Source organism: Breoghania sp. (assembly GCF_963674635.1).
GTDB lineage: Bacteria > Pseudomonadota > Alphaproteobacteria > Rhizobiales > Stappiaceae > Breoghania.
The window spans coordinates 400,326-456,573 of sequence record NZ_OY771475.1 but is presented as its reverse complement, the minus strand read 5'-3'; the positions used below and the strand labels follow the sequence as shown (position 1 = coordinate 456,573).

The 56,248-nt window shown below is 61.7% G+C and carries 55 protein-coding genes and 1 tRNA gene (1 of these 56 running past the window's edge); 22 read left to right on the top strand and 34 right to left on the bottom strand.

The window, feature by feature from the left end; genetic code table 11:
• On the bottom strand, positions 1–132 hold the 5' portion of the coding sequence (locus ABGM93_RS02120; RefSeq protein ID WP_321503052.1) for a VWA domain-containing protein. The gene continues 633 nt to the left of window position 1, outside the view; the window shows 132 of its 765 coding nt (coding positions 1–132); the start codon lies at positions 130–132; its stop codon lies beyond the left edge, outside the window.
• A 214-nt stretch (positions 133–346) separates the two neighbouring features.
• Between ABGM93_RS02120 and panC the strand changes: the two genes are divergently transcribed.
• Positions 347–1,219 (top strand): pantoate--beta-alanine ligase, encoded by an 873-nt coding sequence (panC, locus tag ABGM93_RS02115; RefSeq protein WP_321503050.1) that lies wholly within the window; start codon positions 347–349, stop codon positions 1,217–1,219.
• Positions 1,220–1,234: 15 nt separating this feature from the next.
• Here the strand turns inward: panC and ABGM93_RS02110 are convergent, their stop codons facing one another.
• The 3 genes from ABGM93_RS02110 to ABGM93_RS02100 form a co-directional block, all read right to left on the bottom strand.
• Complete coding sequence (locus ABGM93_RS02110; RefSeq protein WP_319773227.1) at positions 1,235–1,669, bottom strand: DUF1489 family protein; 435 nt, start codon at positions 1,667–1,669, stop codon at positions 1,235–1,237.
• A gap of 123 nt (positions 1,670–1,792) precedes the next feature.
• Positions 1,793–3,727 carry an acetyl/propionyl/methylcrotonyl-CoA carboxylase subunit alpha gene (locus ABGM93_RS02105; RefSeq protein WP_321503048.1) on the bottom strand — a complete coding sequence of 645 codons (1,935 nt, stop codon included), beginning with the start codon at positions 3,725–3,727 and terminating at the stop codon, positions 1,793–1,795.
• 174 nt (positions 3,728–3,901) lie between these two features.
• Positions 3,902–4,768 carry an MBL fold metallo-hydrolase gene (locus tag ABGM93_RS02100; RefSeq protein ID WP_321503047.1) on the bottom strand — a complete coding sequence of 289 codons (867 nt, stop codon included), beginning with the start codon at positions 4,766–4,768 and terminating at the stop codon, positions 3,902–3,904.
• A 217-nt stretch (positions 4,769–4,985) separates the two neighbouring features.
• Here ABGM93_RS02100 and ABGM93_RS02095 point away from each other — a divergent pair, with 217 nt between their 5' ends.
• From ABGM93_RS02095 to ABGM93_RS02085, 3 genes are read left to right on the top strand one after another with little or no spacing between them, the layout of a single operon-like run.
• Positions 4,986–5,309, top strand: coding sequence for a metalloregulator ArsR/SmtB family transcription factor (locus ABGM93_RS02095; RefSeq protein ID WP_321503045.1), 324 nt, complete (start codon positions 4,986–4,988; stop codon positions 5,307–5,309).
• A complete protein-coding gene (locus ABGM93_RS02090; protein WP_321503043.1) occupies positions 5,302–6,000 on the top strand; it encodes a rhodanese family protein in 699 nt (232 codons plus the stop codon). Before ABGM93_RS02095 ends, ABGM93_RS02090 begins: the two co-directional genes overlap by 8 nt.
• A gap of 27 nt (positions 6,001–6,027) precedes the next feature.
• Positions 6,028–6,804 (top strand): sulfite exporter TauE/SafE family protein, encoded by a 777-nt coding sequence (locus ABGM93_RS02085; RefSeq protein ID WP_321503042.1) that lies wholly within the window; start codon positions 6,028–6,030, stop codon positions 6,802–6,804.
• A 47-nt stretch (positions 6,805–6,851) separates the two neighbouring features.
• Here ABGM93_RS02085 and ABGM93_RS02080 read toward each other — a convergent pair whose 3' ends face one another.
• The 5 genes from ABGM93_RS02080 to ABGM93_RS02060 form a co-directional block, all read right to left on the bottom strand.
• The gene (locus tag ABGM93_RS02080; protein WP_321503040.1) at positions 6,852–7,754 is read right to left on the bottom strand and encodes a response regulator; all 903 of its coding nucleotides are present in this window, start codon (positions 7,752–7,754) and stop codon (positions 6,852–6,854) included.
• A gap of 103 nt (positions 7,755–7,857) precedes the next feature.
• Positions 7,858–9,357 (bottom strand): PAS-domain containing protein, encoded by a 1,500-nt coding sequence (locus tag ABGM93_RS02075; protein WP_321503038.1) that lies wholly within the window; start codon positions 9,355–9,357, stop codon positions 7,858–7,860.
• A gap of 252 nt (positions 9,358–9,609) precedes the next feature.
• Positions 9,610–11,154, bottom strand: a complete 1,545-nt coding sequence (locus ABGM93_RS02070; RefSeq protein WP_321505695.1) for a carboxyl transferase domain-containing protein — start codon at positions 11,152–11,154, stop codon at positions 9,610–9,612.
• A gap of 168 nt (positions 11,155–11,322) precedes the next feature.
• Positions 11,323–11,976 (bottom strand): glutathione S-transferase family protein, encoded by a 654-nt coding sequence (locus ABGM93_RS02065; RefSeq protein ID WP_321503036.1) that lies wholly within the window; start codon positions 11,974–11,976, stop codon positions 11,323–11,325.
• Between the two features lie 27 nt (positions 11,977–12,003).
• Positions 12,004–12,399, bottom strand: coding sequence for a rhodanese-like domain-containing protein (locus ABGM93_RS02060; RefSeq protein ID WP_321505693.1), 396 nt, complete (start codon positions 12,397–12,399; stop codon positions 12,004–12,006).
• Positions 12,400–13,083: 684 nt separating this feature from the next.
• Between ABGM93_RS02060 and ABGM93_RS02055 the strand changes: the two genes are divergently transcribed.
• Both ABGM93_RS02055 and ABGM93_RS02050 read left to right on the top strand, forming a co-directional pair.
• Positions 13,084–13,794: a DUF599 family protein gene (locus ABGM93_RS02055; RefSeq protein WP_321503035.1), complete on the top strand. Its 711-nt coding sequence runs from the start codon at positions 13,084–13,086 to the stop codon at positions 13,792–13,794.
• A 289-nt stretch (positions 13,795–14,083) separates the two neighbouring features.
• Positions 14,084–14,410 (top strand): hypothetical protein, encoded by a 327-nt coding sequence (locus tag ABGM93_RS02050; RefSeq protein WP_321503033.1) that lies wholly within the window; start codon positions 14,084–14,086, stop codon positions 14,408–14,410.
• Between the two features lie 128 nt (positions 14,411–14,538).
• Here the strand turns inward: ABGM93_RS02050 and ABGM93_RS02045 are convergent, their stop codons facing one another.
• From ABGM93_RS02045 to ABGM93_RS02000, 10 genes are all read right to left on the bottom strand, one after another.
• Entirely contained in the window at positions 14,539–14,874 is a 336-nt protein-coding gene (locus ABGM93_RS02045) for a hypothetical protein (RefSeq protein WP_321503031.1), read from the bottom strand.
• 44 nt (positions 14,875–14,918) lie between these two features.
• Positions 14,919–15,539, bottom strand: a complete 621-nt coding sequence (locus ABGM93_RS02040; RefSeq protein WP_321503028.1) for an ATP-dependent Clp protease proteolytic subunit — start codon at positions 15,537–15,539, stop codon at positions 14,919–14,921.
• A gap of 351 nt (positions 15,540–15,890) precedes the next feature.
• On the bottom strand, positions 15,891–17,111 hold the full coding sequence (locus tag ABGM93_RS02035) for a GGDEF domain-containing protein (protein ID WP_321503025.1): 1,221 nt from the start codon (positions 17,109–17,111) through the stop codon (positions 15,891–15,893).
• A 161-nt stretch (positions 17,112–17,272) separates the two neighbouring features.
• Positions 17,273–18,469 (bottom strand): GGDEF domain-containing protein, encoded by a 1,197-nt coding sequence (locus ABGM93_RS02030; RefSeq protein WP_321503022.1) that lies wholly within the window; start codon positions 18,467–18,469, stop codon positions 17,273–17,275.
• Positions 18,470–18,660: 191 nt separating this feature from the next.
• Complete coding sequence (locus tag ABGM93_RS02025) at positions 18,661–19,833, bottom strand: isovaleryl-CoA dehydrogenase (RefSeq protein WP_321503018.1); 1,173 nt, start codon at positions 19,831–19,833, stop codon at positions 18,661–18,663.
• A gap of 179 nt (positions 19,834–20,012) precedes the next feature.
• Positions 20,013–20,459 (bottom strand): GNAT family N-acetyltransferase, encoded by a 447-nt coding sequence (locus ABGM93_RS02020; RefSeq protein ID WP_321503015.1) that lies wholly within the window; start codon positions 20,457–20,459, stop codon positions 20,013–20,015.
• A 127-nt stretch (positions 20,460–20,586) separates the two neighbouring features.
• Positions 20,587–21,018: a VOC family protein gene (locus ABGM93_RS02015; RefSeq protein ID WP_321503012.1), complete on the bottom strand. Its 432-nt coding sequence runs from the start codon at positions 21,016–21,018 to the stop codon at positions 20,587–20,589.
• 35 nt (positions 21,019–21,053) lie between these two features.
• On the bottom strand, positions 21,054–22,469 hold the full coding sequence (gene mgtE, locus ABGM93_RS02010; RefSeq protein ID WP_321503009.1) for a magnesium transporter: 1,416 nt from the start codon (positions 22,467–22,469) through the stop codon (positions 21,054–21,056).
• Between the two features lie 350 nt (positions 22,470–22,819).
• Positions 22,820–22,906, bottom strand: a tRNA-Leu gene (locus ABGM93_RS02005).
• An 88-nt stretch (positions 22,907–22,994) separates the two neighbouring features.
• The gene (locus tag ABGM93_RS02000) at positions 22,995–23,261 is read right to left on the bottom strand and encodes a FliM/FliN family flagellar motor switch protein (protein WP_321337821.1); all 267 of its coding nucleotides are present in this window, start codon (positions 23,259–23,261) and stop codon (positions 22,995–22,997) included.
• 154 nt (positions 23,262–23,415) lie between these two features.
• On the opposite strand from ABGM93_RS02000, the gene lipB reads away from it, so the two are divergent.
• Entirely contained in the window at positions 23,416–24,123 is a 708-nt protein-coding gene (gene lipB, locus ABGM93_RS01995; RefSeq protein WP_321503004.1) for a lipoyl(octanoyl) transferase LipB, read from the top strand.
• 12 nt (positions 24,124–24,135) lie between these two features.
• Here the strand turns inward: lipB and ABGM93_RS01990 are convergent, their stop codons facing one another.
• From ABGM93_RS01990 to ABGM93_RS01980, 3 genes are read right to left on the bottom strand one after another with little or no spacing between them, the layout of a single operon-like run.
• On the bottom strand, positions 24,136–24,435 hold the full coding sequence (locus tag ABGM93_RS01990) for an acylphosphatase (protein ID WP_321503001.1): 300 nt from the start codon (positions 24,433–24,435) through the stop codon (positions 24,136–24,138).
• A 58-nt stretch (positions 24,436–24,493) separates the two neighbouring features.
• The gene (locus ABGM93_RS01985) at positions 24,494–25,171 is read right to left on the bottom strand and encodes an HAD hydrolase-like protein (protein ID WP_321502999.1); all 678 of its coding nucleotides are present in this window, start codon (positions 25,169–25,171) and stop codon (positions 24,494–24,496) included.
• Positions 25,168–27,177: an acetyl/propionyl/methylcrotonyl-CoA carboxylase subunit alpha gene (locus ABGM93_RS01980; protein WP_321502997.1), complete on the bottom strand. Its 2,010-nt coding sequence runs from the start codon at positions 27,175–27,177 to the stop codon at positions 25,168–25,170. Before ABGM93_RS01980 ends, ABGM93_RS01985 begins: the two co-directional genes overlap by 4 nt.
• A gap of 295 nt (positions 27,178–27,472) precedes the next feature.
• Between ABGM93_RS01980 and ABGM93_RS01975 the strand changes: the two genes are divergently transcribed.
• Complete coding sequence (locus ABGM93_RS01975) at positions 27,473–28,534, top strand: cation diffusion facilitator family transporter (protein WP_321502995.1); 1,062 nt, start codon at positions 27,473–27,475, stop codon at positions 28,532–28,534.
• 21 nt (positions 28,535–28,555) lie between these two features.
• Here ABGM93_RS01975 and ABGM93_RS01970 read toward each other — a convergent pair whose 3' ends face one another.
• A complete protein-coding gene (locus ABGM93_RS01970; RefSeq protein WP_321502993.1) occupies positions 28,556–29,299 on the bottom strand; it encodes a DUF4336 domain-containing protein in 744 nt (247 codons plus the stop codon).
• Between the two features lie 168 nt (positions 29,300–29,467).
• On the opposite strand from ABGM93_RS01970, the gene ABGM93_RS01965 reads away from it, so the two are divergent.
• From ABGM93_RS01965 to ABGM93_RS01950, 4 genes are all read left to right on the top strand, one after another.
• The gene (locus ABGM93_RS01965) at positions 29,468–29,839 is read left to right on the top strand and encodes a CidA/LrgA family protein (RefSeq protein ID WP_321502991.1); all 372 of its coding nucleotides are present in this window, start codon (positions 29,468–29,470) and stop codon (positions 29,837–29,839) included.
• A complete protein-coding gene (locus ABGM93_RS01960) occupies positions 29,836–30,549 on the top strand; it encodes an LrgB family protein (RefSeq protein ID WP_321502989.1) in 714 nt (237 codons plus the stop codon). Before ABGM93_RS01965 ends, ABGM93_RS01960 begins: the two co-directional genes overlap by 4 nt.
• Before the next feature lie 88 nt (positions 30,550–30,637).
• Positions 30,638–30,997 carry a dihydroneopterin aldolase gene (folB, locus tag ABGM93_RS01955; RefSeq protein ID WP_321502987.1) on the top strand — a complete coding sequence of 120 codons (360 nt, stop codon included), beginning with the start codon at positions 30,638–30,640 and terminating at the stop codon, positions 30,995–30,997.
• A gap of 190 nt (positions 30,998–31,187) precedes the next feature.
• The gene (locus tag ABGM93_RS01950; protein ID WP_321502985.1) at positions 31,188–31,499 is read left to right on the top strand and encodes a hypothetical protein; all 312 of its coding nucleotides are present in this window, start codon (positions 31,188–31,190) and stop codon (positions 31,497–31,499) included.
• 94 nt (positions 31,500–31,593) lie between these two features.
• On the opposite strand, the gene ABGM93_RS01945 is transcribed toward ABGM93_RS01950, so the two are convergent.
• Positions 31,594–33,126 (bottom strand): acyl-CoA carboxylase subunit beta, encoded by a 1,533-nt coding sequence (locus ABGM93_RS01945; protein ID WP_321502983.1) that lies wholly within the window; start codon positions 33,124–33,126, stop codon positions 31,594–31,596.
• 304 nt (positions 33,127–33,430) lie between these two features.
• Here ABGM93_RS01945 and ABGM93_RS01940 point away from each other — a divergent pair, with 304 nt between their 5' ends.
• The 4 genes from ABGM93_RS01940 to ABGM93_RS01925 all read left to right on the top strand — a co-directional run bounded on the left by ABGM93_RS01940 (position 33,431) and on the right by ABGM93_RS01925 (position 37,980).
• Positions 33,431–34,852 carry a circularly permuted type 2 ATP-grasp protein gene (locus ABGM93_RS01940; protein WP_321502981.1) on the top strand — a complete coding sequence of 474 codons (1,422 nt, stop codon included), beginning with the start codon at positions 33,431–33,433 and terminating at the stop codon, positions 34,850–34,852.
• Positions 34,853–34,973: 121 nt separating this feature from the next.
• Positions 34,974–35,924, top strand: a complete 951-nt coding sequence (locus ABGM93_RS01935; protein ID WP_319773197.1) for an alpha-E domain-containing protein — start codon at positions 34,974–34,976, stop codon at positions 35,922–35,924.
• Between the two features lie 93 nt (positions 35,925–36,017).
• Positions 36,018–36,836 carry a transglutaminase family protein gene (locus tag ABGM93_RS01930; protein WP_321502979.1) on the top strand — a complete coding sequence of 273 codons (819 nt, stop codon included), beginning with the start codon at positions 36,018–36,020 and terminating at the stop codon, positions 36,834–36,836.
• A 412-nt stretch (positions 36,837–37,248) separates the two neighbouring features.
• Complete coding sequence (locus tag ABGM93_RS01925; protein ID WP_319773195.1) at positions 37,249–37,980, top strand: proteasome-type protease; 732 nt, start codon at positions 37,249–37,251, stop codon at positions 37,978–37,980.
• Positions 37,981–38,063: 83 nt separating this feature from the next.
• Here ABGM93_RS01925 and ABGM93_RS01920 read toward each other — a convergent pair whose 3' ends face one another.
• Positions 38,064–38,828 carry an ATP12 family protein gene (locus ABGM93_RS01920; protein ID WP_321502977.1) on the bottom strand — a complete coding sequence of 255 codons (765 nt, stop codon included), beginning with the start codon at positions 38,826–38,828 and terminating at the stop codon, positions 38,064–38,066.
• Positions 38,825–39,508 carry an HAD-IA family hydrolase gene (locus ABGM93_RS01915; RefSeq protein WP_321502975.1) on the bottom strand — a complete coding sequence of 228 codons (684 nt, stop codon included), beginning with the start codon at positions 39,506–39,508 and terminating at the stop codon, positions 38,825–38,827. Before ABGM93_RS01915 ends, ABGM93_RS01920 begins: the two co-directional genes overlap by 4 nt.
• Positions 39,509–39,774: 266 nt before the next feature.
• Here ABGM93_RS01915 and ABGM93_RS01910 point away from each other — a divergent pair, with 266 nt between their 5' ends.
• Positions 39,775–39,936, top strand: coding sequence for a hypothetical protein (locus ABGM93_RS01910; protein WP_319773192.1), 162 nt, complete (start codon positions 39,775–39,777; stop codon positions 39,934–39,936).
• A 21-nt stretch (positions 39,937–39,957) separates the two neighbouring features.
• On the opposite strand, the gene ABGM93_RS01905 is transcribed toward ABGM93_RS01910, so the two are convergent.
• Both ABGM93_RS01905 and msrB read right to left on the bottom strand, forming a co-directional pair.
• Entirely contained in the window at positions 39,958–40,950 is a 993-nt protein-coding gene (locus ABGM93_RS01905) for an RluA family pseudouridine synthase (protein ID WP_321505691.1), read from the bottom strand.
• 140 nt (positions 40,951–41,090) lie between these two features.
• A complete protein-coding gene (gene msrB, locus ABGM93_RS01900) occupies positions 41,091–41,588 on the bottom strand; it encodes a peptide-methionine (R)-S-oxide reductase MsrB (protein ID WP_321502972.1) in 498 nt (165 codons plus the stop codon).
• A 238-nt stretch (positions 41,589–41,826) separates the two neighbouring features.
• On the opposite strand from msrB, the gene ABGM93_RS01895 reads away from it, so the two are divergent.
• From ABGM93_RS01895 to crcB, 4 genes are all read left to right on the top strand, one after another.
• Entirely contained in the window at positions 41,827–44,367 is a 2,541-nt protein-coding gene (locus tag ABGM93_RS01895; RefSeq protein WP_321502970.1) for a patatin-like protein, read from the top strand.
• A gap of 91 nt (positions 44,368–44,458) precedes the next feature.
• Complete coding sequence (locus ABGM93_RS01890; RefSeq protein ID WP_321502968.1) at positions 44,459–45,262, top strand: sterol desaturase family protein; 804 nt, start codon at positions 44,459–44,461, stop codon at positions 45,260–45,262.
• Entirely contained in the window at positions 45,255–46,049 is a 795-nt protein-coding gene (locus ABGM93_RS01885; protein ID WP_321502965.1) for a sterol desaturase family protein, read from the top strand. The genes ABGM93_RS01890 and ABGM93_RS01885 overlap by 8 nt, the downstream gene beginning before the upstream one ends.
• 20 nt (positions 46,050–46,069) lie before the next feature.
• Positions 46,070–46,450 carry a fluoride efflux transporter CrcB gene (gene crcB, locus ABGM93_RS01880; protein WP_321502963.1) on the top strand — a complete coding sequence of 127 codons (381 nt, stop codon included), beginning with the start codon at positions 46,070–46,072 and terminating at the stop codon, positions 46,448–46,450.
• A gap of 23 nt (positions 46,451–46,473) precedes the next feature.
• Here crcB and ABGM93_RS01875 read toward each other — a convergent pair whose 3' ends face one another.
• The 4 genes from ABGM93_RS01875 to ABGM93_RS01860 form a co-directional block, all read right to left on the bottom strand.
• Complete coding sequence (locus tag ABGM93_RS01875; RefSeq protein WP_321502961.1) at positions 46,474–47,787, bottom strand: replication-associated recombination protein A; 1,314 nt, start codon at positions 47,785–47,787, stop codon at positions 46,474–46,476.
• Positions 47,788–47,913: 126 nt separating this feature from the next.
• Positions 47,914–49,356, bottom strand: a complete 1,443-nt coding sequence (locus ABGM93_RS01870; RefSeq protein WP_319773185.1) for a DegQ family serine endoprotease — start codon at positions 49,354–49,356, stop codon at positions 47,914–47,916.
• Positions 49,357–49,594: 238 nt separating this feature from the next.
• Positions 49,595–50,806: an amidase family protein gene (locus tag ABGM93_RS01865; protein ID WP_321502958.1), complete on the bottom strand. Its 1,212-nt coding sequence runs from the start codon at positions 50,804–50,806 to the stop codon at positions 49,595–49,597.
• 163 nt (positions 50,807–50,969) lie between these two features.
• Complete coding sequence (locus ABGM93_RS01860) at positions 50,970–51,935, bottom strand: EamA family transporter (protein WP_321502956.1); 966 nt, start codon at positions 51,933–51,935, stop codon at positions 50,970–50,972.
• Positions 51,936–52,137: 202 nt separating this feature from the next.
• Here ABGM93_RS01860 and yghU point away from each other — a divergent pair, with 202 nt between their 5' ends.
• Positions 52,138–53,019, top strand: coding sequence for a glutathione-dependent disulfide-bond oxidoreductase (gene yghU, locus ABGM93_RS01855; RefSeq protein WP_321502953.1), 882 nt, complete (start codon positions 52,138–52,140; stop codon positions 53,017–53,019).
• 221 nt (positions 53,020–53,240) lie between these two features.
• Here yghU and ABGM93_RS01850 read toward each other — a convergent pair whose 3' ends face one another.
• Both ABGM93_RS01850 and rplQ read right to left on the bottom strand, forming a co-directional pair.
• Complete coding sequence (locus ABGM93_RS01850; RefSeq protein WP_321502951.1) at positions 53,241–55,433, bottom strand: methyl-accepting chemotaxis protein; 2,193 nt, start codon at positions 55,431–55,433, stop codon at positions 53,241–53,243.
• A 349-nt stretch (positions 55,434–55,782) separates the two neighbouring features.
• Positions 55,783–56,214 (bottom strand): 50S ribosomal protein L17, encoded by a 432-nt coding sequence (rplQ, locus tag ABGM93_RS01845; protein ID WP_321502948.1) that lies wholly within the window; start codon positions 56,212–56,214, stop codon positions 55,783–55,785.
• Positions 56,215–56,248 lie beyond the last annotated feature (34 nt).

Genomic DNA, 56,248 nt, shown 5'->3' with positions numbered 1-56,248 from the left:
GTCGCGGGTCTTCTGCAGAAAGGCATCGATTTCCCCACGGCTTGAGGGAGATGTGGGCTCGACTGTCCGGCCTACAGCCTTGTCAGGCGCGGTTGAATGCGGGCGTTGTGTCGGCGTTTTTTCTTGGGCCATGCCCCTCCTCACAGAAACGGCTTTCGATCGCTCACGCGATCCTCCCTCTAGTGTGGGGTGTGCCGCCCCGCCTCGCAAGCCAGGCTGTGCGGGGCGCATCATCCGCCCGCCATTCCCTGTCCGCCCGGTGCAAGACAGGTGCATTCTGCCCACGGCTCTGCTAGACCGCTTTGCGAATTTGCACAGTGCCCATTCAACGAACCGGAGAGAGCCAGTGACGGCCCCGGCCAGGTCCAAGGCAAGCCCGCTTGTCATTCGAACGACCAACGAACTTCAGGCTTGGTCGGATTCATGTCGCCAACAAGGCCGCACCATCGCGATGGTGCCCACCATGGGCGCGCTTCACGAAGGGCACCTGTCCCTCGTCGATGCCGCGGCTAAGGCTGCCGATGTTGTTGTGGTTTCGATTTTCGTGAACCCGACCCAATTCGGCCCCGGTGAGGATTTCGATGCCTATCCTCGCACCGAGACAGCGGATCTTGAGAAGCTGAAGGGCCACGCCGTTGAGGTCGTTTTCGCCCCCAACGCGGCACAGATGTATCCGGAAGGCTTTGCCACGAGCATTTCCGTGGGCGGCCCGTCCATGGGCCTTGAGACCGACTTCCGCCCGCATTTCTTTTCAGGCGTTGCCACCGTCGTTGCGAAGCTGCTTCTGGCCGCCCGCCCGCATTTCGCTGTCTTCGGCGAGAAGGACTACCAGCAGCTTCTGGTCGTGCGCCGCATGACGCGCGATCTGAATATCGGGACCGAGATCATCGGGTGCCCGACCCTGCGCGAGGCGGACGGCCTCGCCCTGTCATCGCGCAACGCCTATCTCGACGCCCCCGCGCGCCAGAAGGCGGCCCGCCTGCCCGCCGTGCTCAAGCATGTGATCGTGTCTCTGGAAGCTGGAGCCCCGGAGGAAACAGCCCTTGCCGATGGCCGCGCGGCGCTGGAGCGCAGCGGTTTTGAGGTGGATTACCTGTCGCTGTGTGACGCGGCCACGCTGGGCGCGCCGGTGCCCGGGCATGAACGACGCCTGCTTGTCGCGGCCCGGCTTGGATCCACGCGCCTGATCGACAACATGCCCGTGACGGCGGGCGACTAGGCCCCGCGCCCCCCGTTAGAGAAGCCCCAGCTCGGCCAGTTCGCGCCGCATGCTTGCAGGCATGTCGGGGGCATCGGCCACGGCGCGCGCATCGCGTGGCGCGTCTTCCGCCTTGAGATAGCGCCATCCCTGGAAGGGTCTGCGTGGCTGGGTTTCCGTGCGCACCAGCTTGGTGTCCAGCACCAGCGCGCACCGCTTGACGCCGCCATTGTCGGTAAAGGGGCGAATGTCGATGAGCGGGGAGCGAACCTGGATCATCCCCTTGATCACCCAGTAGAGCGATCCGCCGGGCAGGATCTCGTCACGGCGCGAGGGCACCATGCGGGTAACATGGGAATGCTCGAACTCGCGCCCTTCATCGCGCGCGACATCCCGCTGGAAGTCCAGCCAAGACTGCAAATCCTCAACGGAATCGACGCCGACACAGAGCTTTACGAGGTGGAGGGTCATGCGCCTGCTTTAGCAGGTCGCGCGCTCGGTTCAAAGATGCCACGATTTACAGCGGCCACAATTGTGCACAGACGCGAAAAGACAGGTGAAATTCATCGCCGTGCCGCCGCCTCCCGCCACGGATCAGGCTGGAGCTGAAACCTCTTCCAGCACGACGATCACTGCGCCTTCTTCCACCTGATCTCCCTCAACCGCGGAGACCCGCTCCACCCGGCCGTCGCGCGGCGCGATCACGGCGTGCTCCATTTTCATCGCCTCCACGATGAAAAGGCGTTCGCCGCGAACGACCTCCGCCCCCTCCTCAGTCAGCATCGCAATGACCTTGCCGTGCATGGGGGCCGAGACGGACGCATGACCGCCCTCATCCTCGGCCGCGCGCAACAGACTGTCGGCGAGAGCCACCTTGACTGCCCGTCCCCCTTCCAGCGCCACAACACCGTTTTCGATGCGGACCACCTCGCCCATTGCCCCCTCCGGCGTCACGGGAACACCGTTATGCCAGCGACGACGCACCTCACGCTCCTCGCCATCGACCGTTACCCTCAAGCCGACCTCGCGATCACCGGACAGCTGGAAGGCATCACAGACGGACCATGGATCAAACCAGCCCTGCGGATGGTAACGCCGCTCCTCGGCGTCCGGCGCGCTCAACATGGAAACGGCGAGAGCCACGGTTTCATCGGACACCGCGCCGCCTGTCAGCGTTTCGATCTCGCGATCGATCAGCCCGGTATCGAAGCCGCCTTCGCGCACGGCGGGCAGATCGACAAGCTTGCGCAGAAAGGCGAGATTGGTGCGCGGACCAGCGACAGCCGTCTTCGCAAGGGCTGCCGAAAGGCGCTCGAAGGCTGCCTCCCGGTCGGGCCCAAGGGCGATCACCTTGGCGATCATCGGGTCGTAGAAGGGAGACACCTCGCCGCCCTGCTCCACACCGGTATCAACGCGCACGCCCTCGCCTTCCGGCAGGCGCAACAGGTCCAGCCGCCCGGTCGACGGCAGGAAGCCGTTATCGGGATCTTCCGCGTAAAGGCGCACTTCCACAGCATGGCCGTCAAGACCGAGCTCGTCCTGAGTCATCGGCAGCTTCTCGCCGGACGCCACCCGCAGCTGCCATTCCACAAGATCGGTCCCCGTCACCAGTTCGGTAACCGGGTGCTCAACCTGAAGCCGGGTGTTCATCTCCATGAACCAGAAGCCGTCCGGCCGCAGACCGCGTGAGCCATCGGCGATGAATTCCACCGTACCAGCCCCCACATAGCCGACGGCGAGCGCAGCGGCGACGGCCGCCTCGCCCATGGCCTTGCGAACCTCATCGTTCATACCGGGAGCGGGCGCTTCCTCGATCACCTTCTGATGGCGGCGCTGGGCGGAACAATCACGCTCGAACAGATGCACCGCATTGCCGTGACCATCAGCGAAGACCTGGATCTCCACATGGCGCGGGTTTTTCACGAATTTCTCGATCAACACCCGCGGATCGCCGAAGGCACTCTGCGCCTCGCGCTGGGCCGCTTGCAGCGCATCGTCGAAATCGACCACCTTGTCGACCCGGCGCATGCCCTTTCCGCCACCGCCCGCGACCGCCTTGATGAGCACCGGATAGCCGATCTCATAGGCCTTCTGCTTGAGGAAGGCCGGATCGTCGAGCGCCCCGTGATAACCGGGCACGACCGGCACACCCGCCTTCTCCATCAGGGCCTTTGCGCCGTCCTTCAGGCCCATCGCGCGAATGGCGGATGCGGGCGGGCCGACAAAGATGATCCCCGCCTGCGCGCAAGCCTCCGCAAATCCGGCATTTTCAGACAGAAACCCGTAGCCGGGGTGAATCGCCTCCGCCCCGGTCTGCTTCGCGGCGGCGATGATCTTGCCTGCATCCAGATATGATTCGGACGCCGAGGCCGCGCCGATGGCCACAGCCTCATCCGCAAGGCGCACATGGAGGGCATGCCGGTCAGCCTCGGAATAGACGGCGATGGTGCGCAACCCCAGACGGCGCGCAGTCCGGATGATCCGGCAGGCAATTTCCCCCCGGTTCGCAATCAAGAGCGATGACAGCATGGGTCCTCTGAACGTTCCTCCGGCCCGAGTATCCGGGCCCCGTTTGAGGCTAGAGGAAAGCCCAGTCGCGCGGGAACTGCAAGGAAAAGCTTACGTAGTGGAACTTATGAGAAAGGGAGCGGCGGTGAAGGCAACGCTCCCTCTCGTTGGCTCTCAAACCGCAAGCGGTTCGGCTCAGGCGGTGAGCTTCACCGGCACCTTCAGGTAGCTCACTCCGTTCACTTCCGCGGGCGGAAGCTTGCCCGCACGCATGTTCACCTGAATGGAGGGCATCAGAAGGTTGGGCGCGGCCAGCGTCGCATCGCGCGCCTCGCGCATGGCCACATACTCGTCCTCGCTCTTGCCACCGCCGACATGGATATTGCGCTCGCGCTCATCCTCAACAGTGGTTTCCCAGGCGTATTCATCGCGCCCAGGGGCCTTGTAATCGTGGCACATGAAGAGCCGCGTATTTCCGGGCAAGCTCAAAAGACGATGGATGGAGCGGTAAAGCTGGCGCGCGTCGCCACCGGGAAAGTCTGCCCGCGCGGTTCCGAAGTCCGGCATGAACAACGTGTCGCCAACAAAAACCGCATCCCCGAACCTGTAGGAGATGCAGGCGGGCGTATGTCCGGGCGTGGCGATCACCTCACCCTCGACAGTCCCGATATGGAAGGTCTCGCCATCCTTGAAGAGATGATCGAACTCCGACCCGTCGCCGGAGACGTCCTCTGCGTTGAAGACCGGGCGGAAGATCTTCTGTACTTCGCGGATGCGCTCGCCGATGGCGACCTTGGCGCCTGTCTTGATCTTGATATAGGGCGCGCCGGACAGGTGATCGGCATGGGCATGGGTTTCCAGCACCCAGACGATCTCCAGCCCCAGTTCCGCGGCTTGCGCGAGAATGACATCGGCAGAGCGCGTCGACGCCTTGCCCGACCTGTGATCATAGTCGAGAACCGGATCGATCACCGCCGCCTTGTCCGTCTGCGGGTCCCAGACGAGATAGCTGACCGTGTTTGTCGGCTCGTCGAAAAAGGCCTTGATCTGCGGTGCGCTCATCTTTCTCTCCTCACCCATTCTCTGTCTGCGAGCCTCTCCTCGCCCTCACAGGCCATATTGGCTCTGCGCGCAAGAAAACACCCTGACATTTCTCCCCAGCGCCTGCGGCCGGACCCGCGGTTTTCACTGCGCGTCGGCGCGATCCTTGTTGACATATATATTCATACATTCTAATGTTAGCAACATCTAATATAGCAATCACGAGGAACGGATGCCGATGCGGCCTCCCACGCGCACCGATATGGCTGATACGGATGAACTCGCCGCGAAAGCGGGCGAGGCGGCGCGGCTGATGAAACTGCTCGCCAGCGAAAGCCGGCTGCGGATCCTGTGCGAGCTGGCGCAGGGCGAGGCCTGCGTGACCGCGCTTTCCAACTCCGTCGGCCTCGGCCAGTCGGCGCTCTCGCAGCATCTTGCCAGGATGCGCGCGGAAGGCTTGGTCACATTTCGTCGGGATGGCCAGACACTGCACTATCGCATCGATAATCCTGCGGCGGAACGTATTCTGATGCTGCTGAAGGACGTTTTCTGCGGTGTCTGAGGCGCGAGCCTCAGCGGAATTCACCTGGTTTCCCGGCGCGCTTTCAGGTGCGCGCCCCCAAGACAAGAACGAGACTTTCTGCCTGCCAACCGTCGCGGTGCTGCGATTGTTCGCAAGGCACGAGGACCAGCCAATGACACTGAAAACGATCTCGCCCACCGAAGCCCTCAAGATGGCTAAGGCCGGGGCCATCCTCATTGATGTACGCGAGCCTCGCGAATTTGCGCGCGAACGTATCGCCGGTTCGCTTTCCCATCCGCTTTCAAGGATGCGGCAGGGCAACCCGGATACCCAAGGGGCCAAACAGGCTGTCTTCCTGTGCGCTTCGGGCGCGCGCACGAACCCGAGAAATCCCGCCCTGGCCGCCTGTGTCGACTGCGATGCCTTTGTCATGGACGGGGGCATCATTGCCTGGAAACGCGCCGGTCTTCCGGTCGAAAGAGAGGAGAGAAAACCCATGTCCGTTCTTCGTCAGGCCCTGCTCGTTGCAGGCGCCATCGCCACCGCCGGATACCTTCTCGGCACCTTCGTGAACCCCGCCTGGCACCTGTTGTCGCTGCTGGTGGGCTGTGGCCTGCTGTTCTCCGGCACCACGAATTTCTGCCCCATGGCATTCTTCGTGTCCCTCATGCCGTGGAACCGCAACAAGCCGAAATTGCCCGGGGCAACCGGTATCGGCCAGTTCGGCTGATGGTGTCGAAATGAGCGGACCCATCCGATGATTGAGGCAATCGCCAGCGGCTCGCTGGTCGGGCTGTCGCTCGGGCTGATCGGCGGAGGCGGATCCATTCTGGCGGTCCCGCTGCTGGTTTATGTGGTGGGCGTTTCCGCCCCCCACATCGCTATCGGAACCAGTGCGCTGGCTGTCGCGGTCAATGCGGCGGCAGGCCTTGTCGGCCACGCCCGCGCGCGCACGGTCAAGTGGCCTTGCGCCCTGGTCTTCGCCGCAAGCGGCCTTGTCGGCGCAGCCATAGGCTCAACGCTCGGCAAGGCGATTGACGGCGAGAAGCTTCTCGCGCTGTTCGGCGTCATCATGGTGGTTGTCGGCCTCTCGATGCTGCGCAAGCGCAGCACCCAGGACGATCCGGACGTGCATCTGGATGCGCAAAGCGCCCGGCGTCTGCTGCCGCGTCTCATCATCACGGCGCTCGGCGTCGGCATGCTGTCGGGCTTTTTCGGCATCGGCGGCGGCTTCCTGATCGTCCCCGGCCTCATCGCCGCGACCGCCATGCCGATCCTCAACGCGATCGGCTCCTCCCTTGTCGCCGTCACCACTTTCGGCCTGACAACCGCCTTCAACTATGCCCTTTCCGGGCTGGTGGATTGGCAGCTCGCCGCAGAATTCATCGCAGGCGGCATCCTCGGCGGGATCGTTGGCACATGGCTCGCCAAACGGCTCGGCGCAGACAAGCAGAAGCTCAGATACGTCTTTTCCGCCATCGTGATCATGGTCGGGCTTTATGTCGTCGCCAGAGGGATCGCGAATATCCTGTGAGCGCCAGAACGTCCAACGCCCTGCCGTGTCTGGGTGATCCTGGCGGCTCAGGCGACAGAAGATTCCGCCTTGCCTTTCACGGCTTCCCCCGTACCTGTTTGCTTCCCTGCCCCGTATCGGCCTGGGCCACCGCGCTTGGACAAGGTGTCGATGATCACCTTGAAGATCTCCACCGGGCGGAAGGGATATTCGATGCAGGCCTCAACCCCCAGGTCTTCAAGCACCTGACGGGCATTCTTGTTGAACTTGGAAGGGATCAGCATGACGATCCGCGGTCGGCTTCCCGCCTCCTCGGAGCGCGCGAGATATTGCAGCAGGTAGTGAACCTTCTTGGAATAGATCATGAAGGCGACATCGAAGCTCTGCTGTTGGAAGGTATTGGTGTGAAGCGCCTCTTCGGCGATCGGCTTCACAAGACACCCCACTTCCGACAGGGCGGCGCTGATTGGCGATACGATACCGGAATTTGAGGAGACAACCGCTACCCGCATCTGCGGTTTCTTCTTCTGCTCGTCCTGATAGGCCTTGTAGAGTGTAGCCAGCTGCTGGCGGGAATGCTCCGCCATCCGCCTCACCCCTGCCAAACGGCTCTCGATCGTTGCAAGCAGCAGGTCGTAGTCGACCGGCTTGGTCAGGTAATCGTCCGACCCGAGCTTCTTGCCCTCGATCATGTCGTCGCGCGAACAGCGCGCCGTCAGAAACATGAAGGGCACCTGGTTGAGGGCCGGATAATCTTCGCGCACCGTTTTCAACAGCGCCGGGCCATCCATTCCAGGCATCATCATATCGCACAGGATAAGATCTGGCGTCACAGTCTTGAGAACCTGCAACGCCTCATTGCCGTTGCGCGCCGTAACGACATTGTAATTGGCGTCTTCCAGCTCCTCGACCAGATCGCCCAGCAGCAGCTCTTCGTCTTCAACGCATAAGATGGTGATCTCGGAAACCATGGGGTTCTCATCCTGTTCCGGCGCACCTGTCGGCGCGTCCTCAATTGCGTCATCCTTTTGGTCACGGAGCAGCCCGCCCTTCGCGTGCGGCTTTTGTCCGGTCTCATTCGACCGCTTCGACCGGCCCCGCATTGTCCTGTTTGCCGCCCACGCTTTCAGCCGTTGTCAGCGGCAAACGAAGCGAGACCGTGCTTCCCTTGCCAACCTCGCTGCGGATCGATATGCGCCCCTTGTGGCGCGCCACAATCATCTCGGTGAGATTGAGCCCGATGCCCGTACCCGGGATCCCGCTTGATGTGGAAGCGCGGAAAAACCGACCAAAGACCTTCTTCACTTCATTGCGCGGAATGCCGACGCCGAAATCGGTCACATCGATGCGAAGCGACGTCCCGTCGATCCGGGCGTCAACAAGCACCTCCTCCTGACCCGGCGAATACTTGACTGCATTGCCGATGAGGTTGACCAGGCACTGCTCGATCATCCGACGATCGAAATTCAGCGTCAGATCGCCAACGCTCTCCGTCAGCGTGATCCTGTGCGACTTGTGAGCCTGCCGCTCCCGCTCGCAGATCGCCTTGAGCACCGGAAGGATCTCGCAATCCTGCGGATCTATCTCCAGGTTGCCTTCCTGCGAGACCGAGAAGTCGATGAAGCGCTCGATCAGGTAGTTGATCCGAAGCACGGCCTCGCGAATATGGCCGATGCGCTCGCGGACTTCGTCCGGCGTCAGCCGCTCGAAGCGCCGTTTCAGCCGCTGCGCCGCCCCGTCGATGATTGCCAGAGGCGTGCGAAACTCGTGCGACGCCATGGAAACGAATTGGCGCTGCATCTCATTGAGGCGCTTTTCCTTGCGAAGGTGCTTCACCAGCTGGTCGGTGTGAGCCCGCAGCTTCTCGTTCTGCCTCTTCAGGTCCGTGATGTCCGTGAAGACGATGATGATGCCGCCCGTCGCAAGGTCCGACACACGAATGCGATACCAGCTTCCGAACATGCGCCGCTCGCCGTCGAGGGAAATGCGCTCGATGCACTCTGCAAGATCCGCAGCGGTCCCGAAATTGACCGGAAAGGCCTCCATCACGAGGCTGCTATTGTCCAGATGGGCCTCGATCTCGGGATAGATCTCGCGCATCACCGCATTGGCGAGCTTCAGTCGCCCCTCCGCATCGACCATCACCAGAGCATCGGGTATGGCATTGATTGCACAGGAGAGGACCTCCCGGTTCTCTTCCAGCTCCTGCGTTCGGGCGCTGAGCTTCTGGATCAGTTCGTCCTGAGAGGCGGTCAGCCTCTGCTCGACCTCGCGCATGGCGGTGACGTCTGAATAGACCATGACATGACCGCCCGTCGGCAGTTCGGTCGTCTGGATTTGCAGAAAGCGGCCATCCGGCATGGGACGGTCAAAGGAATGTACGCCACTCTTGACCGACCTGGCGATAACCTTGTCCGCCTGATCCTTCGGATCGCACGGACCGTAATCCCCGCGCTCGGCGAAATACTTCAGAATGTCCCGAAGGTTCGGATCACTCTGGAAAACCTCTTCCGGCAGATCGAAGAGTTCCTTGGCCTTGTGGCTGAACACCAGCACTTCCTGGTTCTGATCCATCAGGCCAACGCCCTGGTGCATCGAACTCAACAGAGCTGCGAACAGAAAGTGCTCGTCTGTATCTCCACGTATGTAATGACCGGAAAGCATATGACATCCAATCCTGCGCAGACTAAGCCTCTGCAGATCGGATACAAAAAGAAAATAAAACAATTAATAAATAAATTCTGACGATTTATACCGCTACGGTAAGATCGAAACATCGTCATTTTACTCGATATATCGCGCCCCATTATTAACGCGTTACAGCCATCACATACGGAATATACCGAATTTCGTTGGCTCAACAGGCGCATTCAAACATGCGGAGAATGCCAGGGCGAGCACCCTGCGTGTCTCCGAGGGCGCGATCACGCCGTCGTCCCAAAGACGCGCCGTGGCATGATAGGGATTACCTTCCGCCTCGTAGCGTTCCCGGATGGGCGCCTTGAAGGCCTCCTCCGCCTCCGCGCTCCAGCTTCCGCCGTCCGCCTCGATATTGTCCCTGCGAACCGTGGCCAGAACCGACGCGGCCTGCTCCCCGCCCATCACGGAAATCCGCGCATTCGGCCACATGAAGAGGAACCGCGGGCTGTAGGCGCGCCCGCACATGCCGTAGTTGCCAGCCCCATAGGAGCCCCCCACGATGACCGTGATCTTGGGCACATTCGCACAGGCGACAGCCGTGACCAGTTTCGCTCCGTCCTTGGCAATACCGCCCGCCTCATAGTCGCGTCCGACCATGAAGCCCGTGATGTTTTGCAAAAAGAGAAGCGGAATGCCCCGCTGACAGCACAACTCAACGAAGTGAGCCCCCTTAAGGGCAGATTCTGAAAAGAGGATACCATTATTGGCAACGATCCCGACCGGCATTCCGAAAATTCTTGCGAAACCCGTGACGAGTGTCGTCCCGTAGAGCTTCTTGAACTCGTCGAACTCCGAGCCATCCACCAACCGCGCGATAACCTCGCGAATGTCAAATTGCTTGCGCAGATCGGCCGGCACCACGCCATCCAGCTCCGCCGGGTCGTAGAGCGGATCGTGGGGGGCGCTCAGATCGGCTTCGATGCGCTTGACCGTATTGAGATTGGCGACAGCACGACGCGCCATGGCCAGCGCCTGATCGTCATCGACCGCATAGTGATCGGCGACACCGGAGACGCGTGTATGGACATCCGCGCCGCCCAGATCCTCCGCCGACACCTCCTCCCCGGTGGCCGCTTTCACCAATGGCGGACCAGCGAGGAAAATCGTGCCTTGCTGGCGCACGATGATCGTCTCGTCCGACATGGCCGGCACATAGGCCCCGCCCGCCGTACACGAGCCCATCACCACTGCTATCTGCGGAATGCCCGCCGCCGACATGTTCGCCTGATTGTAGAAGATCCGGCCGAAGTGATCCCTGTCGGGGAAGACGTCAGTCTGATTGGGCAGGTTGGCGCCGCCGGAATCCACCAGATAGATGCAGGGCAGACGGTTCTCCATCGCGATTTCCTGCGCCCGGAGATGCTTCTTCACGGTCATCGGGTAATACGTGCCGCCCTTGATGGTCGCATCATTGCACACGATCATGCATTCGCGACCCGACACGCGGCCGATCCCGGTGATCAGGCCCGCCCCGTGAATGGCGTCCTCATACATTCCGTTCGCCGCCAGCGGCGAAAGCTCAAGGAATGCCGCGCCCGGATCCAGAAGCCGCGTCACCCGCTCGCGCGGCAGAAGTTTGCCACGCCCCACATGGCGCTCGCGGGACCGCTCATTGCCGCCGAGAGCCGCCTCGGCCCGCCGCGCCATCAGCTCGGCGACAAGCGCCCCCATTTCCTGGGACTGGGTGCGAAAGAGATCGGATGTGGATGAAATTTCGGATTTAAGAACACTCACGCCAGTCTCCCCGCCGGCAAGATTTCAGACACTCGAACGCCCCCGTTTCGGGCGTATACAGATACCTGCACGAAGCTCCCTCCCCGCGCAGGTTCCGCCTATGGCTCAATCGACCTCGTCGGCCTTCACGATCCAGGGCTCGGCGCGCCCCGCCTCGCACCATTCCTTCATCGAAGGATGCGCCATGACCGCATCCATATAGGCGCGCGCCACGTCGTCCACCGGCACCTTGTAGGTAACGAAACGACTGACGACCGGCGCAAAGAACGCGTCCGCTGCGCTGAACGCGCCATAAAGGAAGTCGCCGTCCACCCCGAACCGTGCGCGCGCCTCGTTCCAGATGGCCAGGATACGCGTCACATCCGCGGCGGCCCGCTCGTCATGCGGCCGCTCGGCAGGCTCACGGCGAATATTCATCGGATAATGGGATCGGACGCCCGTAAAGCCGGAATGCATTTCCGCAACGATGGCGCGCGCATGGGCGCGTGCGGCGACATCTGACGGCCAGAGCCCTGCCTCGGGAAACTTCTCCGCCAGATATTCCACAATCGCCAGACTGTCCCAGACCGTGATGTCCCCGTCGATAATGACCGGCACACGACCGGCCGAAGAATGGGCGAGGATCTCCTCATGCATCTGCGGCGTATCGAGAAGGATCAACACTTCCTTGAAAAGGACGCCCGTCTGCTTGAGCGCGAGCCAGCCGCGCAGCGACCATGAGGAGTAATTCTTGTTTCCGATGACGATCTTCACGTCCATCTTTCCTCTGCAAACGGGCTCAAGACGTCAGGCTTTTCCATCCGCGACCTCGATCGCGCCACCTGCCGCCGTCCAGGCGCCAAACCCGCCCTCGATATGGGCGACATTTTCCAGCCCCATGTCCTGCACCGCCTTGGTTGCCAGCGCAGAACGCCAGCCCGCGGCGCAGAAGAAGACGAAGCGCTTCGGTTCGGCGAACACGGCACGATGATAGGGGCTGTCGGGATCGACCCAGAATTCCAGCATGCCACGCGGCGCATGGACCGCGCCCGGCATCCGGCCCTGCCGCTCAAGCTCGCGGATATCCCGCAGATCAACGAAGACCACGTCCTCGTTGCCCGTGAGCGCCATAGCCTCCTCGACCGACAAGGTCACGATCTCCGCTTCCGCTTCATCGACGAGCTGGCGGTACCCCCGCTTCATGGCCATCGCATTCTCCCTGATTGGTGGCGGGAGTTTCGTGCGACTTACGCATTTTCACAAGGGCGGATCGCACCAAAGTGAAAGACGACCATGAACGCCTTCACGACAGCGCATTAAAAAAGGGGCGCCCAGGCGCCCCTTCATTAGCTTGCTTTGCCGATCTCCGGCCTAGTTCAAAGCAACCGTAGCTGTCGCCGGGTCGAATCCACCAAAAAGGTAGACCAGCAACATCGCGCCTCCGAGTGTCAGAACCGTCCAGGTCATGACACCCCAGCAGGACTTTTGCGCATGGTCGTCCATGAAACTCCTAATCGCTGAAACGGCGGCGCGGCTAAACCTCTGAAATCACATTGCCCCGCACCGCAAGCCAGCGGCTATTTAACGACTTGGTAACTTCTTCGCAAGTGCCACAAAACCCGCACCTGTGGAGGGCGCGGGATAACCTTCAGAAGAAGCGACGGGCGCATATCCCTAAGCCGATGAATTGATTCGGCCTTTCACTCAACAGTACCCGGCTGCAACCGCAGCATTCTCAGTCGCGACCAAACCGCCCACTGGCGGTTCTTTCCCGATCGCCCGGCCTGCCCCGCGCCACAAATGCACGAAGCACGATCCAGAATCAGGTAATTTCAGAGCTCTCTGAGACCTTGAAACAGAGCCGACCTCGCAGTCAGGAAAGACAACATGCTCTTTTTGCCGCTCGATCTCGCAGCCCTCGCCTGGTTCGTGTTTTCCTGGCTCATCTATAACTGGCTGCTGGAATTCAGCCGCTGGAAGAAGCACACGCTTTCCCACGCCATGGATGCCTATCGGCGAGAATGGATGCTCTCCATGCTCGGACGCCCCTTGCGCATGATCGACGCGCAGATCATGTCAGGCCTGCAGCAGGGAACGTCCTTCTTCGCCTCCACCTCGCTGCTGGCGCTGGGCGCCTGTTTCGGTCTCCTGAATGCCACCGATCTTGCCCTGGAGGTCTATGCGGACCTGCCGATCTCGATCGAGACCACGCGGCAGCAATGGGAAATCAAGGCGCTGGGCCTGATGCTGATCGCGGCCTATGCCTTCTTCAAGTTCGGCTGGTCCTATCGATTGTTCAATTATTGCTCGATCATGGTCGGCGCGGTGCCCAACGACGAGAAGGCCCCCTCCGAGCAAGCCCGTGAGATGGCACGGCGCGCAGGCGAGCTGAACGTGCTGGCCGGACGCCATTTCAGCCGCGGGCAGCGCGCCTTTTTCTTCTCCGTGGGCTTCCTGTGCTGGTTTGCGGGGCCCATCCCCTTCATCGCGGGAACGACCTGCGTGCTCGCCGTGCTTTTGCGCCGCCAGTTCCTCTCCCATGCCCATGACGCTGTGACCGCCGCGATAGCGCCGGGCGCGCCGCGCGCGCCGTCCTGACATTTTTTACAAAGACCCTGCATTTTCTCCCGATTACCGCCCCTTCGGAAGGCCGTAACGGTAATCTATTCAGCAAATAAAGTGAGATTAGTCACAGTTACGACCGCACAGAGATGATTAGCTTCTTATCGGCTGCGGGCCTCAAGCACTCCCCTCCGGGATCCTTGTGCGTATACAAACATGCGCGGGCGATCTCATGCGGGCAATAACTGACACATACGCATTCACTGGACATTTTCCGGGGTATGAAATGACGACGCTCTATTTAAGACTGGGCGGACGCGAGAAAATGAGACACTTCGCCCTTATACTTCTCAACCAGATGAGCCATGACGACATTCTGGCCGAGGAGCTGGACAGGATCGAACGATCCTGGCTCGCCGACAGGCTGGAATCGCTTCTGGTGTTCGTCTTCGGAGGCTCGCCCTATTACGAAGGCAGTTCCATTCGGCGCGACTTTCAAACCCTTCTGACCAGCGACCACCATTACAGCCGCTTCGCCAACCATTTCCACACAGCCCTTCAGGCGCACTCCGTCGAACCGGCTTTGTGCAGCGAGTCACAGGCCGTCATAGAGCTGATGCGCGACTATGTGCTGGAACGCCAGCTCGCCTGAGACGTCGACGCAGCTTTCTTTTTCAAAAGAAAAGCCCGGCAATGCCGGTCATTCCGATGACCTGTATTGCCCGGCTTTCATATTCATCGCCACCGTACCGCCAGAAAGCGGCTCCGTGTCTTCTTCGGCTATTCGGGGCTGAGCATCTCCGCACGGACATTGCCGACGATATTGCCGATTTCGACCTGGCACCACCGCCCCGCGAGCAGAGTGTGACGGGCGGCGAAATCCGTGGCCTCGTTCCAGGCATCCAGCGGTATGTCCGGTTCGCACCAGTGCAATTTGATCCCCTTGGTGCCAGCGCGCACACGCCCGGCGACCTGGGAATCCGGATCCATTTCCACGTTCAGCACGAGGTTGCCAAGCGCCTTGTAGCGCATGTGATAAGGCGACTGCGCGGACGCGTAAGCGGTGGTGAGAAAGAACGTGGCGCAAGTCAGTGCGCGAAAGAATGCAGCGGGCATTGCCCGCTGCATATCAGATTTCAAATCCATCGAGCCGCGCCGTCCTAACCCAGATCGCTGGCTTCGGTCACGACCTTGCCGACCAGACCGTACTCGATGGCCTCTTCCGGCGACATCCAGTAGTCGCGGTCGGTGTCCTTGTCGATCCGCTCCAGCGGCTGACCGGTGGCGACGGAAAAGATCTTGTTGAGGCGCTCACGCATGCGCAGCATCTCGCGCGCCTGGATCTCGATATCGGTCGCCGGGCCGCCTGCACCACCGGAGGGTTGGTGCAGGAGGAAACGGGTGTTGGGTGTGCAGTAGCGATCTTCCTTGGGGACCGAGACGTAGATCAGGGCACCCGCGCTCGCCACCCAACCCATGCCGAGAATGCGAACCTTCGGGGTGATGAACTTGATCGTGTCATGGATCATGTCACCCGATTCAACGTGGCCGCCCGGCGAAGACACAATCACCGTGATCGGATCGTTGGAGACCTGGGCCAAAGCCAGCAGGCGTGCGCACACATCGCGCGCAAGCTCCATCGAAATCTGACCGGTAATGAGCACCGTGCGCGATTCAAAAAGATGCTTGTCGACCTGGATGGACCCAGGCGTCTTGGTCTTTTCCTCGTCCTGGTCCTCGTCATCGAGGTGCGAAGGAACCGACGTGAAATAACTGTTCATGCGCTGGATAGGCTCCGTTGATTGCAGGCGGCCACGTGGGCCGCCCCGTTTTCCGATTCCATGTGTAGGCGATGCCGGCGCGCCTCGCAAACCATCTGCACCAAACCTTTTGGTCAAAAAGGTTAGCAACGGGTCTCCACGGGCGCGAAATCTTCCGCAAAGCCCCGCCACGCAGGCGCGCGCCGAGCGCGCCGCCGCATCGCGGCCTGCGGCAACGCCGACAATCTGTCACGCACACATGGGAAATTGTGGACAGGAATAAAGGGCGGGACCGGGAAAAATCCAGCCCAAACCCGCTTCGAACCGAGGCGCAAGAAAACGCCCCATGGGTTCTGGAGACATGCCATCACCTCACGAAACAGAGGCAGGAAGCGATCCGCGCCGCTTCGGGGCCCGCCTCTTCGCACTGAACGCAGGCTTTGCGGGCGCGATTGTGGAGACACGATTGCGCCCCGCCCCCTTGGCTCCATAAAGCCCCTGATCCGCGCGATCGATCAGTTCAAAGAGCGACATTCGCGTATCACTGGTTGTCGCAATGCCGAAACTCGCAGTCAGGGAAACAGGTGTGCCCTGCCAGTCCAGACAAAGAGAGCTCACTTTCTGGCGCAGCTTCTCCGCAACCCGCGACGCATCTTCCAGCCCGGCCCCGCGCAAGATGATCACGAATTCCTCCCCACCATATCGGGCCAGAAGATCATTCTTGCGAAGCTCGCTCTGAATGCCGTCGGCAAAGGCGCGCAGCACATGATCGCCAGCCAGATGCCCGAAGCGGTCATTGACAGACTTGAAGTGATCGATGTCGATCAGCAGCAAGGCCAGCTCTTCGCCTTTTTCCGCCGCACGATCGATAAGGGCTGTCGCCGACGTGTCGAAGGCACGACGATTGAGAACTCCGGTCAAAGGATCATGCTCGACGGCACTTTGCAGATCGCAGAACATCCGTTCCTGCCACAACCAGAGACCGCAAAGAGCGAGCACCGTCAAAAACACAGCCGGAGCCAGGATTGTCACAGCCAACCAGTTGTCGCCTTCCAGCAAACCGGAAGGCTCTCCGGTCATCAGACAATAGATCGCCCGTCCAACGAACAGCACGACATTGATGCCCGACGAGGCGAGAAGCAGATTTCGGATCATTGGCCGGACAGATGGCGCGCGCCAGAATTCGAAACAGTAGCCGGCGGAAAAGGCCGCAAAGGTCAACGAGGCATAAGCCGTGCGGAAGGAGATGTTCTCTGCGAAAAACGGCGTCCGGCAAAGGATCAGCCAACTTCCGACAGCCACCACCAGGGGCGTCACGAGGATCTTTCGCCCGTCGCCGAACCGGAACGCGTTCCAGCCAAGTCCCATGGCTGCAAAGGTGACGGAGTTTCCGACATCCACGCTGAGCCCGTCCGGGATCTGCCCTCTGGCAGCCAGCAAGCTGGCGCCAATTCCGCCAAGACCAAAAGTCAGCATGGCGATACCTGGTGCCGAATACGAACGATGCCGCCACCAGGCGATGCCGAAACCGGCTGCCGCCACGAAGCAGATTATCGCCGTCAGAACCAGGATCGTGAAAATGTCGAGACGCATGAACCCCCCTCTCCCGAACCGGGCAGGCAGCAGTCGAACCCCTATTGGAAAGGTAAAAAGAGGATTTCCGATGCGTTGTCAAACTTGAGATACATACGATCCCTGAATCAAATCGAGCCTATGTAATAAACGACAAGGTAGAAGACGACATGAACGCTCGTTCACTCGGCCTTTGAAACTGACGGCTTGAAGCGGAACGAGCCCCGCGCGGTCGAGGCGGTTGTAACCCGGTTCCGGCCTGCACGCTTTGCACAGTAAAGCGCGTTATCTGCCTCAGCGAAAAGTGCGAGCAGCGAACAGTCCTTGCCCTGCGTGGCCGCAACTCCGATGCTGACCGTCAGATTGACACACCCGCTTTGCCAGATGATCGGGGTTTCCGCGATCAGCACACGCAATTTGTCGGCAACGGCCACCGCATCACCGAGATGCGCTCCGTCCAAAAGCAGCACGAACTCTTCCCCGCCATAACGGGCGAGCAGATCGTTCTTTCGAAGCTGCCGCTTCACCAGCCCTGCAAGCTCTCGCAAGACGTGATCTCCCGCGAGATGGCCAAGCTGGTCGTTGATCGCCTTGAAGTGATCGATGTCGAACAGGAGCAACGCCATGCTTTTCCTCTGGCGCGTGGCGCAATTCAACATCTCCCAGCCGCCCCTTTCAAAGGCCCGCCGGTTCAAGATCCCCGTCAACGGGTCGATTTCGACTTCGTGCTGCAGCAGCCCGACCGCGCGGGCCTGCCAGAGCCACAAGCCGCCAAATGTCAGTCCGGTGATGAAGACCAACGGGATTGCCAGGGACAGGGCCATCCAGACATTTCCCGACAGCAGGCTTGGGCCCTGCGCCTCGACGAGCGCATAGACGGCGCGCGCAGCGAAGACGATGACATTCCCACCGGCCGACACAAGCAAGAGCACCCGGACGGCGCCCCCGACGCTGGAAGAGCGTCTGAACTCGTGGACATATCCCAAAAACAACAGACTGATCAGGAACGAGGCGACAACAATCTGCCGCGTGACGTCCTCGTGAAAGCTAGGCACACGGCAAAGCAACAGCCAGAAAACGCCGGGCAGAACGAGAGGCAGGATCAGAAACCGGCGGCTGTCGATCAACCGGAACGCGTTCCACCCCAGCGCCAATGCCACAAAGAACATCGTGTTGGCTGCGTCGACCCTGATCAGCGCCGGGACATGTTCAAAGGGAAGATGCAGATAGGCGCCGAGGCCAATGAGCGCAAAGGTGCAGGCCGCAAGCCCCAGCTCAGATACGGATTTCTGGCGCAGCCACCCCACACCAAATCCGAAGGCCGCGAGCAGGGAGATCGACGCCATCAGAAACAGGATCGTGAAAACATCCAGTTGCATCTGCTGCCAGCTCTAACTCTGCTGTTTAAAAGCAACCGCCGGAACATCAGACGACGCCTCATTTCCTCCAATGATGTCCGTTCATACAGAGCTCCGATTAAGTATTTATTTCAAGCCTTGAATATCTCGTCCCGCGACACCGGCACTCCCGGACGTCGCGGGATCTTTTGAGAATTGACGCCGTGCGCCGCTCATGCGGTCTTCTGATAGAGCTCACGGCCAATCAGCATGCGGCGGATTTCGCTCGTGCCCGCGCCGATTTCGTAGAGCTTGGCATCGCGCAGCAGGCGGCCGGTCGGATATTCGTTGATATAGCCGTTTCCGCCCAGCAGCTGGATCGCATCCAGCGCCACCTTGGTGGCGTTTTCCGCTGCATAGAGAATGGCGCCCGCGGCGTCCTCTCGCGTCGTCTCTCCGCGGTCGCAGGCCTGCGCCACGGCGTAGACATAGGCGCGGCTGGCGTTCATCGTGACATACATGTCCGCCAGCTTGCCCTGCACGAGCTGGAATGTGCCGATGGCCTGACCGAACTGTTCACGCTCATGGACGTAGGGCATGACCACATCCATTGCCGCCTGCATGATGCCGATGGAGCCAGCCGCCAGCACCGCGCGTTCGTAGTCGAGGCCGGACATGAGGATGTTGACCCCCTTGCCGACGGCACCGAGCACATTTTCTTCCGGAACTTCGCAGTCTTGAAAAACCAGTTCCCCGGTTTCCGAACCGCGCATGCCGAGCTTGTCGAGCTTCTGGGCAACGGAGAAGCCGGCAAAGCCCTTCTCGATGATGAAGGCCGTGATACCACGCGGGCCCGCCTCAGGATCGGTCTTGGCATAGACAATGAGCGTGTCCGCCTGTGGCCCGTTGGTGATCCACATCTTGGAGCCGTTGAGGACATAGCGATCGCCCTTCTTTTCGGCCCGAAGCTTCATGGAAACAACGTCGGACCCGGCGCCTGGCTCCGACATGGCAAGCGCGCCCAGATGCTCGCCTGAGATCAGCTTGCCGAGATAACGGGTCTTCTGGGCATCATTGCCCCAACGGCGCATCTGGTTCACGCACAGATTGGAATGCGCGCCATAGGAAAGGCCGATGGAGGCAGAGGCACGGCTCACCTCCTCCATCGCAACACAATGTTCCAGATAACCGAGGCCGGCCCCGCCCCATTCCTCTTCCACGGTAATGCCGTGCAGGCCGAGCTCTCCCATCTGGGGCCAGAGCTCCATCGGGAACCAGTCTTCCCGATCGATCTTGTCCGCCAGCGGCGCGATGCGATCCTGCGAGAAGGCGCGCACGCTGTCGCGCAGCATGTCGGCGGTCTCGCCGAGGTTGAAATTGAACCCGGCGGGTGCGTTGGGAATCATATGCGTCTTTCCTCCCTGGCGAACCATCTTCCGTCCGCCATCCTCTTCTTAAGATCCGGTTCCCCGGTTTGGCGCGCCGATCCTCCCCGGCGCGCAAAGTCAAAAAGATACGCCGCCTTTGCGCGCATATCTGATAGCCCGCGCCGCGTCAGCGCGCATATTTGATAACCCGCGTCGCGTCAGCGCGCATACTTGATAAAAGGCGTCAGTGTGCCAATGCGGTCATACAGCTTGCGGGCGGTCTCGTTGAAATGCTGCGTCATCCAGTAGACGCTCTCAGCGCCAGCCTCGTCGGCAGCCTTGTAGACGGTCTCCATCAGCTTGCGCCCCACACCGCCACCGCGCACATTGCCGTCCACATAGAGGTCCTGAATGTAGCAGGTCGGCCCCACGAGCCATGCGGAGACGTGGAAGAGATAATGGACGATGCCGACCGCCTGCCCCTCGTCATTGAGCGCAATGAAGCCCTTGGGGTCGACATCCGCATCCATTAGCCGCTTCCAGGTGGTCTCATAGACCTCTTCCGGCTTTTCAGTCTCGTAGAACTCCAGATAGGCATTCCACAAGCGACGCCAGTCGGCGTGATCCTCGGGGGCGAGCGGACGGATCGTGATGGAGGCGGACATATTGCGGCGCAAAGCTCCCTTTGGGTAATGACCAGGAAAACCTATGGGCCATTCGATCGCGCCGCTAGTCCCATAATGCAGGCAAACGGCAAATCATGCGGGCAATCCGCGCGCCGATGCCCGGCGATCAGCCGGTAAAATTCGGCCAAAGCGCAGGGGCAGCCATTTCCAGAACATTGCCGTCAGGATCGTTGAAATAGAGGCTAGTCCCGCCTGCGGGCCATGTCACCTCGCTGATGATCTCAACACCGGCCTCCGGCAGATAAGCCCGCCAGGCATCGAGATCCGCCTGCGCGATCTTGAATGCGAAATGGCTGGGGCCTTCGCAATGATGCCCCGGCACGATGCCACCCGGCGTCTCGATGTCTTCCGACGTCACGCCGCGCCGAAACACCAGCAACGTTTCCCCCGGCCCCGCGTCATAGGCAAAGAGCCGATCGCCCTCCACCATCCGCGCAAGCCCCAGCACATCCCCATAAAACGTGTGCGCGGCCTCCATGTCATCGACATAGACCGCCGTTTCCAGAATGCCGCCGATAGCCGGAGGTTTGCCCACCATTGTCTTCTCCTGTACCGCGCCCCGAGCGACTGCGCTCAGCCGAGCCCGAACCACCATGTGGCAAGGCCGAGAAAGGCGAAAAAGCCGACCACATCCGTCACCGTGGTCACGAAGACGGAGGAGGCAACGGCCGGGTCGATGTTCAGCTTGTCGAGCATGATGGGGATGAGAATGCCCGCCATACCCGCGGCAAGCATGTTGATGACCATTGCCGCCGCGATGAGCCCGCCCAGATTGGGGTCGGAGAACCACAGCCCCGCCACGAGGCCCATCAGGACCGCGAACAGGACACCGTTGATGAACCCGACCGCGGTCTCACGCATGATGATCCGCATCGTGTTGAAACTGCCCAGATCACGGGTCGCCAGCGCGCGCACCGCGACTGTCATGGTCTGGGTGCCCGCATTGCCGCCCATGGAGGCCACAATGGGCATGAGAACGGCCAGCGCGACCATTTGCTGAATGGTGGCGTCAAACAAACCGATGACCAGCGACGCGAGCACCGCTGTGCCCAGATTGACCACCAGCCACACGAAGCGGCCGCGCACGGTTTCGACCACCGAATCCGAGATCTCCGCATCGCCGCCGACACCGGCCAGCGCGAAGATGTCCTCCTCCGCCTCCGCCTGGATGACGTCAACGATGTCATCGACCGTCAAGACGCCGACCAGGCGGTCGGCCTCATCCACCACCGCCGCGGAGATCAGGTTGTAGCGTTCGAATGTCGTCGCCACCTCTTCCTGATCTTCGGTGGCCTGAATGGCGTGAATGGGCTCGCCCATGATTCCGCTGATCGGATCGCTGCGCCCGGTGCGCAGGAGCTTGTCGAGCGCAACCGTTCCCATCAGCCGGAAACCCGGATCGATGACGTAGATCTGATAAAAATCGTCCGGCAGGGAATCGCTTTCGCGCAGGTAGTCGATTGTCTGTCCGATGGTCCAGAACGGCGGCACGGCGACAAAGTCGCTCTGCATCCGTCGACCGGCCGTTTCTTCCGGATAATCCAGAGCCCGGCGCAACTGCAGACGGTCGGATTGCTTCAGCTCCTGAAGAATCGCTTCCTGATCGGCCTGATCGAGGTCTTCCAGAATGTAGACCGCATCATCCGAATCAAGATCGCCGATGCCCTCCGCCACGTCGCTGGCGGGCATTTCGCCCAGGATGCGAGCACGGACGGAATCATCAAGCTCGGTCAGAACCGTGAAATCGAAGGCGTCGCCCAGCAGGCGGATCAGCTTCGCCTGATCGTCCGCATGGAGCGTTTCGATCAGGTCGCCGAGATCGGCTTCGTGCAGATCCCCGGCCAGAGCAAGCGTGGATTCGGCGTCTTCCGCCTCGACCGCCTGCTCCACAAGCGCCACGAATTCGCGCGAGACGTATCCGTCTTCATCGCGGAATTCCAGATCCACAGGCTCGGAATCGGCAGCATCGACAGGCAATGTCTCGGCCACGGTCTCCTCCTGCGGTTGGAGTGTCTGCATCTTGGGTGAACGTGCAGACAGAACTGCACGGGCGGCTGGATCAGCCCTCGAAAGCTACGAAATTATCGTGGCGGGCGAAACCGTCTTCCTGCTTTTAATTCGCAGTATCAAGACAACTTTCCGCAGCGATTTTAGCAGATTGTGAGAAAAGGGCCGCAGCGAGGGGATCAAGGAATGGAAACGCCCAGCGGCCCGGAAGGTTCCATGCCCGGAATCAAAAACGGCGTCCCGAAGGACGCCGTTTTTTGGCAGGTACGGATCTTGTGGATCCTTGCTTCCCATCCCCTGCCCGAAGGCCTGAACCTCTGGGGTTCAAGAGATGGTGCGGTCGAGAAGACTCGAACTTCCACGGGTTTTACCCCACAGCGACCTCAACGCTGCGCGTCTACCAATTCCGCCACGACCGCGTGTAGCTGGTAAGCCGGAGCGTGTTTTGCTCCGGCGGGCGATCATGTATCAAACCGCCCGCTCCTGTTCAAGCGCATTTCGCGAAAATCACAATCGGGCGTTCTCAGGCTGTGGACGGAATTCGGGACTGCGGGTCAAAACCTCGGTAATCGAAATGCCGATCCGGTCCCCGCGCAGCACGACCTGGCCTTTGGCGACCGGGACATTATTGGCCAGAATCTCCACATCGTCGTCCTCGGAAACGTCCAGTTCGATCACAGCGCCGCGGCCCATGCGCAGCAGCTGGTGGATCGGCATCTCAGCACGCCCGAGAACGACGGAGATATGAACGGAAATCTTGTCTACGCTGGTCATTCGGGCGATCCGGGCCTATCTAGGCGCAAAAGAGGACGATGTTGGGCGAAAGCAAAGTGGCATACCGTTCGCCATGCAGCGCGCAAAGCCGCTGCGACGCGTTAACGAAACCTTGCCCGCCAAGCGTTACCCAATGGTTAACAGGCATTAACGTATGACTGCTGAGACGCGCGATTCCCTCACTGTGTCGATGTTGCCGCAACCAGGCTCCCCGCCGGTTGAGTGGCATGTCTCAGATGTGCCGGTCGATTATCCCGCAGCACTTGCCGAAATGGAGCAGCGCGCGGCTGCCATTGCCGATGGCGCCGCCAATGAGCGCGTCTGGCTGGTCGAACATCCCCCGCTCTACACCGCAGGAACCAGCGCACGGGAAGAGGACCTCGTCTCCCCCGACCGCTTTCCCGTCTATCACACCGGGCGCGGCGGCCAGTTTACCTATCACGGCCCCGGCCAGCGGGTCGCCTATGTGATGCTGGATCTGAAGCGTCGCCGTCAGGATGTGCGCGCCTTTGTGGCCAGTCTGGAACAATGGCTGATCGCCACACTCTGGCAATTCCATGTGCGCGGAGAACGCCGCGACGACCGGGTCGGCGTCTGGGTTCGCAGGCCGGAAAAGCCGGGCAACGCCGAAGACAAGATCGCCGCCATCGGCATCCGCGTGCGCAAATGGGTGACCTTCCACGGCATCAGCCTGAACGTGGAGCCGGAGCTTGAGCATTTCTCCGGCATCGTTCCCTGCGGCGTTACCGAACACGGGGTGACGAGCCTCGTCGACCTTGGCCTGCCGGTCACCATGGCGGAAGTCGATTCGATCATGCGGCGCGAGTTCGAGGCGATATTCGGCGAGACGGTCGCCGTCTAGACCACGCCAATCTCAGACAGAGGCCTTCACCTTGAAGGGTCCGGCAAGAGGCGCGACCTCGCGCACGATCTTCACCTTGCGCACCCAGCCCCACTTCGGCCCCTCGCCGCATTGGGCGACCATCGCCTTTACCGCTCGCGCCTCCCCGGAAAAGACCGCCTCCACCTCGCCGCTGCGCAGGTTGCGCACCCAGCCGGAAAGCCCCAGCGACGTGGCCGTCTCCTCGCACCAGGCGCGATAGCCCACCCCCTGCACGCGTCCGCTGATGAGCACCTGCAGCGCCGTCTCATCCAGACCCCGATCCTCGGTCATCGCCCCGTCTCCTGTTTGCCGAAACAACGCATGATCAAGCGACAGACGCCCGTGCGCCCTACGCCACGACCAGAGCACCGACGTCTGCTGGTGTCTCGGCGATTGCAAGCGGCTGTTCCGCCCGCAACTCCTCCACCGTGCCATACCCGTATGTGACCCCGATGGCAGCAACCCCATTGGCGCGCGCACCCGCCAGATCGTGTTTGCGATCGCCCACCATGAGGGCGTCGGAGGCGCGGAGCCGTTCGCGCTCCAGAATGTCCGCGATCAGATCGGCCTTGTTGGAGAGCGACCCATCGGCATTGGTGCCGTAAACATGCTCGAAAAAACGGGCCAGCCCGAAATGCTCCACAATCCGCACCGCGGGCTCGCGAAGCTTGGACGTCGCCACGAAAAGACGAAACCCGCGCGCCGTCAGATCACGCAAGGTCTCCGGCACACCGTCTATGACCGAGTTTTCGAAAAGTCCGCCCGCACCGTAGTGCTGCCGATAGAAATGGACAGCCTCCGCCACCCGGTGCGGATCGTCATCGCCGAGCAGGATACGGAAATTCTCCTGTAGCGGCGGCCCGATACACCAGCGCAAGGCCTCGGCATCGGGGATAGCCTCCACGCCGACGCGCTCCAGCGCATAGCGGATGGAGCCTGTAATTCCGGGAAAGGGATCCGTCAGCGTGCCATCCAGATCGAACAGGACGGCACGCCTGCCAATATCGTCGCTTGGGTCGCGGTTCATTCAAATTCCATGATCACGGCATCGACCGCCAAGCTATCCCCCGGCCCCGCCTTGATCGCGGAAACCGTGGCATCGCGCTCGGCGACCAGGACGTTTTCCATCTTCATCGCCTCAATGATCGCCAGCCTCTGTCCCGCGCTGACCTTCTCGCCCTCCTCCACATGGAGCGATATGACGAGACCCGGCATCGGGCACAGCAGCATCTTGGACGTATCGGCGGGGATCTTTTCCGGCATCAACCGGTCCAGCTCCGCGATCCTCGGCAACATCACCCAGACATCGATCGAACAGCCCTGCCAGTCAAGCCGCCAGCCATTCTGAATGTTGCGCACCTGCACCGCGACGATTTCATCGCCCACCGTTCCCTTCCACAGAAGGTGGCCCGGAACCCAGTCGCTGCGCACCTCGTAGGTCTTGCCGTCAATTGTGGCTTCGATCTCCACCGGAAGGTCGGGATACCCCTCCGCCAGCTCGACCGGGATATACTCCTTGCCGAGCTTGACGACCCATTCGCGCCGGAGCCTGCCGGAATGGGGGCGCAGACGTCCCGTGAGCCGATCGAGCCGGTCCTTGCGCACCACTTCCATGGAAAGCGCCACCGCCGCCAGTACCGCCTGCTCGCGAGCCGTCGGGGATTCGGGAAGGAACCCCTCCGGGTACTCGTCGGCGAGGAAGCTGGTGGAGAGATCCCCCCTGAGCCAGCGCGGATGCTTCATCAGCGATGACAGGAAGGGGATGTTGTGGCCGATCCCGTTGATCACGAACTGATCGAGCGCCAGCCCCATCGCCTTGATCGCTTCCTCGCGCGTCGGCGCATGGGTGATGAGCTTGGCGACCATGGGGTCGTAAAACATGGAGATCTCGGACCCCTCGACCACGCCCGTATCGTTGCGCACGGTAATCCCGCTGAAGGATTCCTCTTCCGGCGGACGGTAATTCACCAGCCGCCCGATGGAGGGCAGGAAGTTGCGGAACGGATCTTCGGCATAGATGCGGCTTTCCACTGCCCAGCCATCGAGTTTCACGTCTTCCTGCGCGATCTGGAGCTTTTCGCCGGCCGCCACGCGGATCATCTGCTCCACCAGATCGATGCCGGTGATCAGTTCCGTCACCGGATGTTCCACCTGAAGCCGGGTGTTCATCTCCAGAAAATAGAAGCTGCGGTCCTGACCGGCGACGAACTCCACCGTTCCGGCGGTGTCGTAGTCCACCGCCTTGGCGAGTGCCACGGCCTGTTCGCCCATCCGGCGGCGGGTCGCCTCGTCCAGCAACGGCGACGGCGCTTCCTCGATGACCTTCTGGTTACGGCGCTGAATGGAGCATTCGCGCTCGCCCAGATAGATCACGTTTCCATGCTTGTCGCCGAGCACCTGAATCTCGATGTGACGCGGGTTCTCGATGAATTTCTCGATGAAGACGCGATCATCTCCAAAGGAGGACGCCGCCTCCGAACGCGCGCGCTCGAAACCCTCATGGGTCTCCGCCTCGTTCCATGCGATGCGCATGCCCTTGCCGCCACCGCCAGCGGACGCCTTGATCATGACGGGAAAGCCGATCTCCTTGGCGATCTTTACCGCCTCGTCGGCATCCTCAATGACCCCCAGATAACCCGGAACGGTGGAAACCTTCGCCGCGTTGGCGAATTTCTTCGACTCGATCTTGTCGCCCATCGCCTCGATGGCGCGCTTGTTGGGACCGATAAAGACAATGTCGTTCGCGGCCAGTCCTTCCGCAAATTCCGCCCGCTCCGACAGGAAGCCGTAGCCCGGATGAACGGCCTGTGCGCCCGTCTGCTTGCAGGCTGCAATGATCTTGTCGATGACGAGATAGCTTTCAGCGGCAACCGCCGGTCCGATATGGACGGCTTCATCCGCCATGTTCACATGCAGCGCATCGGAATCCGCATCCGAATAGACCGCCACCGTGCGAATGCCCATGCGTTTCGCGGTCTTGATGACACGGCAGGCGATCTCGCCGCGATTGGCGATCAGAATTTTCTCGAACATTGTCTCTCCCAGCCTAATAACGGCCCTCGCCAGCGTTGTAAGCCGCAAGCGACCTCTAGGCAACTAGACGGATGTCCTCCCGTCTAAACAATGCACCCCTACGGCACGTTGAGAGCACAACCCGAACGAGAACGAGAAGGCGCAGACAATGCCCAGCTTGCCCAACGTTTCACCCTCCGTTGCGGAACCCGTGGTTCGGCGATCTTTCGACATCGAGACAATAGTATAACGTGGCCGGTCTCCTGTAGGCAGGTGTGGGGAGCAAGGCTGAACCGCCTGCAATTGGAGCCCGCACATGGAAGCAGAAACGAAGCACGAAACAGCCCACCCGACCGCGCATGACCACGATCTCGGGCGCGTCACCGCGGCCCCTCGCCCTCAGGACAGTGGCCTCCACGTTCACGGACATGGTGGAGACGGGCATAGGCACGGCGGGCATGGCGGGCACGGGCATGGCCACCACCATCACCACATCGACCCGGACGCCGGGGATACGCGGATCATGGCGGCCATCGGGATCAACTTCCTGCTGACCTTCGCGCAGATCGTCGGCGGGCTCGTCTCGGGTTCGCTGGCGCTGATCGCCGATGCTCTCCACAATTTCTCCGATGCGATCTCGCTGGTCATTGCTTTTGCCGCGCGCAAGATCGCGCGTCGCCCCTCCGATGCCCGCATGACCTTCGGCTACCAGCGGGTCGAGATCGTGGCGGCGATGATCAACTACACAAGCCTGATCATCATCGGCCTCTTTCTGGTCTATGAGGCCATCATGCGCTTCATCGAACCCCAGGGGGTCGACGGCTGGATGGTCGTGATCATCGCGGTCGTGGCGCTGGTGATTGACGTGGGCACCGCCCTTCTGACCTATACGATGTCGAAGACCAGCGTGAATATCCGCGCTGCCTTCCTGCACAATGTCGCCGACGCGCTCGGCTCGGTCGCCGTCATCATCGCCGGATCACTGATCCTGCTGTATGACTGGCGGCTCATAGATCCTGCGGTCACACTGCTCATCGCAGGTTACATCCTGTGGCAGGCCTTCGCCGAAATCGGCCCGGTCGTCCGCATGCTGATGCTGGGGACCCCGCCGACGATCCCCGCCGACGCCGTCCTGGCGAGCCTGCGCGCGGTGGAGGGCGTTGCCGACGCCCATCATCTCCACCTTTGGCAGATACACGAACACGAGGATGCCGCCGACGCGCACCTGGTCGTCCCTGACGAACACTGGAGCGAGGCGGATGCGATCAAGCGGCGCGCGAAGGAAAGCCTGAAGCGCGACTTCGGCATTTCCCACACGACATTCGAAATGGAATGCGCGCGGCATGCCTGTGTGACGCCGCGCGCGATCGGTCATTGACCATCAAGGCCGAACGGCCCGTTACAACAGCCAGGAAAAGGCACGCTTGAGCTCGCCCGCGCCATCGCTGGGGTACCAGCGACCGTGGGCGAGGATAACCCGTTCCGGTTCAAGCTCGATCATCCGCTCCACCGCCCGGCGAAGCTCCGGCTTGTTGTCACGGTAGGTCATGCGCATGTCGCGCGGCATGGAACCATGCGGATCCAGCACCCCGCCCAACCGGTAAAGCCAGTGCAGCGGCCATGGCCCGACCTTCTTCGGCTCGAAATTCTCGATCAGGTCGGTCAGCACCAGCGTGCGGCTTGGCTTGTGGAAGAAATCCACCTCGCTCATGTAGCTGCCGGGCGCGATGATGGTCTCGATCTCGTCATCCCAGGCATAGCCCGTTTCCACCGCGAATTCGTTGGCGGGGAAATCGATCCGCTTGCCTGCCTGCTCGCGGATATTGGGGGCCAGCCAGATCTCCGCCTGCGGAAAGGCGGCGCGCCACTCCGGGATCCACCAATAGTGAATGCGATTGGGACCGATGATGTGGCTGACGGGGCCGAGGCTTTCCACCGCGGCGCGCAGATCCTCGGTCAGCGGGGTCGGCGAATGCACGAAAAGGGCCCCGTTTGAAAGCCGCACGATGGTCATTCGGGTGGGAAAGGAAAGCTTCGGCCACGAAAACCCGAAACGGATAGCGGGCCCATCAACAATCCAGACATTGTCGGCGACAGGCTTGAGGACGTTGAGCGGGGGATAGGTGTGCGAACATTTCGACATGGCGTGGTAAGATAACTTTCCTGTTTTCAACGAGCTGGCGGTATATCAGAGGTCTTAATATAGAATGTCCCGGCCTGCTGTCGAACCGACGGCAGCCCCAACCCGCCCCAAATTCCATTTGTCTTGGGAAAGAGCGCGCCGGTCCGCCGGCGTGCCTTGTACGGTTTCATGATTGCAGCCCTCACCCTTCTCCTCCTGTGCCAGCTTGGCGGAGAAATCATCGTTCGCCTGCTTGCCCTGCCGCTTCCCGGCCCCGTTGCAGGCCTCATCCTGCTGGCCACAGGCCTCGCCATCTTCGGTCGCGTGCCGGAGAACTTGCGCAGCGTTTCCACCGGAATTCTGCGCAATCTTGCGCTGATGTTCGTGCCCGCATCCGTCGGCATCATCACCCAGATGGACCGCCTCCAAGCTTATGGCGTGGTGCTTGCCGTCTCCGTCGTCGTCTCCACACTCGCGGCCATGGCGGTCACCGCCCTCGTCTTTCGCTGGGCCACCCTGCGCATCACCCGCCCGGAAAACCCGGAAGGGCCTGCATCATGACAAGTGTCGAGAACCTCTGGGTCTACCTCCATGAAACGCCGCTGCTGTGGCTGACCGTCACGCTGGCGGCCTACACCATCGCGGATGGCATCTCCGTGCTCGCCCGGCGCCACCCGATCTCCAATCCGATCATCATGGCAACCGGGCTGATTGTGGCGGCGCTTGTCGTCACCGGAACGGACTACAAGACCTATTTCAGCGGCGCCCAGTTCGTGCATTTCATCCTGGGTCCGGCCACCGTCGCCCTCGCCATTCCGCTGGTCGACAACTTCAAGCAGATCCGTCGCGCCGCCATCCCCATCACGCTGGCGCTTGTCGCAGGCTCCGCGACCGCCATCATCACGGCCGTAGGCACGGCCTGGCTGCTCGGCGCGCCGCATGAACTGCTGATGTCGCTGGCGCCGAAATCCGTCACCACACCCATCGCCATGGGCCTGTCAGAGACGTTGGGCGGCCTGCCTTCGCTCACCGCCGTGCTTGTCGTGACCACCGGCATTTTCGGGGCGATCGCGGTCACCCCGCTGATGAATGTTCTGAAGATCACCGACCCGGCCGCGCGCGGTTTCGCCGTCGGCCTTGCCTCCCACGGCATGGGCACGGCCCGCGCCTTCCAGGCCAATGTGCTGGCGGGGTCCTTCGCAGGCCTCGCCATGGGTCTTAACGGCCTGATGACAGCCCTTCTCGTGCCGTTGCTGACCTTGCTGTTCTAGAACACCCCACGAATTGGCGCGGGCTCTGGCCATCCACTGCGCGATGGTTTAAAGCCCGCGCTTTACCCCCTTTGCGTCAGGCATCACGATGGACCGCATCATTCTGGAAGATCTGAGCTTCTTCGCCTATCACGGCGTTTACGAGGAAGAAGCGCGCCTTGGCCAGCGGTTTCACGTCGACCTGACCATCTGGGCCGATCTTTCCAAGGCAGGGTCGAGCGACAATTACGAGGACACGATCTGCTATGCGGGCCTGACCCGCACGGTGGAAGAGGTCGTCATGGGCCAACGGTTCAAGCTGATCGAGCGACTTGCCCAGGCGATTGCCGACGCCATCTTGGGCGATGAACGGATCGCGCGTGTCGCCGTACGCGTCCACAAGCCCGGCGCCCCCTTGCCGATCGCCTCCGGGCAGGTCAGCATCGAGATCGAGCGTAGCCGCGCCTGACCGCTCCTCACGGCCGACAGGGCGCACAGTGTCATGTCAAAAAACGTGACGCACGTCATAGTCTTGGTTGAAATGGCTTCCTATTTTGATCGTGCGATCAATCGGAGCGACACGCCTCATTTCCCCGGGCAACGCTCCGCCAGATCCGCCGATATCGCCAGACCAAGACAGACGCCCAAGGAGCCTTCAGATGCGCCCTATCCGTTCAGGTCCGTTTCTTGCCGGCCTTCTCGCAGCAAGCGTTGCGGCCCTGCCAACCCTCGCCGAGGCGCGCCCCGACACACGCACACTCTCTTGCGACCAGGTTCGCTCCCTCGTGCAGAGCGAACGTGCGATCACGATGAACACCAGCGCGCACAGTTACGAACGCCTCGTGGCCGACCGCGGCAAGTGCATGTACATGGAAATCGTCGAACCCGTTTATGTGGCGACACAGGAGACGGGTCAGTGCTTTGCCGGCTATCGCTGCATTTCCGTCACCATCCGCAGACAGTTCGAATGAACCGGGCCTCATCCCGCTCTGGCCTCAGGCGATAACAGAAAGGGCGACCTCGCGGGCCGCCCCTTGTCTCATGATCCCGAGACGCCCTCTGGTCCTAAAGCGGGATATTGCCGTGTTTCTTCCACGGAATGTCGCTGGACTTGGTGCGCAGCATCGCCAGCGCCCTTGAGACGCGACGACGTGTGGAATGCGGCATGATCACTTCGTCGATATAGCCGCGCTCTGCCGCAACGAACGGATTGGCGAAACGATCCTCGTAATCCTTGGTGCGCTTGGCGATCTTGTCCTTGTCGCCCAGTTCGGAGCGATAGAGGATCTCAACCGCCCCCTTGGCACCCATCACCGCAATTTCCGCGCTCGGCCAGGCATAGTTGATGTCGCCGCGGATATGCTTGGAACTCATCACGTCATAGGCGCCGCCATAGGCCTTGCGGGTAATCACGGTCACTTTCGGGATCGTCGCCTCCGCATAGGCGAACAGCAGCTTCGCGCCGTGCTTGATGAGCCCGCCATATTCCTGCGCCGTGCCCGGCAGGAAACCCGGAACATCAACGAAGGTCAGAACCGGAATACCGAAACAGTCGCAGAAGCGCACGAACCGCGCCGCCTTGCGCGAGGCGTCGGAATCCAGAACCCCCGCCAGCACCATCGGCTGGTTCGCCACCACGCCAACCGTGCGGCCCTCGATGCGCCCCAGCCCGATCACGATATTGCCCGCGAACTTCTCCTGAATCTCGAAGAAGTCCCCCTCATCAAGGGTTTTGCGGATCAGTTCCTTCATGTCATAGGGCTTGTTCGGATTGGCGGGAACAAGCTTGTCGAGGCTCATGTCGATCCGTGTCGGATCATCGACAACGGACACTTCCGGCCCTTCCGCCATGTTGTGCATGGGCAGGAAATCCACCAGCCGCCGCATCTGCTGAAGCGCGTCGACGTCGTTGTCATAAGCCCCATCGGCAATGGAGGACTTCGTGGTGTGGACAGAGGCGCCGCCCAGCTGTTCGGCGGTCACCGTCTCGTTGGTCACCGTCTTCACCACGTCCGGCCCGGTCACGAACATGTAGGACGTGTCACGCACCATGAAGATGAAATCGGTCATGGCGGGCGAATAGACATCGCCACCCGCGCAAGGCCCCATGATGACAGAGATCTGCGGGATCACGCCGGAGGCCGTGACATTGCGCTGGAACACCTCGCCATAGCCGCCAAGGGCCGCAACGCCTTCCTGAATGCGCGCACCGCCCGCATCGAAGATGCCGATGATCGGAGCGCGATTGCGCAATGCCATATCCTGGATCTTCGTGATCTTCTGGGCGTGCGTTTCCGACAGGGAGCCGCCGAAGACCGTGAAGTCCTTGGAGAAGACATAGACCGTCCGGCCATTGATCGTGCCCCACCCGGTCACGACACCGTCGCCGGGAATGTGGCTTTCATCCATGCCGAAATCGGTGCAGCGATGCTGCTTGAACATGTCGTATTCTTCGAAGGAATTCTCGTCGAGCAGGATCTCGATGCGTTCGCGCGCAGTCAGCTTGCCGCGCGCATGCTGTGCATCGATACGTTTCTGCCCGCCGCCGAGCCGCGCCACGCCACGCCTGCGCTCAAGCTCCTCCAGAATTTCCTGCATGATCCGGTTTCCTCCACATACCTACCTCTGCGCAGGCTATTAGCACGCGCCAACAAGGCGGCAAAGCACCACCTACGTCAAATTGCCAAATCCTGTAGCGTAAGCCCTGTTCCGACCGCCTCGGCCATGCACATCAATTAGGCACCCGCCGCAAGTGATTTACCCTTGGCGACATCGGAACCATTTGCAATGATTTTAGGCACAAGGTTTCACCGCTGCAAAACATGCGCCGCCCAGGTGAACCAAATGGCGGCTCACGCGTTCCGTAAAGGAATGTTCAAGGGATGGGGGACATCAGACGCTCATGGCCGATGAAGGCTTCTTCAACGAAATGTTGAACGCAGATGGCTCGCCACGCACCGCCTACAAGCAATTGGACGAGTGGCTGAACCAGATACCGAAGAACGATTTGAAGCGGCTTTCCGGCGAAGCGGAAACGATCTTCCGTCGTCACGGCATCACCTTCGCGGTCTATGGCACGGATGAAGAGACCGAACGTCTGATCCCCTTCGATATCGTGCCGCGCATTCTGGCTGCCCGCGAGTGGCGCAGGCTCTCCGCCGGCATCGATCAGCGTGTGCGCGCGCTCAATGCCCTGATCCACGATCTCTATCACCGTCAGGAAATCATCCGGGCCGGACGCCTGCCCGCAGAACTGGTCATCCAGAACGAGGCCTTCCTGCCGGAAATGGTCGGCCACACCCCGGCGCGTCAGGTCTATGCCCATATCATCGGAACGGATCTGGTCCGCGTTTCCGAAGACGAGTTCTATGTTCTGGAGGACAACACCCGCACTCCCTCCGGCGTTTCCTACATGCTGGAGAACCGGGAAACGATGATGCACATGTTCCCGGAGCTGTTCCAAAGCCACCGGGTCGCACCGATCGACCAGTACCCGGAACTGCTGCGCGAGACGCTGGAAAGCGTCGCACCGCCTGCCTGCGACGGGCCTCCGAACATCGCGGTCCTGACGCCGGGCATTTACAATTCCGCCTATTACGAACACGCCTTCCTCGCCGACACGATGGGCGTGGAACTGGTGGAGGGCCGTGATCTCTTCGTGGATGACGGCTATCTCTACATGCGCACCACGCGCCAGCCGGAGCGCGTCGACGTGCTCTACCGCCGGATCGACGACGCCTATCTCGACCCCCTCACCTTCCGGCCGGATTCGACCCTGGGCGTCCCGGGACTGTTCGACGTTTATCGTGCGGGACGCGTCACCATCACCAATGCCCCCGGCACCGGCATCGCCGACGACAAGGCCATGTATTCCTACATGCCCGAAATCATCGAGTTCTATACGGGTCAGAAGCCAATCCTGAACAACGTTCCGACTTGGAAGTGCGGGGACAGGGAGAACCTCGCCTATGTGCTCGAACACCTTGAGGACCTGGTGGTGAAGGAGGTCCACGGGGCTGGCGGTTACGGCATGCTTGTGGGCCCGACCGCCTCCAGAAAGGAACGCGCGGCCTTTGCAAGAAAGCTCAAGGCGCGACCCGGCAACTATATCGCCCAGCCAACGCTGGCCCTGTCCGGCTGCCCCACCTTCACGGGAGCGGGAATAGCCCCGCGCCATGTGGATCTGCGCCCCTATGTGCTTGTCGGCGATCAGGTGCGCATCACACCCGGCGGCCTCACCCGCGTCGCCCTCAAGAAGGGTTCGCTGGTCGTCAATTCCAGTCAGGGAGGCGGCACCAAGGACACATGGGTGCTGGAAGACTGATGGCGCGCCGGAAGATGAGGGGGATCCCGATGAAGACCAACCAGAAGCCGATGCGCGCCCTTGCCGACGCGCCGCCTGTTTCCGGTCCTGTTTCACACCACCGCGACAGGAGGGACGCCTCATGCTAGGTCGCACGGCGAGTTCCCTTTTCTGGCTTTCGCGTTATGTGGAGCGGTCCGAGGACATGGCACGGCTCGTGGATGTCGGCTATCGCATTTCGCTCCTGCCGGGCGTCGGCAATGGCGGCCATCGCGAGGACTGGAAGTCCACGCTGGTCAGCGCGGGCTGCGAAGCCGGTTTTTCCGATCTCTATGACGAGATGAACGAGAAAAACGTCGTCAGCTACATGCTCTTCGACGAGAACAACCCCTCGTCGGTACGCTCCTGCCTGCGGACCGCGCGGGACAATGCCCGCTCCGTGCGCACGGCCATCACCCGGGAGATGTGGGAAAGCCTCAACACCACGTGGATTGAGTATTCCGACATCAAGCCGCATCACATGACGCGCAACAAGCTGCCGACGCTGCTTGACTGGATCAAGGAACGCTCCATGCTGTTCCGCGGCGCGATGCTTGGCTCCATCCTGCGCAACGACACGTTCCATTTCAGCCAGTTGGGCGCTTTTGTGGAACGCGCTGACAACACGTCCCGCATTCTCGACGTGAAATACCACCTGCTCCTGCCGCAGACCGAAATGATCGGCGGCGGCATGGACAACTACCAGTGGTCGACGATCCTGCGCTCCGTCTCCGCCCACCGCAACTACCGCTGGATCTACAAGGACAACCGGCCGAAACCCTGGAATGTGGCGGAATTTCTGATCCTCCGCCGCGAGATGCCCCGTTCGCTCATCCACTGCTACGCGTGGCTGACCCAGAGTACGAATGGTATCGAGCAGATCTACGGTGAACGTACGCCTTCGATCGATATCGCCGATCAGACTTACAAGACCCTGCGCGAAGGCGACATGACGACGATCTTCTCCGATGGTCTCCACGAGTTCCTGCAGAACTTCATTACGTGCAACAACACACTGACCATGTCGCTCGCTTCGGACTACAATTTCGCCTGACGAAAACCGCAGCTGCCTGAGCCACCCTCGACCTGACCTGAACCGCCCAGCCCCTTCCAAGGGCTCCAAAGGGCCCGATTGCCGGACGGACCGATGCGCATCGAAATCAGTCACGCGACCCATTACCACTATGACGCCCCGGTCAGTCAGTCCGTGCAGCACTTGCGCCTGACGCCGCCCTCCGACACCTGTCAGAGCGTCTTGAACTGGCAGATCGAGACGCCCGGCCTCGAGCGCGCCCTCACCTATTCCGATGCCTTCGGAAATGTGGTGAACCTGATCAATCAGGGCCGCCTCGGCGACACCATGACCATCACCGCCACCGGCATCGTGGAAACGCGCAACAATCACGGCGTTCTGGGCTTCCTGCCGGAAACGATGCCCGCGCGTGTCTATCTGCGCCAGAGCGACCTCACCCACACCAACGCCGGCATCCGCAAGCTTGCCGCGCTCATTACCGACAGCGCCGATCCAGGCTGCTTTCACAAGCTGATGGCCGCGATCCGCTCCGAAGTGGACTACAAGGTCGGCGTCACCGAGACCCACATGCCGGCCGCCGATGTGCTCACCGCCGGAGAAGGCGTCTGCCAGGACCACGCCCATGTTTTCATTTCCGCCGCGCGCCATGCCGGTGTGCCCGCGCGCTACATCTCCGGTTACCTGTTCCTTGAGGAGGACGACCCGGCATCGGAGGCGCACCATGCCTGGGCGGAAGTGCTGATCGACGACCTCGGCTGGGTGGGCTTCGACGTCTCCAACGGCATATGCCCGACCGACCATCACATCCGGCTTTCCGTGGGGCTGGATTCCCGTTCCGCAGCCCCGATTCGCGGTGTACGCTGGGGCGGCGCGCAGGAAGAGCTGGCGGTGGAGGTCCGGGTTGAACGGGTCGCCCAGCAACAGCAGCAATAGCCGATGGCAAAGACGGAATATGCCAGGGCACATGCCATAATGCGCGCAGGTGCCATCTGCCATCGGCCGGGAGACGACTGGCGAAAGCTGGCGCGCGACGGATCTGTTCCAGATCCCTATGGCCAGCCAAAGCCTCTCCAGCCAGGCTGGCAAGCGGGGCAAACCGATGCCATGGACGAGGTGCGCTCTGCGCATTGGTCCCGATTGGCGGGCTGCCGCGTGAAAGGTCATTATCCGCCCGCTCGTCACCGGGCGACACGTTGCGTGGAAACTGGCAACTCTTTGGGGCGAAGGACCGCGGGTCGGCGCGGATATCAAATCCCGACAGATGTTTGGACAACTGACGCTGCCGGACACCCGCACCCGTCAAGGGCGAGCAGGACGGTTGAGGTCGGCGTTTTGAGGACTGGAAATGACCTATTGCGTCGCCTTGCGGCTTGACCGTGGTCTGGTATTCGCAGCCGATACCCGCACCAATGCGGGGCTCGACAATATCGCCACCTTTCGCAAGCTTCACATCTTCGAAAAGAAGGGCGATCGCGTCATTGCCCTGTGCGCGGCGGGCAACCTTGCGGTTACCCAATCCGTCATTTCGCTGCTGCAGGAACGCTCCCACGACGAGACCCTGACCCAGCCGACGATCATGAACGCGACCACCATGTTCCAGGTCGCGCGCGTGGTCGGCCAGGCGGTGCGCGACGTGAAGGCCATCGACGGCGAAGCGCTCGCCGCCAACAGCGAGAATTTCGGCGTGTCCTTCCTTCTGGGGGGGCAGATCGGCAACGAGCCGCCGCGGCTCTTCCAGATCTATGCCGCGGGCAATTTCATCGAGGCCACCGAAGACACGCCCTTCCTGCAGATCGGCGAGCACAAATACGGAAAGCCGATCCTCGATAGGGTCACGAGGGCGGACATGACGCTTGGCGATGCGGCAAAGCTGGTGCTGATTTCCTTCGATTCCACATTGCGCTCCAACCTCTCCGTGGGCATGCCCATCGACATGCTGCTCTACAACACCGGAACGCTGGAGGTCAGCCGTCAGACCCGCATCGAGCCGGATGACGCCTATTTCCGCGATCTCTCGCAATCGTGGTCGGATGCCCTGCGCGATGCCTTCTCGCAGTTACCCCCCTTCGACGTATAAGCGCCAACGACACGCGGATAAACAAAAGGCGCAGAGGCCGATGGCCCTGCGCCTTTTGTCTTTTTAGACTAGGGGATCCCGTATCAGGCGGACAGCAGCGCAAGCACCTTTGCCGCGGCCTCGAACTCCGCCTGCTTGGTTTCGCGAAGACGCATCGCTTCCGCGTCCTGCCCCCACAATTCCGCGTTCCAGTCCTCATCCACATGGGCCGCCGCCCATGTGCGCTCAGCATCAATCTCACCAGCCGCAAGCGCCAGCGCCAGCAAGACCGAGCCCGTCAGCGTCGTCACCGTATGCAGAGCCGCAAGCTCCAGTGACGTGAACCGTCTGACCGCCTCGCGGATCGCGGCAAGGGTCTCGGCAGGCTGCTCTACGGGCATGACGCCCTGCGCCAGAACCAGCCTTGTGCCGAGCGTTTTCTCCGCCCACGCATGGACCGGACCCCATATCTCGGCCTGCCGTTCGACCAGCCGCTCCGGCCCATCGGCGCGGTAGCACAGAAGATCCGTGCCCGCATAGGCGGCAACCACGTCGGCGACCTCTTGATGTTTGGCCGGAACCGCCTCAATACCGGAATTGACGATCCGCGTCATGTGCATGACGCCCGGATCGATCACCTCCACCTGCGCGCGCCATTCTTCGGCCACCGCCTCTGCCAGTTCGGCAAGCGGCAAGGCAAGGGTCAGCTTGCCCGGCGTCTTGACGGTGCGCCCGTCGAGCAGCACCACATGCCCCTCTTCGCGCGCCTCAACGCTCACATCCTTGTAGAAGCGCTTGGGCAGCGCCGGACGCATGAGTTCCTGCGCCTTGCGCATGGGATCGGAGTTCTCAACATCCTGACGCGTCATGCAAATGCCTCCGAAGCCCAGCCGAAACGGCGACCGAGTTCCGGCACCAGTTCGGCAAAATCGTCGAGAATGGTGGCGGCGCCCGACTGAAGCAGCTGTGGCCGGGCATGGTAGCCCCACGAGACGCCAAGCCCCATCACCCCCGCATTGCGCGCCATCTCCATATCAAAGCTCGTATCGCCGATCATCACGGTGCGCTCCGGGGCCGCCCCCGTTTCCGCCATCGCCTGCAGGATCATGCCGGGATGCGGCTTCGAGGGAGCGCGGTCCGCGGTCTGCACCGTGATGAAGCGCCCATCCAACGCGTGGACGTCGACCATGTGAGCCACCCCGCGATAGGCCTTGCCGGTTGCAATCCCCAAAAGCACATCCTCACGCGCATGAAGCGCATCGATTGCCGCGCGTGCGCCCGGATAGAGCGGATCCTGCCCGCCGCCAGCCTTGCGTTCGGCGACCTTGGAGATCCGGTAAGCTTCCGACATCTCCGCCACCAGATGCTGATGATCGGGCCCGGCGAGCCGCGCGATGGCGATCTCCAGCGACAGACCGACAATACCGAGGCAATCGGCGCGCGACGGCGCCTCCAGCCCGACGGCTGCAAAGGCTGTTTCCATGCCGGAAACGATCGTGTCCTGGCTATCGACGAGTGTGCCGTCGCAATCGAAAAGAATGAGATACATGAGCCTGACGCTTCAAAGGGCCTGACGGGCGGGTGATGGAGAGTGTCCGATGTGGCGACTTTTGACCGGCGGGTCAAGTCCGGCTGTTCCAGCCTGCGGACCCGACCAGCGCGGCCAATCGCAGCGCAAAGTCGCCTTTTCCGGGCCTCTGTTGCCGCAAAACCGAAGGCCGGACACGGGAGACTAGACAGGGGTGACTGGACAGGGGCACACCTGCCGCCTAAAGCTCACACTCCAAAGGGTTCACTTCAGCCAGGCGGGATTTCGTGACAAAAGCCATTGCCGTATTTTTCGTGCTTGTCGCGCTGATCCAGATAATCCGGCCGCTCGGCTGGCCGGGTCTCAAGCATCGCCGTGACGCGTGGAAACTGGTCGCTGGCGGCTTCCTCGTGTCCATCGTGATCGTCGGATGGTCGCTGACGCGCTGAGAGATTGCAGCGCGTCGCAGCTCACACCTCCTCTTCGTCCTCCATCGGATCGTAATCGGAGGTGTCGAAACCGAGCAGGTTCCACGACTGCTGCATATGCGGCGGCAGCGGCGCGGTCACATCAAGCTTCCCCGAGCGCGTGGGGTGCGGAATGATGATGCGCCGGGCCAGGAGGTGCAGCTTGTTCTGCATCCCGCCCGGAAGTTCCCAGTTCTCGATCTCGAAATATTTCGGATCGCCGATGATCGGATGCCCGATATGGGCGGCGTGGGCGCGAAGCTGGTGGGTGCGGCCCGTGACCGGCTTCATGCTCAGCCAGGCAAGGTTCTGGCCCGCGTTGTCGACCACCGAGTAATAGGTCATCGCGTGCTGGGCGTCGTCGTCGCCATGGCGCACGATCGCCATCTTCTCGCTGTGCTCCTCGCGCGCCAGATAGGTGGAGATCTTGCCCTGACGCGGCTTCGGAACGCCCTTCACCAGCGCCCAGTAGACCTTGCGCGCAGACCGTGCCCGGAATGCCTTGGTGAGCGCCTGCGCGGACTTGCGCGAGCGCGCCACGACCAGACATCCCGCCGTATCCTTGTCGAGCCGGTGCACCAGACGCGGCTTGTCGCCGGACTTGTTGGTGAACGCCTCAAGCATGCCGTCGATATGCCGCTTGGTGCCCGAGCCGCCCTGAACTGCCAATCCAGCGGGCTTGTTCAGCACCATCAGGTCCTTGTCCTCATAGAGGATCATCGCCTCGATGGCCGCGCGGTCATTGTCGGACACCTTTTTCGGCGCCTGCTTTTCGATCCGCTTGGGGTCCACGCCCAGCGGCGGAATGCGGACCTTCTGGCCGGACGCCATACGGGTGTCGGTCTTGACCCGACCGCCATCCACGCGCACCTGGCCCGTGCGCACCAGCTTCTGAAGCTGGCCGAAGCCCAGTCCGGGGAAATGGCTCTTGAACCAACGGTCGAGGCGCATGCCGGCCTCGTCGGGCTTCACGGTGCGGGTTTCGATGCCGCTCATCTTGAAAGTGCTTTCGCTGGCGTTGAAATCTCGCGCCTTATAGCCGCCAACGCCGATAAAGGCCATTCCTCCCCATCACAATTCGCGGGCAAAACGGACCGAAAGCTCCTTACAGCCTGTCAGATGCCGCAAGCCCGGTCTCAGGCAGGTCTGAAGACAAGCGCCAGCCCGTTGATACAGTGCCGCTTGCCGGTGGGCGGCGGGCCGTCATCGAAGACGTGACCGAGATGACCGCCACAGCGCGCGCAATGCTCCTCGGTGCGCGCAAAGATCAGCTTGTGATCCGTGCGATAGCCCACCGCATCGGGCAGGGTCCGGGTGAAACTCGGCCAGCCGGTGCCGCTTTCGAACTTGTCTGCCGAGGAGAACAACGCCAGATCGCACCCCGCACAATGGAAAAAGCCCTCGCGCTTTTCGTCGTTGAGAGGACTGGTGAAGGGCCGTTCGGTCTCTTCCTGGCGAAGCACGGCAAACTGTTCCGGCGTCAGACGCTTGCGCCATTCCGCCTCGCTGTAGGTGATCTCGAACGTACCCTGCCGGGTGTCTCCTGCCCGCAGGATGCCATAGGACCCACCTGCCAGAAGAACCGCAGCCCCGCCCACAAGCAGCCCGCGCCTGCCAATCGCAGTTCCTGTCATTCCATCACCTCCCTGACGCGCATCAACGCTCTTGCAGATGAACATAGGCGATACGTATTCACCGGGACATCACAGCTTCGCGACCCTTTACCAACATAAAATGGATTTGGGCGCATCCTCCTTGCACTCCTTGCGTCAGGACATCGGCAAGAGCATGTTCAAAGAGCGGTTTATCAAAGACGCAGGGTCGGACGGCCAAGCAAAGAACGCGTCGCCACAGAAAGCAGGAAGAGCTTTCATGAAGGAGATCGAACTGCGGTTGGCGCTCGTGCTCTATGGGGGCGTGTCGCTGGCGGTCTACATGCACGGTGTCTCGCGCGAGGTGCTGGCAATGGTGCGTGCCTCCAACATGCACCGCCTGTCCCGCTTCACCCAAGCCCCCGGCTCCCGTGAGGACGAAGACCCCGCGATCCTGTGCGCTGCCAGCGATGGCGCCTCCCCCGTGGAAGCCGCGTGGCAACGGGTTTTCGATGACCTGGCCGAGACAGTCGAAGTCCGCGTCGTGGTTGATGCCCTGTCCGGCGCTTCCGCAGGCGGCGTCAACGCCATCATGCTGGCGCGCGCGCTCGCCCATGATCTGCCGCTTACCGATCATCGGGCCATGTGGCTGGAAAACGCCGATGTCACGCGGCTGGCAAAACCGCAAGACGGCCTGTCGCGTTATTTCAAGCGCACGGTATCTCCCGTGATCGACCGTCTTGTGGGAAAGGCCCTGAAAAGCCAGATCGATGACGAGGAGACCCGAGAAAAGCTCCGCGCCTTCGTGCAGTCACGCTGGTTCACACCGCCCTTTTCCGGGGAGCGTTTTGCGAGCTGGATGCTGGATGCCTGCGCCCGGATGGACGAAAACTGGTGCGACAGGGCCACGCTTCTACCGCGCGGCCAGCGGCTCGATCTCTTCGTGACGCTGACAGACTATCACGGCGAGCGCCGCAAGGTTTTGCTGGGCAGCACGGCGACGCTGGAAGAGACCGAGCACCGTCGCATCCTGCATTTCTCCGCACAGGCCCGCGCCACGCGCATCGAGAGCAATCTGGGCCGCCGAAACGTGGCCGACGTGGTTTTCGCCGCGCGCGCCACCGCCTCGTTTCCCGGCGCCTTTCCTCCCGCCACGATCGCGGAGATGGACGCGCTGCTTGAAGAGCGTGGCGAGCCATGGCCGGAGCGCGACCATTTCCTGCGCAAGACACTGGGCGTCGATCCTGAAGCCCCCGTCCCCCCGGTTTTCGTGGACGGCTCCGTCGTCATGAACAAGCCCTTCGCCCCGGTCATCGAGGCGATCCGCGATCGCCCGGCCATGCGCGAGGTCGCCCGGCGGCTGATTTATGTGGACCCCGTGCCGGAAACCGCGCGGCGTCACGCCGACAGGGAAAGCGTGCCGGGCTTCTTCCGCATTATCCTCGCCTCGCTTGCCCATATTCCGCGAAACGAACCCATCGGAGACGACCTGGCCGGCATCGAGGAGGGCAACCGCAAGGCCCGCCACCTGAGCGACCTGATCGCGGCAAGCGAACCGCTCGTGGAACGCGAGGTTGAGAGGATCCTCGAACGCGAAGCCGATGGCTCTCTGACCGCCCGGCGTGTGCGCGCCTGTCGTCGTCAAGCGAATGAGGCCGCTCACCAGCAAGCCGGCTTCATGCACATGCCTTATCTGAAGCTGAAGATGGCCGCCCTTGGAGAGCGCCTCGCTGGCTTCATCGCCGGTCTTATCGCGGATGGAGGAGCCCCTGCCGTCGAGCGGACGCTCAATGAGCGCATCACCGATTACCTTCACGCCCTGGAGGAAGCACCGGGTGACAAGGGCGGCAGCCCGGCCGTCCCCCTGCCGCTGACCAATTTTCTGCGCGGGCTCGACGTCGATTACCGGATTCGCCGCCTGCGTTTCGTCATCCGCCGGTTGAACACCCTTTACACCCTGCCGGATCTGAGCAGCTTCGAGGGCACCTCCGAACAGCTCGACGATCTCAAGGGGACGCTATACGCCCAGATCGAGCACCTGTCGCAATACTGGCGCCCTTCCGCCTATGACGCAGAGGTCCGCCGTGCGGCCCATCTTCTGGTGGCCTCCCCGGCCGACAACCTGAAAGCGACGAAGACCTTTCTCGATCACCTGGCCGAGGTCATGTCGCTGGACGAGCTGGACCTGTTGCATGACGATATCGTCAGCGCGGTGGACCACGCCTTCATCGCCCCGCGCCTGCGCCGTCGCTTTTCCGGCGCCTATATCGGTTTTGCCTTCTATGACCTGATCACCTTTCCCGTCATGCAGAGACAGGAAATCACGGAAGTAAACGAGGTTCTTGTCGACCGGATTTCCGCGGCCGATCCGGGCGCACTGAGCGAGACAGGTACCAAGCTGAAAGGGGCTTCGCTGTCATTGTTCGGCGCGTTTTTCAATCGAGCATGGCGTGAGCACGATTATCTGTGGGGCCGCCTCAACGCGGCCGACAAGTTGCTGTCCACCGTCATTGGAGCGGTGGGGGACCGCAAACCCGCCAATCTCGATACGCAAGCGCTGCGCCGCGGTATTTTCGAGGCCATTTTGGAGGAAGAAGCGGAGCACCTGCGAACAGATCCCCATCTGATTTCGGACATACGGGCTCTCATCGAGGATGCGTTTCACGATGCACGCGCGCCCCGAACGTCATCTCCCGACGCCGCATCGAAACCGCAACATCCCCGCCGCTCCGCAGCCGGCAAAGACGACAACCGGGCCGAAAGAGACGGCCCCGCCTCAAGCCCTGAAACACACGATGATTTGCATAACGTGATCTCGTGATTTAACTTTGGAGCGTTGCGGCTGCGCCAGATGTCGGGCACTGATTGAATATCGCCGCTCCGGCTGCCCAAGAAATTTCGGGAAAAATCCAGTGATCTATGTCGTTTCCGGCCTGCGGCTGGTCGTCGAATACGCGCTGCTCTTCGCCGCCATCTATGCCGTGACGCTGATCATCTATTTCACCACCGGCCTCGCGCTGACATGGGTGAACCGGCGCTATCCCCAGCGCCGCATCCAGCCAACCCGCGACGGCCGCCATCGCATACGGCGCGAAATCCACTCCTCCATGAAGGCGCTGGCGACCTCCTGCGGGCTTTTGACGACCGGTTTCTTTGCCCAGATCAACGGTTGGACCCTCGCACCGCTGGACGCGACCTGGTGGTCGGTACCGCTCATGTTCGCCGTCTCCATGGTGCTCTACGACGCCTGGTTCTACTGGGGCCACCGGCTGTTGCACCTGCCCGCCTTCTACCGTTTCCACGCCCCGCACCATGCCTCGCTGGCCCCCACACCGTGGAGCAACGATTCCTCCACCACCGTCGATACGCTCATCGAACACGGCTATTATCTGGTGATCTGGTTCGTGTTGCCGATCCCGGCTGTCGCGCTTTTCGCCCAGCGGCTCTTCGATCAGATTTCCGGCATGATCGGCCATGCGGGCTTTGAGTATTTTGCCTCACCCACCTCGCGCTGGCCCTGGCCCTTCATCTGCACGAGCTTTCACGACCTGCATCATTCCCGCTTTCACTACAATTTCGGCAACTTCTTCTCGCTCTGGGACCGCATGATGGGCACCGTCGATCCGCGCTATGACGACATGGTGAAAACCTTCGAAGAGACGCCTGTGGGCAACAAACCTTCCAATGCCGACATGGGAGGCAAGAACGTTGGGTGAGACCCTGTCAGCAGCCGGAGATCTGGCGCTCGGCTTCCTGCCCTGGTGGGCCGCCGTCTACGCGATCAATCTCTTCCTCTATTTCGCCACCGGCTGGGTTCTGGTCGCCATCCAGAACCACTTTCCCGAACGCCGCATCCAGCCCAATCGGCGCGGTGAGAAGCGAATGAAGAAGGAAATCCGCCAGAGCGTGATCTCGCTGCTGGTCACCACCGGCTGCATGGCTGGCGGGCTCTACCTGCAATATCGCGGGCTGACGCTGTTCGCCGCGCTGGAGCTTTCCTGGTGGTCGGTGCCGGTCATGTTCCTCGTCTCAATTCTGGCGTTCGACGCATGGTTCTACTGGATGCACCGCTTCATGCACACGAAGCTGATGTACCGCTTCCACGCCGAACACCACCGCTCCGTCGCGCCGACCGTCTGGAGCACCTATAATGACGATCTCGTCGATGCCTTCGTGATGCAGTGCTACTACCTGTGGGCGCCGCTGGTGCTTCCCATTCCAGCCGCCGTGCTGATCGTCCACCGGGTTTATGACCACTTCAACGGGACAATCGGCCATTCCGGTTTCGAGTTCTGGGCAAGCCCTGCCGCGCGCGCGCCCTCCCCCATGGTCTGCGTCACCTTCCACGACCAGCACCATTCGCGCTTCAAATACAACTTCGCCAACTTCTTTTCCTTCTGGGACCGGCTTATGGGCACCATCGATCCGAAATATGACGAGGCCGTTCGCGGTTTCGAGCGCATGGGCCGCAAGTCGGACAAGGCCGAACAGGCGGCACAGTAGGCACCACAGGCACTCTAGGCATGAAAAACGTTCTCATCGTCGCACTCGGCGGCGGCATTGGCGCGGCGGGCCGTCATCTCGTCAGCCTTCTGATGATGCGCCATTTCGGCACCGGCTTTCCCTATGGAACGCTCACCGTCAACGTGCTGGGCTCCTTCCTGATGGGCCTGCTCATCGCCACGCTGTCGCGCATGGACGGCTCTTCGCAAGGGCTGCGCCTGCTCATCGCCACCGGCATGCTCGGCGGGTTCACCACCTTCTCGTCGTTTTCGCTGGATTTCGCCACGCTGTGGGAACGCGGCCAGATGGAACTGGCTGCAGGCTATGCCGCCATTACGGTGATCATATCCATCGTCGCGCTCTTCGCCGCGCTGTGGCTGGTGCGCGCGCTCGCAGGGTGACGCTGAGCCGCTGACCGGCGAAGTCAGGGTTTGCCGTTTCGCTCGTGGCGCAGCTTCGACCAATAGTCGAGGCGCTTTCGCACCTCACGCTCAAACCCGCGCTCCACCGGCTCGTAGAAGGTCCGGCGGCCCATTTTCTCCGGGAAGAAGTTCTGCCCGGAAAAGGCGTCCGGGTAGTCGTGATCGTAGGCATAACCGTCGTTATAGCCCATATCCTTCATGAGCTTGGTCGGCGCGTTGAGGATATGGCGCGGCGGCGGGAGCGAGCCATGTTCCTTAGCGGCTGCCATCGCGTTCTTGTAGGCCACATACATCGCGTTCGATTTCGGCGCGCAGGCGATATAGAGGCAGGCCTGAACAAGCCCATGCTCGCCCTCCGGTGAGCCAATGATCTTGTAATGCTCCAGCCCGGCCACCGCCACCACCAGCGCCTGAGGATCGGCCATCCCGACCTCTTCGGTCGCCATACGCACCAGCCGCCGCCCGATGAAAAGCGGGTCTTCCCCCGCATCGAGCATCCGCGCCAGATAGTAAAGCGCTGCGTCGGGATCCGATCCGCGGATCGATTTCTGAAGGGCGGAGGCGAGGTTGTAGTGCCCGTCGGCGGACTTGTCGTAAACGGGGGCCCGCCGCTGGACGATCTCCTGCAGCATTTGCGCATCGAAGATCTCGCCCTCACGCGCCGCGCGCCACACGTCCTCAGCCAAGGTCAGCGAGGCGCGTCCGTCGCCATCCGCCATGCGGATCAGAATGTCACGCGCCTCGTCATCGAGCGGCAGCGCGCGGCCTTCAAGTTCTTCCGCCCGCGCCAGCAGCTTTTCCACGCCGGACGGCTCCAGCGACTTGAAGTTCATCACATGGGCACGCGAAAGAAGCGCCGCGTTGAGCTGGAAGGAGGGATTTTCGGTCGTCGCCCCCACCAGCGTGACGGTGCCATCCTCCATCACAGGCAGAAAGCTGTCCTGCTGGGCGCGGTTGAACCGATGGATCTCGTCAACGAACAAAAGCGTGCTGCGCCCGGACATGCGCCGCATGCGGGCGGTCTCGAACACCTTCTTCAAATCCGCCACGCCGGAAAAGATCGCCGAGATCTGCTCAAAGGCGAGATCGGTCTCATTGGCCAGCAACCGGGCAACCGTCGTCTTGCCGGTTCCCGGAGGGCCCCAGAAGATGAGGGACCCGAGCGACCCGGAGCGAAGCATGCGGGTCAGTGCCCCCTCCGGTCCGACAATATGGTCTTGCCCCACCACCTCGCTCAGTGTTTCCGGGCGCAAGCGGTCGGCAAGCGGGCGCGGCGCATTGCTGGCCGGTCCGGAGACTGCGAAGAGGTCGCTCATCAGGGGTCGTTCCTTGTTCTTCGTCCAAGGATATAGGCCGCGCACGGCCCCGCCGACAACACACCTTGTGGAAAGCAAAAAGGGCGTGACACACGGCCACGCCCTTTCCGGTGATTCAAATCGGCCTCAGCCCCTGACGGCAAAGCGCAAGACGCGCCCTTCGCGGCTGACTTCCACCCGCCACACATTCGGGCGCGAGCGCGAAAGGGAGGCAAGCTCGCGTGTGCTCGCCACCTCTTCCTGGTTGATCGTCAGAATGACATCGCCTGGCCGCAGGCCAACACGCTCGGCAGGCGAGCCCGGCGCGATATCGACCACGACAACCCCCTCCTCATCGGAGGACATCGCCAATTCCTCCGCCACCGCGGGCGAGAGGTTTGCAACTGTCGCGCCGGTAAACGGCGAGCGCCCGCCGATTTCGCGGGTATCGCGCGGAACGGTCTCCGGCGCGGCTTCCAGCGCGATGTCGAGTTTGACCTCGCGGCCATCGGACAGAACCGTGAGTTCAGACCGGGTGCCCAGCCTCTTGGTCGCCAGTCGATACCCGAAAGCGTTGGGGTCTTCGACCGGCACCCCATCAACCGCCAGAACAAGATCGCCAACGCGCAGATTGGCGCGCTCCGCAGGCGAGCCCTTGGCGACCCGCGTCACCAGAACGCCGCGCGGCCTGTCGAGCCCCATCCCTTCCGCGATATCGGCAGTGACCGCCTGAAGCGACGCGCCAACCCAGGGGCGGCGCACCGTTCCGCCATGCTCTGCCGCGTCCGCGATGAGCTTGACCATGTTGACGGGAATGGCGAAGCCGATGCCGTTGGAACCGCCGGAACGCGAATAGATGGCGGAATTGATGCCCACCAGATTGCCCGCCATGTCGACCAGCGCACCGCCGGAATTGCCGGGATTGATGGAGGCGTCAGTCTGGATGAAGAACTGGTAGTCGGAAACGCCAACATGGGTGCGCGCCACGGCGGATACGATGCCCTGTGTAACCGTCTGGCCGACACCGAAGGGATTGCCCAGCGCCAGCACGATATCGCCCACCGCAAGCTGATCGCTGTCGCCGAAGGCAATGTGGGGGAAGTCGCCGGAGCCATCCTTGATCTTGAGCACGGCCAGATCCGTGCGCTCGTCCTTCAAAACGATGTCGCAATCGAACTCGCGCCGGTCCGACAGGGCCACCCGAACCTCGTCGGCATCCTTGATGACGTGATGATTGGTGATGATGATGCCGTCGGATGAAATGATCACGCCTGAGCCCAGAGAGCGCTGCACACGCTGGCGCGGCTGACCGAAATCGCCCTGATCACCGAAGAAACGGCGGAAGAACGGATCGTTGAAAAAGGGCGACATGCGCCGCTGGGCCACGACCCGGCTCGCATAGACGTTGACGACCGCAGGCGCGACCTTCTTCACGATGGGCGCGAAGGAGAGCTTGATCTGCGCAGCGGACTGGGGAACCGCCGTTTCGGCATGGGCGGCAGGTGCGAGGGGCCCGGCGACAAGAAGCGAGAGGGAGAGCCCGAAGGCAGCGAAGGTCCGCGCCAGCGGGAGAGAGAGACTAGAGCGCATTGTGCTGATCCCGATGTTCTCGTTCCGCGCGGTGTTCTTCTTGCAAGAGAACCGCTTGCAAGAGAACCGCGCGGTTCTGGTCATTTCGATGACAAGACTAAGCGATCGAAGTGAGTCACGGTATGGCAGAGAGCGATCATGAAGGAAATTTAAGGTTGCAGCCCCCGCCCTCGGGATGCGCAGACCCCGTTTCCCTCACCGCCAACATCCATCCAGACCGCATGAACCCCGTTGAAAATCAGGCCTTCAGCATCTCGTTGACCGCCCTCAGCAAGAACTCGTCCTGATAATGCGCCGCGGCGAAGGAAAGCCCAACGGGGCAGCCATCAACCGTCAACAGGGGGGCGGAAATCTCCGGCAAACGGCCCACACCCGAAAACGCGGTCATGATCATTGTCCGGTCGTAGAAGTCCGCCACCGCCTCCAGAGTGTTCAAAGACCCTTTCAACGGCGCGATCACGGGCGCGGTGGGAAAACACACCACCGTTCCCTCAGGCAGACCGGCATTGATCTTCTCGAAAAGCCGCTCGCACCGGGTCAGGCTCTCAAGCGCGGCGATCCGGTCGAATTGCTTCACATTGCCGTAAGCCATCGAAAAGGTGAAACCGAGTTCGGGGTGCGCGGTCTCAATCCAGTTTCCCAGAATGCTCTGGAATTCGGCGGTCTGAAGATCGCGCAATGCCTCAAAGTTGCAGTAGCTCAGGGGCAGATCTTCGCCAATGAGCTGCGCAAAGCGAACAGGCTCCGGCACGAGGCCGCAATTTTCGGTGACCTTCTCCAGAGCAGCCTGCGCCTGATCCGCCACCTCCGCGTCCGCCACCTCAAGCATATCGGTGAGCAGCAGCAGCCGTTTGACAGACGCAACAGGCTTTGTCCCACTGCGCAGCAGCACCCGCGCTGCCGCGTCAAGAACACCGAACTCGGCACTCAGGATCCCGACCGTACTCACCCCCGGCATGAAAGGGAGCACACCCGCTTCCGAAATCCGGTGCAAGGACGGACGCATGCCCCAGATACCGCACAGGCTGGCCGGCACCCGTATCGAGCCGCCCGAATCCGTGCCGATGGAAAAATCGGCCAGACCGTTCGCCACGGAAGCCGCGGAACCACTGGAAGATCCACCGGGAACTCTCTCCGGCGCCTTTGCATTGCGCGGCGTGCCGAAAAACGGGTTCTCGCCATCGAGGCTGTAGGTGAACTCGTCGGCGACCGCCTTGCCCACACAGCGCGCCCCTGCAGCGAGAAGCTGATCGACGCAAAGCGCATTATGCACCGGCGCCGTATGGGCATCTCTCCAGGACGGGCTGCCATAGGAGGTCCGATATCCCGCCAGATCGATATTGTCTTTGACCGTGAACGTCAGACCGTCGAGCGGTCCGGTTCCCAAGGGAGACAGGTCCAGCCGCTCAATGAGCGAGCCAGAAGGATCGAGATGAGTATCGTCGGGCATGGAAAGGATCTTTTTGTGGAGGAGGGCAAACGCACCGCAGGAGTATGATCCCGCAGCCATGTGCCGTGGAGAGGCTATCAGCTTTGCAAAGGCGCAGATCGCTTTCAAGCCGAGCGTCACCTGAAGGGGCGTTTACAGGCGTGACAATCGCCGCACCAACCACTCAAGACAGCCGGCCTCTCCCCCGCCGCCTGGGCAGTGGGGCCGTCGTCCAAATAAGACAGGCAACGATCAGCGCAACGCCTGTCCATCCCGAAATCGGCAGCCGTTCCCCCACGATCACCACCGCCAGAAGCGCCGCCACGACCGGTTCAAACAGCGTGATCGTCGTGGCGAGGCTTGCTGAGATACGCGAAAGCGCCTGACCGAAAGCGATATAGCCCAGAAACATCGGCACCAGCGCCATATAGGCCCCGACCGCCAGATTGCCCGCGCTCATGAGAAACGGCGCGCCGGTGGCGAAAAGCACCGGCATCAGTAGCACCCCGCCAATGCCGAAGGTCGCCCCCATCGCGATGCGCGAGGAAAGACCCGCCTGCATCATCCCGCGCGTGGTCCACGAATAAAGCGCATAGGTGCCGCCCGCCACGAGCCCCAGAACCGTTCCCATAACCACGTTGTCACCCGAAGCGACGCCGGCATGCGCGCCCTCGCCGAGGCTCAGCAGGATGATGCCCGTCACGCCGATGGCCGCCCCCGAGGTCCAGCGCAATGTCAGCCGCGCGCCGTCAAGCCGGTTCTCGATCAACGCGGAGAGAAGCGGTGCGGAGCCGAGAGAGATCACCGTGCCGATGGTGACGCCCGCAAGCCGCATGGAGGCATAGAAGGCCAGCGGATAGATCGCGACTGCAAGCGCCCCGCTTATCAGGAGCCCCCGGTGGCGCCAAAGCGCGCCACGATTGGTCCGGATGCCGGAGAGCGCGCGAGAGGCCTGCAGGAGACCTCCAAAGCCCATTGCGGCAGCGCCAATCGCGACCGCGGGCACATCTGGGGCGAAAGTCGCCGCCGTTCCGGTCGTCCCCCAGGCGATGGCCGCCAGAAGGCACATGAACACGCCCAGGAGATCGACGCTCCCTGCCGAAGCGGCCTTTGCCGCCGATCTGCCCCCACCTGATGTCGTACCGCTCATTGCTCCCCCGCTTGGTCACAAGGGTCTAGTGGCCTGGCGCAAGCTGTCAACACAAGCTTCAATTTGGCGAATGACATCGCGCTCGCAACACAGTGACCGCGCTCCCCCCTTGCCATTCCGGGCATCGACTGCATGTTTACCGGGAATGTTGGCCGACAAGGGCCACGGACAGTTTCATCAAGAATGAGCGGAGACCCACGCAATGACCGATTCCAAACCCTACACGCCACCCGAGGTCTGGACCTGGGAAGCACCGAGCGGGGGGAAATTCGCGTCCATCAACAGGCCGATTGCGGGCCCGACCCACGACAAGGAACTGCCTATCGGCAAGCACCCCTTGCAGCTCTATTCCCTGGCCACCCCGAACGGCCAGAAGGTCACCATCCTGCTGGAAGAACTGCTCGCGGCAGGCCACACGGGCGCGGAATACGATGCCTGGTTCATCAATATCGGCGATGGCGACCAGTTCGGCTCGGGCTTTGTCGATGTGAACCCGAATTCCAAGATCCCGGCACTCATGGACAGAAGCGGCGCGGAACCGATCCGTGTTTTTGAATCCGGTTCCATCCTTCTCTATCTGGCGGAGAAATTCGGGGCCTTCGTGCCGACAGATGACCCGGCAAAGCGGGCCGAATGCCTCAACTGGCTCTTCTGGCAGATGGGCAGCGCGCCCTATCTCGGCGGTGGCTTCGGACATTTCTATGCCTATGCCCCGGAGAAGTTCGAATACCCGATCAACCGCTTCACGATGGAGACCAAGCGCCAGCTCGATGTTCTGGACCGCCAGTTGGCCGACCATCCGTTCATCGCGGGCGATGACTACACCATCGCCGATATCGCGATCTTCCCCTGGTATGGCGGCCTGGTGAAGGGCTGGCTTTACGATGATTCCGCCCGCTTCCTCGATGCGGCCAGCTACACGAATGTCCTGCGCTGGGCCGACAAGATCCTTGAGCGTCCCGCCGTCCAGCGCGGCCGCATGGTCAACCGCGCGTCGGGTGACCCCGCCAAGCAATTGCGCGAGCGCCACGATGCCTCCGATTTCGAGACCCGTACGCAGGACAAGCTGGAAGCCGCGCAGTAATCTCGCGACCGGCTCAATGACAAGAAGGTGGGCCAGCGCGCTCTTCGCCAAGGGATGATCTGAAGCTGGAACGATTGCCCTTGCTGGCCGGACATATCGTGCGCAACCGTTCGCGGATGTCTGGAAGCAGAGATCCCGCGTCCCCTTTCCCGCAGAAGAAAAAAGGGCGGCGTCATCCGACGCCGCCCCCGTCTTTCTCAGATCAGAGTGTTCCTTGAAGATCAGGCCGCGCGGATCTGTTTCAGGAAGTCCCGCACCTGCTGATCGAGCGTGCTGGCTTGTTCCGTCAGATGCCCGGCAGCACCCACAACCTGCTCCGCAGCCGACCCCGTATGCTGAGACGAGAGGCGGACCTCTTCGATGTCACGCGACATCGAGGCCGTGCCGTCGGCTGCGCGTTGGGTGTTGTCCACGATGCCCTGCGTCGCCGTGCTCTGTTCTTCCACCGCAGAGGCCACGGAGCCGACCGATTCCGAGATCTCGCCAATCGTGGTGCGGATTTCGGAAATCGCCTCGACGGCATCTTTGGTCGCAGAGCGGATTGCGTCGATCTGCTGGCCAATCTCGCCCGTCGCCTTCGCGGTTTGCCCGGCCAGTTCCTTCACTTCCGAAGCAACGACCGCAAAGCCCTTGCCCGCCTCCCCGGCGCGCGCGGCCTCGATGGTCGCGTTGAGCGCCAGAAGGTTCGTCTGGTCGGCAATGTCGGAGATGAGCCGGATCACCTCGCCAATACGATCGGCGGCCTCCGCCAGAGAGCGCACCGTCTCGTCCGTGGTCGAGGCCCGCTCGTTCGCCATATGGGCAATCGAGGAGGACCGCGTGATCAGCGAGGAGATTTCCTGGATCGACTTGAACAGTTCATCGGACGACCCGGCAATGGTCTGCACTTCCTCGCGCGCGGCTTCCGAAGCCTTGGAAACGCTCTCCGAACGCTCGCCGGTCGACCCGGCAATCTGCGCCATGCTTTCCGCCGACTGCCGCAACTCGTTGGAAGCGGCATAGACACGCTGGACGACCTCTCCCACCGACGCCTCAAAGTCCGCGGCAAGCGCGGCGACGAACTCCGCGCGCTGCTTGGCCCGCGTTTCCTGTTCCGCCGCATCCTCGGCCGCCTTGCGCTCCTGCTCGTGCACCGCGTTTTCCTGGATCTGCAACACCGCACGACCGATCTGGCCGATCTCATCCCGCCGCTTGGCGGCCTTGATCTCCGTATCGAGTTCGCCTCCGGCGATCTTGCGCAGCGCGGCCACCAGGTTCGTCAGGGCGCGGGTGATCGAGTAGGAGTAAAGCGTGCCCAGGATCGTGACCACCACCAGCACGATAAGCGTGCCGTAGATCATGGAGTTGCGCATTTCCACCACGGGCGCCAACGTTTCCTCTGTGGTGCGTTCGGCGACCACACTCCAGTTCGCATCCATGAAGCGCAGCGGCACCGCGGCCACATAGACCCCATCCCCATTCGGCTTCTGGGCCATGCCGAAGCCTTCCTGTCCATTGGCAGCTCCGGCGATGACCGGGTCTATCTCGGTCTCCTTGAGAGCCGTCGCCTCGGCGGAAAGCGGCTTGTCCGACCGCACCTTTCCATCCGCCCCGACGAGGAATGACTGACCGGTACGCCCGAGCGATTCGCGGCTGGCCAGAACGCTGTTGAGCAAGTTCACCCCGACCCGAATGACCATGACGCCGCGCATCGCGGTCGAATTGTAGTCACTCAGATAGACCGGCTGCGCAATGAACATGGATGGCATCCTGCCAACCGGCGCATAGTTGGAAAAGTCGACAAATGCCTGCTCGCCGTTATCCAGCTTCTTGGCTGCCTCAAACGCCTTTTCAAGACCCGTGTCTGCCAGGACCGGTCCCCCAACGGTTTCCAGGAAGTCGGCAGACTTCGTCACCGAGTAGACGACCCGGCCATCCATGTTCAGCACATAGATGTCACCATAACCCGCCTGCTTCCACGAAGTCAGGAAGGTTCCGTGGACGCCGGTGTGGCGCCATGAATACATGGTCTTGTTCTGATCACCGGTCAGCTCGGCACGCTCGTCAGGGCTTTCTGACGACTGATAATACGCTTCGAGTTCGGCGCGATCCTGTTCGATGGTGATCAACGCCTGGTTCATTTCGTTGAGAACGATCGCGGCATTCGCGCTGTTCACCAGGTTGTTTAGATCGGAACGCGCGCCAGCAAGCTTGATGGAGAGCGCATCCGACCGCGCAACCGCGAGAATGCGCAACTCGCTTTCCGCCGAACTCACCAGCCCATCGCGGCCGTTCAAATAGCCAAGCACCCCCACGGTGATGCACGAAACCAGAGCCAGGCCGCTCACGAAAAGCGGCAAACGCGTCGACAAACGCGACACAAAGCCAAACCTGAAACCCGCGGACTTTCCCGCAGTCTCCTCACCCTCAGCCATCAAAGCCCCCAGCTGTATGTATAAAAACGACGTAACCGTTGGGGGAGATGCTCACATGCACTTCCTAAAAAATACCTAAGCTATACTACCGTTGCGGCGCTATATTTGACTTCGCAGACAATACCTTGTGTTCCCGCTGCGGACCTGTCCGCACAACTGGCGCCAGCGCCAGACCTGAACGTCCCTATTTCCCATTTCCGCTACGCAGCCTGTGCCCCGAAACGAAAAAAGCGGCCCCGAAGGACCGCTTTTCCCAAGATTCGCACACCTGCAAACAGGTGCCGCAGCGCCTTTTCCCGGCACCGACCCGATGGTCGGCGCGAGAGCCGACGCCCCGCAAGATCGTGGCTTACGCAGCCACTTCCTCACCGGCGGCCTCTTCGGCCTCAGCGCGGGCACGGTCTTCCGAACCCTTTGCAGCCGGATCGCGATCGACCAGTTCGATCACGGCCATCGGTGCATTGTCGCCATAGCGGAAACCCGCCTTGAGCACGCGGGTGTAACCGCCGTTGCGCTCCTTGTAGCGCTCGCCGAGCGTATCGAACAGCTTGGCCACCGTCGCCACGTCGCGGATCTGCGAAATGGCCTGACGACGGGCATGCAGGTCGCCGCGCTTGCCGAGGGTGACGAGCTTGTCCACGATGGGCTTCAGCTCCTTGGCCTTGGGCAGGGTGGTGACGATCTGCTCGTGCTTGATCAGCGAGGCTGCCATGTTGGCGAACATCGCCTTGCGGTGGCTCGCGGTACGGTTGAGCTTGCGACCGGACTTACCGTGGCGCATGGCCCTCTCCTTCTTAACTTCCTTGGCGGCCTGA

Excerpts from the sequence above, each read along its gene's own strand:
- ABGM93_RS02065 (WP_321503036.1), bottom strand. The coding sequence starts at position 11,976 with ATGGACGTGAAGATCGTCATCGGAAACAAGAATTACTCCTCATGGTCG.
- lipB (WP_321503004.1), top strand. The coding sequence starts at position 23,416 with ATGACTGCTGAGACGCGCGATTCCCTCACTGTGTCGATGTTGCCGCAA.
- ABGM93_RS02030 (WP_321503022.1), bottom strand. The coding sequence starts at position 18,469 with ATGCAACTGGATGTTTTCACGATCCTGTTTCTGATGGCGTCGATCTCC.
- ABGM93_RS02000 (WP_321337821.1), bottom strand. The coding sequence starts at position 23,261 with ATGACCAGCGTAGACAAGATTTCCGTTCATATCTCCGTCGTTCTCGGG.
- folB (WP_321502987.1), top strand. The coding sequence starts at position 30,638 with ATGGACCGCATCATTCTGGAAGATCTGAGCTTCTTCGCCTATCACGGC.
- ABGM93_RS02025 (WP_321503018.1), bottom strand. The coding sequence starts at position 19,833 with ATGATTCCCAACGCACCCGCCGGGTTCAATTTCAACCTCGGCGAGACC.
- ABGM93_RS02070 (WP_321505695.1), bottom strand. The coding sequence starts at position 11,154 with ATGGGGGCGCTTGTCGCCGAGCTGATGGCGCGGCGGGCCGAGGCGGCT.
- ABGM93_RS01985 (WP_321502999.1), bottom strand. The coding sequence starts at position 25,171 with ATGAACCGCGACCCAAGCGACGATATTGGCAGGCGTGCCGTCCTGTTC.
- ABGM93_RS02100 (WP_321503047.1), bottom strand. The coding sequence starts at position 4,768 with ATGAGCGCACCGCAGATCAAGGCCTTTTTCGACGAGCCGACAAACACG.
- ABGM93_RS01860 (WP_321502956.1), bottom strand. The coding sequence starts at position 51,935 with ATGAGCGGTACGACATCAGGTGGGGGCAGATCGGCGGCAAAGGCCGCT.
- rplQ (WP_321502948.1), bottom strand. The coding sequence starts at position 56,214 with ATGCGCCACGGTAAGTCCGGTCGCAAGCTCAACCGTACCGCGAGCCAC.
- ABGM93_RS02055 (WP_321503035.1), top strand. The coding sequence starts at position 13,084 with ATGCTCTTTTTGCCGCTCGATCTCGCAGCCCTCGCCTGGTTCGTGTTT.
- yghU (WP_321502953.1), top strand. The coding sequence starts at position 52,138 with ATGACCGATTCCAAACCCTACACGCCACCCGAGGTCTGGACCTGGGAA.
- ABGM93_RS01935 (WP_319773197.1), top strand. The coding sequence starts at position 34,974 with ATGCTAGGTCGCACGGCGAGTTCCCTTTTCTGGCTTTCGCGTTATGTG.
- ABGM93_RS02050 (WP_321503033.1), top strand. The coding sequence starts at position 14,084 with ATGAGACACTTCGCCCTTATACTTCTCAACCAGATGAGCCATGACGAC.
- ABGM93_RS01870 (WP_319773185.1), bottom strand. The coding sequence starts at position 49,356 with ATGCGCTCTAGTCTCTCTCTCCCGCTGGCGCGGACCTTCGCTGCCTTC.
- ABGM93_RS02075 (WP_321503038.1), bottom strand. The coding sequence starts at position 9,357 with ATGGATCAGAACCAGGAAGTGCTGGTGTTCAGCCACAAGGCCAAGGAA.
- ABGM93_RS01980 (WP_321502997.1), bottom strand. The coding sequence starts at position 27,177 with ATGTTCGAGAAAATTCTGATCGCCAATCGCGGCGAGATCGCCTGCCGT.
- ABGM93_RS01970 (WP_321502993.1), bottom strand. The coding sequence starts at position 29,299 with ATGTCGAAATGTTCGCACACCTATCCCCCGCTCAACGTCCTCAAGCCT.
- ABGM93_RS02110 (WP_319773227.1), bottom strand. The coding sequence starts at position 1,669 with ATGACCCTCCACCTCGTAAAGCTCTGTGTCGGCGTCGATTCCGTTGAG.
- ABGM93_RS02085 (WP_321503042.1), top strand. The coding sequence starts at position 6,028 with ATGATTGAGGCAATCGCCAGCGGCTCGCTGGTCGGGCTGTCGCTCGGG.
- ABGM93_RS02045 (WP_321503031.1), bottom strand. The coding sequence starts at position 14,874 with ATGCCCGCTGCATTCTTTCGCGCACTGACTTGCGCCACGTTCTTTCTC.
- ABGM93_RS02080 (WP_321503040.1), bottom strand. The coding sequence starts at position 7,754 with ATGGTTTCCGAGATCACCATCTTATGCGTTGAAGACGAAGAGCTGCTG.
- ABGM93_RS01875 (WP_321502961.1), bottom strand. The coding sequence starts at position 47,787 with ATGAGCGACCTCTTCGCAGTCTCCGGACCGGCCAGCAATGCGCCGCGC.
- ABGM93_RS01895 (WP_321502970.1), top strand. The coding sequence starts at position 41,827 with ATGAAGGAGATCGAACTGCGGTTGGCGCTCGTGCTCTATGGGGGCGTG.
- ABGM93_RS01925 (WP_319773195.1), top strand. The coding sequence starts at position 37,249 with ATGACCTATTGCGTCGCCTTGCGGCTTGACCGTGGTCTGGTATTCGCA.
- ABGM93_RS01990 (WP_321503001.1), bottom strand. The coding sequence starts at position 24,435 with ATGACCGAGGATCGGGGTCTGGATGAGACGGCGCTGCAGGTGCTCATC.
- crcB (WP_321502963.1), top strand. The coding sequence starts at position 46,070 with ATGAAAAACGTTCTCATCGTCGCACTCGGCGGCGGCATTGGCGCGGCG.
- ABGM93_RS02095 (WP_321503045.1), top strand. The coding sequence starts at position 4,986 with ATGCGGCCTCCCACGCGCACCGATATGGCTGATACGGATGAACTCGCC.
- ABGM93_RS01905 (WP_321505691.1), bottom strand. The coding sequence starts at position 40,950 with ATGAGCGGCATCGAAACCCGCACCGTGAAGCCCGACGAGGCCGGCATG.
- ABGM93_RS01920 (WP_321502977.1), bottom strand. The coding sequence starts at position 38,828 with ATGACGCGTCAGGATGTTGAGAACTCCGATCCCATGCGCAAGGCGCAG.
- ABGM93_RS01945 (WP_321502983.1), bottom strand. The coding sequence starts at position 33,126 with ATGCAGGAAATTCTGGAGGAGCTTGAGCGCAGGCGTGGCGTGGCGCGG.
- ABGM93_RS01950 (WP_321502985.1), top strand. The coding sequence starts at position 31,188 with ATGCGCCCTATCCGTTCAGGTCCGTTTCTTGCCGGCCTTCTCGCAGCA.
- msrB (WP_321502972.1), bottom strand. The coding sequence starts at position 41,588 with ATGACAGGAACTGCGATTGGCAGGCGCGGGCTGCTTGTGGGCGGGGCT.
- ABGM93_RS02105 (WP_321503048.1), bottom strand. The coding sequence starts at position 3,727 with ATGCTGTCATCGCTCTTGATTGCGAACCGGGGGGAAATTGCCTGCCGG.
- ABGM93_RS01940 (WP_321502981.1), top strand. The coding sequence starts at position 33,431 with ATGGCCGATGAAGGCTTCTTCAACGAAATGTTGAACGCAGATGGCTCG.
- ABGM93_RS01975 (WP_321502995.1), top strand. The coding sequence starts at position 27,473 with ATGGAAGCAGAAACGAAGCACGAAACAGCCCACCCGACCGCGCATGAC.
- ABGM93_RS01865 (WP_321502958.1), bottom strand. The coding sequence starts at position 50,806 with ATGCCCGACGATACTCATCTCGATCCTTCTGGCTCGCTCATTGAGCGG.
- ABGM93_RS01930 (WP_321502979.1), top strand. The coding sequence starts at position 36,018 with ATGCGCATCGAAATCAGTCACGCGACCCATTACCACTATGACGCCCCG.
- ABGM93_RS02035 (WP_321503025.1), bottom strand. The coding sequence starts at position 17,111 with ATGCGTCTCGACATTTTCACGATCCTGGTTCTGACGGCGATAATCTGC.
- ABGM93_RS01965 (WP_321502991.1), top strand. The coding sequence starts at position 29,468 with ATGATTGCAGCCCTCACCCTTCTCCTCCTGTGCCAGCTTGGCGGAGAA.
- ABGM93_RS01915 (WP_321502975.1), bottom strand. The coding sequence starts at position 39,508 with ATGTATCTCATTCTTTTCGATTGCGACGGCACACTCGTCGATAGCCAG.
- ABGM93_RS02015 (WP_321503012.1), bottom strand. The coding sequence starts at position 21,018 with ATGGTGGGCAAACCTCCGGCTATCGGCGGCATTCTGGAAACGGCGGTC.
- ABGM93_RS02060 (WP_321505693.1), bottom strand. The coding sequence starts at position 12,399 with ATGAAGCGGGGGTACCGCCAGCTCGTCGATGAAGCGGAAGCGGAGATC.
- ABGM93_RS01850 (WP_321502951.1), bottom strand. The coding sequence starts at position 55,433 with ATGGCTGAGGGTGAGGAGACTGCGGGAAAGTCCGCGGGTTTCAGGTTT.
- ABGM93_RS02040 (WP_321503028.1), bottom strand. The coding sequence starts at position 15,539 with ATGAACAGTTATTTCACGTCGGTTCCTTCGCACCTCGATGACGAGGAC.
- ABGM93_RS02020 (WP_321503015.1), bottom strand. The coding sequence starts at position 20,459 with ATGTCCGCCTCCATCACGATCCGTCCGCTCGCCCCCGAGGATCACGCC.
- ABGM93_RS01960 (WP_321502989.1), top strand. The coding sequence starts at position 29,836 with ATGACAAGTGTCGAGAACCTCTGGGTCTACCTCCATGAAACGCCGCTG.